Source organism: Aquincola agrisoli (genome assembly GCF_036621135.1).
GTDB lineage: Bacteria > Pseudomonadota > Gammaproteobacteria > Burkholderiales > Burkholderiaceae_C > Aquincola > Aquincola agrisoli.
Genome location: NZ_JAZIBG010000020.1, coordinates 219,295 through 274,209 on the forward strand (window position 1 = coordinate 219,295; position 54,915 = coordinate 274,209).

The window sequence follows — 54,915 nt, forward strand, 5'->3', positions numbered from 1 at the left end:
CGGGTCGGCCCACATCGCCGCGCGGCGCCGCTCGCGGTCGGCCAGGTCGGCGTAGGCCCACAGGTGCACGGCGGTGTTCAGCTCGCCGGTCTCGCTCACGAAGTAGCCGACGAGGCCGCCGAGGTGCTCGTTCATCAGCGCCAGGCCCTCGGCCTCGAAGAGCTTCAGGAAGCGCTGGAAGTGCGCGGGCTGGAAGGTGTAGTTGCGTTCTTCGTAGACCATCGGAAGGCTCGTCAGTCGAGGGGCCCGGCGTAGGCGTCGCTCGCAGCGCCCCAGGCCATGTAGCCGCCGTCCACCGGCAGCGTCACGCCGGTGATGAACGCCGAGGCGTCGGACGCGAGGAAGGCCATCGCGTCGGCGATGTGCTGGGCGGTGCCCAGCCGGCCGGCCGGCGTGCGGCGGCGGATGCGCTGCGCGTCGAGCTTGCCCTCGTCGATCAGCTTCTGCGCGAAGGGGGTCAGCATGTAGCCGGGGGCGATGGCGTTGACGCGGATGCCCTCGGCGGCCCATTCGCAGCCCATCGTGCGCGTCAGCATGCCGATGCCGGCCTTCGCCGCGCTGTAGGCGTTGCGCGGCGCGAGGCCGAGCACGCCGGCCACCGAGCCGAGGTTGATCACCGAGCCGCGCTGCTGCCGCAGCATCGCCGGCACCACGGCCTTCGTGGCCATGTAGGTGCCGGTCAGGTGCACGTCCACCAGGCGGCGGAAGTCGGCCACGTCCTGCGCCAGCGTGGGTTGGAAGCTGTCGGGGATGCCGGCGCTGTTGATCAGCACGTCGATGCGGCCGTGCCGCTCGAGCACGGCGCCGGCGAAGCGCTGCACGTCGGCCTCGCGGGCCACGTCGCCGCCGAGCGCGAGGTGGCCGCCGCCCGGCAGCGCGGCCACCGCCCGGGCGGCGGCCCCGGCATCCAGGTCGGCCACGGCCACGTGCACGCCCTGGCGCGCCAGCGTCTCGGCGGCGGCGAGGCCCAGGCCGCTCGCGCCGCCGGTGACGAGCGCCACGCGGCCCTGCAGTTCGGGATAACTCGCCATCGGCTCAGCCCTCGAGCCGGATGCCGGCGTCGCGGATCACGCCGCCCCACCGGGCCGCCTGGGCCGCGACGTGCCGCGCGAACTGCTCCGGCGTGGTCGGCGACGGCTCCACGCCCAGCTCGGCCAGCTTGCGCTTCACCTCGTCGGAGGCGAGGGCCCGGTTCAACTCGGCGTTCAGGCGCCGGACCACCTCGGGCGGCGTACCGGCAGGCGCCGCCAGGCCCTGCCAGGCGTAGGCCTCGAAGCCCGGCACGCCTGCTTCGGCGAAGGTCGGCACGTCGGGCAACACGGCGCTGCGCTGCGCCATCGACAGCGCGATCGGACGCAGCTTGCCGGCCTGGATGTGAGGCAGGCTGGCGGCGGTGTTGACGAGGTACATCTCCAGCTGGCCGCCCATCAGGTCCTGCAGCGCCGGCGCATCGCCGCGGTACGGCACGTGCAGCAGCTGGACGCCGGCCGTGCGCTGGAAGAGCTCCATCCCCAGATGGTTGGGCCCGCCAGCGCCGGGCGTCGCGTACTTCAGCTCGCCGGGCCTGGCGCGGGCCAGTGCCAGCAGCTCCTTCAGGTTCTGCGCCGGCACCCCGGGGTGCACGACGAGCACGAACGGGAACACCGTGGTGCCGCCGATGTAGGCGAAGTCCTTGTCCGGCCGGTACGGCACCTTGGCGTAGAGGCTGGGCGCCAGCGCGACGGTCGATACGTCCACCGTGCCGACGGTGTGGCCGTCGGCCGGCGCGCGGGCGATGGCGTCGCCGCCGATCATCGTGCCGGCGCCCGGCTTGTTCTCGACCACGACGGTCTGGCCCAGGGCCCGGCCCATCGCCTGGCCGAGCAGGCGGGCCACCACGTCGGTGCCGCCGCCGGCCGGGAACGGCACGATCCAGCGCACCGGCGCGGCCGGGTAGCCGGCTTGTGCACGCACCGTCCAGGGCAGCGCGGCGAGGGAAAGCGCGCCGAGGCCCAGCGCGCGTCGTGTCCATGCCATCTCGGTCTCCTCGTTGTTGGGGTGGGGGGAAGTGGGTGCGGCCGCGGTCAGGGCGACGTGCGCTTCGGGGGGAGCGGGGCGGGCGACAGGTGCAGCACTTCGTCGCGCAGCTCGCGCTTGAGCACCTTGCCCATCGGGTTCTTCGGCAGCGCGGCCAACACATGCCAGCGGCGCGGCACCTGGTAATCCGCGAGGTGCGCGGCGCAGGCCGCCTGCAGCGCGCCCACGTCCAGCGTGGTGCCCGCCCGGGGCACGACGCAGGCGGCGATGTCCTCGCCCAGGCCCGGGTGCGGCACGGCCACCACGGCGGCCTCGGCCACCCCGGGGCAGCGGTACAGCACCTCCTCGACGGCGGCCGAGGCGATCTTCAGCCCGCCCCGGTTGATGATGTCCTTCTTGCGGTCGACGAAGTGCAGGTGCCCCTCGTCGTCGAAGCGCCCGATGTCGCCGGTGCGCACCCAGCCGCCGGCGAAGGCCTGCGCGGTGGCCTCGTCGTTGCGGAAGTAGCCGAGCGCCATGCTGGGGCCGGAGAACACGATCTCGCCATCCTCGCCCGCCGGCAGCGGCCGACCGCCGTCGTCGACCACGCGCACCGCACAGCCCGGCATTGGCGCCCCGATGCAGCCGGCCTTGCGCGGCAGGTACCACGGCGGCAGGGCGGTGCCGGCCGGGCCGGTCTCGGTCATGCCCCAGATGTGGACCTGGTCGACCCAGGGCAGGCGGGTGCGGAACTTCTCGATCACCTCGGCCGGCATCACCGCCCCGCCGTAGCCGAGGCGGCGCACGCCGCGCAGGTCGTAGCGGCCCTTCGGGTACTCGTCGATCAGGAAGTGCAGCGGCGCGGTGACGCCGTGGTACACGCTGGTGCCCTCGGTCTCGATCAGCCGCAGCCGGCCGGCGTTGTCCAGCGTGTGTTCCTCGAGCACCACGCCGGCGCCATGCACCCAGGCCGACATGCAGGCCATGTTCAGCACCGAGCTGGTGAAGAGGGGCCAGGCGCCCTGGTAGGTGTCGCCGTCGGTCAGGCCGAGTGCGCCGCCGACCGCGAAGCCCGCGAAGAGCTGGCTGCGGTGGCAGTGCATCACCGCCTTGGCCCGGGCCGTGGTGCCGGAGGTGAAGAGCAGGCAGCTCAGGTCCTCGGGCTGCGGCGCCGGGGCGCCGGCCACCGGCGCGTCGAAGGTGGCTTCCGGATCGGGCCAGCGCTCGGGTGCATCGGCCGGCGCGTCCAGCAGCAGCCGCTGCGCGCCGGCGAACAGGCGCGCCACGCGGCCGGCCGCGTCGGCGGTGGTCACCACCATCTTCGGTTCGACCAAGGCCAGCGCGTGGGCGAGTTCGTCGTCCGACGCACGCACGTTCAGCGGCGCCACGGCCGCGCCCAGCGCCCAGCAGCCGAGCGCCGTCAGCACGCCCTCGCGCGCCGCGGTGTTCGCGACGAGGAGCGCCACGCGGTCGCCGTGCCGCAGGCCGCGGGCGTGCAGCGAGCGCGCCATCGCCTCCATGCGGATCACGAGCTGCGCATAACTCAGCCGGTCGCGGTGGCCGCGCCAGGAGGGGGCCGAGAGCGCGAGCTGGAAGCGCTGCCGCGCGGCACGCCGCCGCAGCAGCGCCGGCACGGTGAGGCCGTGCAGCTCGTTGGCCAGCAGGTCCTGCGGGTTCACCGGACGACCTTCCGCACTGCTTGCTCCGGGGTGAGCGCGCATGACCACGCTTCGCCGCCAGTGGCGGTCTCGACCTCGAGCTGGCGCAGCTCGTCGCCGATCAGCGTGGCCAGCGCCTCGTGGCGCTGCGGCGTGAGCGTGGACGCCAGCGAGGCGATGCTCACCGCCCCGATGCCCACCCGGGCGATCCGGAAGGCTACCCCGACGCCGCCGACGCCGGCTTCCAGGTTGCTCGTCGTGAAGGCGTGCGCGTTCCGGCGGGCCTGCTCGGCTTCCTTCAGGAGGCGCTTGGCATCGAGGTCCATCGCGGCGTACTGCGCCGCGTGGCGCTGGTGCAGCGCGAGCAGTTCGTCGCGGCCCAGGTAGCCGAGCATCGCGACACCGCCCGTGCCGGTGCCCAGCAGCCGCCGCTGCCCGACCTCGGTGGTCAGCTGGCACAGCGGGGCGGGGCCGTCCTCGCGGTGCACGCAGTGGACGTGATCGCCCTCGCGCACCATCAGGAAGACCGTGTCGCGGGTCCGGCGGGCCAGCCGCTTCATCATGGGCCCGAAGCGCTGCAGCAGCGGCACCGGCCGGGTGAGGGGTGAGGCGAGCAGCAGCGCGGCGGGGCCCAGGCGGTAGACACGCTGCTCGTCGCGGTCGACGAACTGCTGCTCCACCAGGCAGCTCAGCAGGCGGTGGGCGGTGCCGCGGTCGAGCCCGCTGGCTTCGACGAGCGGCGACAGCCGCGCCCCGGCGTCGCCCTGCGCCGCGACGAGCTGTAGCAGCTCGATCGCGCGGCGGACCGACTGCGTGCCCTGCACGCCGCCGCTGCCCACCGCTGCCTCGAAAGCGAAGAGGGGCGCGGCACCCATCATGGCTCCAGCCGGATCTGCGCGTCGCGGATCACCTTGCCCCAGAGGCCCGCCTGCTCCCGCACCAGCGCGGCGAACTCCTCCGGAGACGACGGCGCGGGCTCGACGCCCAGATCGGCCAGCTTGCGCTGCACCGCCTCGGTGGACAGGGCCTGCACCAGCTCCTTGTTCAGGCGGGTGATCAGGGGCTTGGGCGTGCCGGCCGGGGCGATCAGGCCTTGCCACGAGAAGGCGGAGAAGTCGGCCACGCCGGCTTCGGCGAAGGTCGGCACGTCGGGGAAGGCCGCCAGGCGCTTCGGGTACGACACCGCCAGCGCCCGCAGCTTGCCAGCCTTCACGTAGGCCTGCGACGACGCGGTGTCGACCAGCATGAACTGGATCTGCCCGCCCATCAGGTCCTGCAGGCCGGGCGCCGCGCCGCGGTACGGCACATGGGTGAAGCGGGTGCCGGTGCGCTGCTGCAGCAGCTCCATCGCGACGTGGTTCGGGCCGCCGGTGCCCGGCGTGCCGTAGCTGAGCTTGCCCGGCTCCTTGCGTGCCAGCTCGAGCAGCTCCTTCAGTGTGCGGGCCGGCACGTCGGGATGGACCAGCAGCGCGTACGGGAAGCGCGCGAAGCCGCCGACGAACTCGAAGTCGCGCTCGGGGTTGTAGGGCAGCTTGGCGTACAGGTGCTGGTTGAGCGCGAGCGTGGCGTTGTCGGCGGAGCCGACGGTCAGGCCGTCCGGCTTGGCGCGTGAGACCTCCTGCGCGCCCAGCATCGTGTTGGCACCGGGCTTGTTGTCGACGACGATGGTCTGGCCGAGCGCAAGCGCCACGGGCGCGGCCAGCGTGCGGGCGATGACGTCGGTGCCGCCGCCCGCCGCGTAGGGCACGACCCAGCGCACCGGGCCCGCGGGGTAGTTGTCGGCGGCGCCGGCCAGCAGCGGCGAGGCGGTGGCGGCCAGGGCGGCCAGCGTCGTCAGGAAGCGTCGTTTGTTCATGCCCTTGTCTCCGGGGTCGATGGGTGGGTCGGTGGGTGGATGGGGTGGCGGCGCGGGCGGTCAGGCCGCGGGCTGCGGGGCACGCACGCCGCCGAAGGTGCTCCAGGAGCCGGCCACGAGCCAGCCGGCGTCCACCGGCAGGTTGACGCCGGTCACCATCTGCGCGTCGTCGGACAGCAGGAAGACGATCGCCGCGGCGATGTGCTCCGGCCGGATCAGCACGCCCAGCGCGCTGTTGGCCTTGAGCTTCTCCGGGTCGCGCAGCCCCTTGTCGATCTGGCCCTGCAGCGCCGCGGTGACGGTGTAGCCGGGCGACACGGTGTTCACGCGCACGCCGCTGCGGCCCCATTCGGCCGCCAGGCTTTCGCCCAGGCTGATGACGGCCGCCTTGGCCGGCGAGTAGGCATGCAGCGGCATTGAGCGCATGCCGGCCACCGAGGCGATGTTGACGATCGCGCCGCCGCCGCGCCGTGCCATCGCGCTGCCGAACTCGGCGCAGCAGGCGTAGGTGCCTTCGAGGTCGATCGCCAGCACGCGGCGCCAGGTGTCGTGCGGCAGCGCGTCGGGCGGCAGCGGGTCCTGCACGATGCCCGCGCAGTTGACGAGCCGGTCGATGCGCAGCCCGTCGGCCTCGAGCGCGGCGCGCAGCGCGGCCACGGCCTGCCGGTCGGCGACGTCGACGCCGTGCCCGGTCGCGCCGAGGCGACGGGCGGCCCGCTGCGCGCCGTCGGCATCGAGGTCGGCCACCACCACCGTGGCGCCGCGGGCCCGCAACAGCTCGGCGCAGGCCAGGCCGATGCCGCTGGCGCCGCCGGTGACCAGGGCCGTGCGGCCCGCGAAATCCTGGAGTTGCTGCATGGAGGAAAGAAGCGCTGGAGGTGGATCGGAGGGTGGATCGGTGGCGCGCGGCCAGGCGAACGCCGCCCGGGCGCGCCGCCGTGCAGGGCCCGGGGGAAGCGAGGATCAGGCGGCGTCGCGGGTGTCGGTGCCGTGGCGGGCGCGCGAGAGGATCTCGGGCCAGTGCTGCTCGATCACCTGCGCGGCCTCGTGGATGTGCTCGCGCATCAGCATCTCGGCGCGGGTGCCCTGGCCGCGGCGGATCGCATCGAGCACCCGCACGTGGCTGTCGTGCGAGCGGCGCACGATGTCGCGGCTCGTCCAGAGCACCATCCGGTCGGAGGCGATCGGCATCTCGTTGGCCTTGCGCACGTAGCCGCAGAGCTGCCGGTTGCCCGAGCCGTCGAGGATGGCGGTGTGGAACTCGACGTTCATCTGCTGGTAGACGGCGTGGTCTTCGGCGGCGAGGGCGGCGCCGGCGGTCGTGCGCTCGCCGATCTCGATGCAGCGCTCCATCAGCGCGATCAACGGCGGCGGCAGGCCGCGCTCCGCGGCGAGCCGGCAGGCCAGCCCCTCGAGGCTGCCGCGGATCTCGTAGGCCTCGAGCACCTCCTGGAGGGAGAACTCGCGCACCCAGTAGCCGCGGTTGCTGGCGTACAGGACGAAGCCCTGCTCGACCAGCGCCTTCAGCGCCGCTGTGACGGGAGTGCGGGAGGTCTGCATCTCCTCGGCCAGGGCCAGTTCGGTGAGCCGCTGGCCGGGCTGGTAGGCACCTGCCAGGATGGCATTGCGCAGGCGGGCGGTGACGGCTTCGACGCGCGTCACGGAGGCGAGGCGGGGAGCGGAAGGAGTGGAGGCCATTGCATGCAATCCGTCAGACTTCGACAGATGGTGCAGGGCTTCACGCGGTATGGCGCTAGGGAAAACCCGTCGCGACGTTCACGATGTGAACGTCATTGCATGCAATTGAGTCAGCTCGCGTGGCGGAACCAGGTCCGTGCATCCGCCTCGTCGCGGGCGATGCCGGCCTTCAGGGCCTCGAGCGACCCGTAGTGCCGCTCGTCGTGCAGCTTGTGCAGCAGTTCGACCCGCACGCAGCGGCCGTAGCCTTCGTCGGGGGCCAGCGGCCAGTCGAGGCAGTACGTCTCCAGCAGCACGCGGCCTTCGTTCTCGATGGTCGGGCGCACGCCCAGGCTGGCCACGCCGGGCAGCGGGCTGCGGTGCAGGCCGTGCACCCGGACGACGAAGATCCCGCCGGCCGCGGGCCGCGGATGGCCAAAGCGCAGGTTGAGCGTGCGGTAGCCGAGCTCGCGGCCGAGCTTGCGGCCGTGCACCACGTGGCCGCTGATGCTGTAGGGCCGGCCGAGCAGCGCCGCGGCACGGGCCATGTCGCCGGCCGCGAGTGCCACGCGCACCGCCGAACTGCTGACGCGCAGGCCGTGCACCTCGTAGCTCTGCATGCGCGCGACGTCGAAGCCGTGCTGCGCGCCGGCGGCGTCGAGCATCGTGTAGTCGCCCGCGCGCCGGGCGCCGAAGCGGAAGTCGTCGCCCACCAGCACGTAGCGGGCGTGCAGGCCGTCGACCAGCACGTCGCGCACGAACGCCTCGGGCGCCTGGGCGGCGAAGCGCTCGTCGAAGCGCAGCACGACGGCCTGCTCGATGCCGCAGCGCTCCAGCTCGGAGAGCTTGTCGCGCAGCGTCGCGATGCGGGCGGGCGCCTTGTCGGGCGTGCCGGCGCGCTCGGCGAAGAAGTCGCGCGGATGCGGCTCGAAGGTCAGCACGCAGCTGGGCACGCCGCGGTGCCGGGCCTCGTTGTTGAGCAGCGCGAGCATCGCCTGGTGGCCGCGGTGGACGCCGTCGAAGTTGCCGACGGTCAGGGCACAGGCGGGGGCGATGCCGGGGTGGTGGAAGCCGCGGAAGACGCGCATGTGGCGGATTATCGAGCCAGCAAGGCCGCACGTTCCGCGGCCGACACCCAGCGCCACAGTCCGGCGGGCGGGCCGTCGGCCAGCGTCAGCTCGCCGATCGCGCTGCGGTGCAGGCCCTCGCAGCGGTTGCCCACCGCGGCCAGCATGCGCTTGACCTGGTGGTACTTGCCTTCGGTGAGCGTGAGCTGCAGCGTGTGCTCGCCGGTGGCGACGCAGGCGGCCGCCTGCACGGGCTTCGGGTCATCGTCGAGCACCACGCCGGCCAGCAGGCGCTCGACCTGCCGGGCATCGACCGGGTGTTTGGCCGTCACCTCGTACACCTTGGGCACGTGGTGCTTGGGCGAGGTGAGGCGGTGGATCAGCGCGCCGTCGTCGGTGAGCAGCAGCACGCCGGTGGTGTCCTCGTCGAGCCGGCCCACCGGCTGCAGCCCGCGGGTGCGCAGCGGCGCCGGCAGCAGGCTCAGCACGCTGGGGTGGTGCTTGGGCTTCTGCGAGCACTCGTAGCCGGCAGGCTTGTTCAGCAGGACCAGGGCGCTCTCGTGGAACTCCCATGTGCGGCCCTGCACGGTGAACACCAGGCCCTCGGTGGCGACGTCCTCGTCCGGGTCGTCGGCCGTGCGGCCGTGGAGGGCCACCAGCCCGCCTGCGATGAGCCCCGCGCACACACGGCGCGTGCCGAAACCTTGCGTAAACAACACCTGAGCCAGCCGCACGATGCCTCCCCCTGCCAAGGGGCGGCAGTGTAGCCAGCGGCCGGCAGCGCCGCACGCCGGGCTTCAGCGCCCGGGCCGGGCGTGTGCCGGGACGAGGTCGTGCATCGCGGGCAGGCCGGGCAGGCCGGCCGCGTGCAGCACCGCATTGACCACCGCGCGCGCCACCACCTCGGCCGCCAGCGTGCCCAGCACGTTCATCGCCGCCGGGATGGCACTGCGGCCGGTGGCGAGGGCGAACAGCGTGTCGCCGTCGCTCATCGTGTGCACGGGGCGGATGCTGCGCGCCAGGCCGTCGTGCGCCACGGTGGCCAGCCGGTTGGCCTGGGCCTTGGTGAGCACGGCATCGGTGGCGACGACGCCGATCGTCGTGGCGGTGCCCGCGGGCGGTGTCACCGGCACCTGCCCCTCGACGATGCTGCGCACCGTGTGCTGCAGCCGCCGGCCGTCCTCGGTGCGCGCGCCGGCCAGCGGCTGGCCGGTGGAGGGGTCGACCACGTCGCCGATCGCGTTCACCGCGACCAGGGCGCCGACGGTGACGCCGCCGACCGTGAGGGATGCCGTGCCGATGCCGCCCTTCATCGCGCGGCCGATGCCGAACAGCTTGCCCACCGTGGCGCCGGCGCCCGCGCCGACGCAGCCCTGGGCGAGCGGCGCAGCCGGGTCGGCCGACGCGGCCGCCACGCAGGCCGCATGGCCTGCCGCCGCGTCGGGCCGGATGCCGTGGCCGAGCCACAGGTCGAACAGCACCGCCGCCGGCACGATGGGCACGCGCGCCGGGCCCACGGGCAGGCCGTGGCCATGCTCGGCGAGCCAGCGCATCACGCCACCCGCCGCGTCGAGCCCGAACGCGCTGCCGCCCGAGAGCAGCACCGCGTGCACGCGCTCGACGAGGTTGTCGGTCTTCAGCAGGTCGGTTTCGCGCGTGCCGGGTGCGGCGCCGCGCACGTCGACGCCGGCGACCGCGCCCTCCGGGCACAGCACCACGCTGCAGCCGGTGGGCGCACGCGGGTCGGTGAAGTGGCCGGCACGCAGGCCGGCCACGTCGTTCAGGCAGCCGGGGTGGCCGCCGGAGTGATCGCCGAGGCCGGCGCCGGGGACGGGGTGGGGCATGCGCCCACTGTATCGGCCCGCCGCGGCGCCGGCCCTGGCGGTGCCGTCAGCGGCCGGCGCGGCGGCGCGCTGCCAGGCCGATGCCGGCCAGGCCGAGGGCCATCATCAGGTAGGCCTGCGGCTCGGGCACGGCGCTGGTGAAGGCCTGCACGCCGGCCACGGCCAGGTCGGGGTAGTTGGCGAACACGCCGTCCATGCCCATCTCGAGGTACTTCTTGTACTCGGCGGCGGCCAGCACCGGGTCGGCCTGGCCGAAGGTCCAGCCGTGCACCTCCAGGCCCGCGGCGTGCGCCTGGTCGATGAAGGCCTTGCTCAGCGGCGCGGCCGCGTAATTGATGACCATACCGATGCCATCGGCGAAGCTGGCCACGTCGGCCAGCGTCAGCATCGTCACGCCGCCGCTGGCGCCGAACACGCCCACGCGCGCGATGCCGTCGCCGCCGGTGAGGGCCGCGCCCAGCAGCACCAGGCGCATGTCGGCGTTCTGCGCGGTCTGCTTGGTGTCGATGCTGCGCAGCGTGGTGTCGCTGAACGACTGGATGTAGACCTGGTCGTTCTGGCTGCCGTAGCCGTTGGCGGCCAGCGTCGAGAGGATCGCGTCCTCCATCACCGGGTCGGCCTGCTTGGCCTCGGGGTAGATCCCCACGGTGCGGCCGATGGCCTGGCTTTGCTGCTTGGCCAGGCTGATCACTTCCTGGAAGGTGGGCACGCGCAGCTCGGCGTTCAGCGGCGTGAAGCCGGGATAGGTGTTCTGCGCGGTGCCGCCGGCCGGGGGCACGACGGTCAGCGTCCTGATCTCGGCCAGCGTGAAGTCCGAGACCTTGTAGCCGCCGTTGCGCGCCTGGTAGAGCGACGCGACGTTGGTGGTGCGGTTCAGCGTGTCGTCGTGCATCGCGACGAGCTGGTTGTCCTTCGTGAGCTGCAGGTCGGGCTCGATGTAGTCGGCGCCCATCCTGATCGCCAGCTCGTAAGCGGCCAGCGTGTGCTCGGGCAGGTAGCCGCTGGCGCCGCGGTGGGCGATGACGATCGGTTCGGCGTAGGCGGCCGGCACGGCGGCGAACAGTGCAGCCAGCGCGATGCCGGCGATGCCCGCGGCGCGGCGGAAGTTCTTGTTCATGCTCTCTCCTGGCGATGGTTGTTTGGCTCTACAGCATGGCCGAGGCGGATGACCACCAGATGAACCCTTGGCGCTATGCGAACACACCTGCCGTGTCCTGCATGCGCGCCGAAACCTCGCCCAGGTGATGCAGCGTGTCGCCGTAGGCCATCTCCAGCATCGTGAGCCGCTTGAAGTAGTGGCTGCCGGCGTACTCGTCCGTCACGCCGATGCCGCCGTGCAGCTGCACGCACTGCTGGCCGACGAAGCGCATGCTCCGGCCGAGCTGCACCTTGGCCTGCGACAGCGCACGGCGGCGCTGCGGCTCGGGCTCGCCGAGCTTCAGCGTCGCGAAGTAGCTCATCGAGCGGCCCAGCTCCACCTGCATCTTCACGTCGGCGATGCGGTGGCGCAGCGCCTGGAAGGTGGCGATGGCGACGCCGAACTGCTTGCGCGTGTTCATGTACTCGACGGTGATCGCGAGCAGCCGGTCCATCAGCCCGACGCCCTCGGCGCAGACGGCGGCGATGCCCACGTCGGTGCCGTAGGCGAGGGCGGCCGCGCCGTCGGCCACCACCCGCGTGGCCGGGGCGGCGTCGAACGTCACCTCGGCCGCGCGTGCGCCGTCCTGCGTCGGGTAGCCGCGCACCTGGGCGGCGGCCTGCTCGACCAGGAACAGGCCGATGCGGCCCTCGTGCCGCGCGCTGACGATGAAGGCATCCGCCTCGTCGCCGGCCGCCACCACGCTCTTGTGGCCGCTGACCGTGAAGCCGCCATCCGGCGCGGCGGTGGCCGTGGCCTCGACCGCTTCGAGCCGGTAGCGCGCGGCGCGCTCCTGGTGCGCGAGCACCACCAGCGCGGTGCCGTCGGCGATCTTCGGCAGCCATGCGGCTTGCACCGCCTCGGGGGCGGCGGCCAGCAGCGCGGGCGCGACCAGGGCCGCCTCGGCGTAGGGCGCATTCACCAGGCCGCGGCCCAGCTCTTCCATGACCACCATCGCCTCGACGGCGCTGAAGCCCATGCCGCCGTGCGCCTCGGGCACCGCCAGGCCGGCCAGGCCCAGCTCGGCCAGCTCGGCGTACACGGCGCGCGTGGCGCCGCCCGCCTTGGCCAGGCCGTGCCGCCGCTCGAACGAGAAGCCCTTGTCAACCCAGCGCTGGACGGCGTCGCGCAGGGAGTTCTGGTCGTCGGTGAAATCGAAATTCATGTCGTCCCCCTTCAGCCCAGAACCGTCTGCGCGACGATGTTGCGCTGCACCTCGTTCGAGCCGCCGTAGATCGTCGTCTTGCGCATGTTGAAGTAGGTGCCGGCCAGCGGCGCCAGGTGGGCCGCGCCGACGTAATCGCCCTGCCAGCCGGCTTCCATCGCCTCGTGCACGTAGGGGCGTGCGTAGGGGCCCGCGGCCAGCATCATCAGCTCGGTGTAGCGCTGCTGGATCTCGCTGCCGCGGATCTTCAGCAGGCCGGCGACGTCGAGCTGCTTCTTGCCGCCCTGCTCGGCGCTCAGCACGCGCAGCACCATCATCTCGAGCGCCACCACGTCCACCTCCAGCAGCGCGATCTGGTCGCGGAAGCGGGTGTCGTCATAGACGCCCTCGGCCTTTGCGATGCGCTTCAGCCGCTCCAGTTCGCGCTTGGCGCGGTTGACGTCGGCGATGTTGGTGCGCTCGTGGGCCAGCAGGTACTTGGCGTACGTCCAGCCCTTGTTCTCCTCGCCCACCAGGTTCTCGGCCGGCACCTCGACGTTGTCGAAGAACACCTCGTTGACCTCGTGCTCGCCGTCCATCGTGATGATGGGCCGCACGGTGATGCCCGGGCTCTTCATGTCGATCAGCAGGAAGCTGATGCCGGTCTGCGGCTTGCCCTCGGTGCTGGTGCGCACCAGGCAGAAGATCCAGTCGCCGTGCTGGCCGAGCGTGGTCCAGGTCTTCTGGCCGTTGACGATGTACTTGTCGCCCTGCCTTTCGGCGCGTGTCTTCACGGAGGCGAGGTCCGAACCCGAGCCTGGCTCGCTGTAGCCCTGGCTCCACCACACGTCGCCGCTCATGATGCCGGGCAGGTGCCTGCGCTGCTGCTCGGGCGAGCCGAAGGCCATGATGACCGGCGCCACCATCACCGGGCCGAACGGCACCACGCGCGGCGCGCCGGCGAGCGCGGTTTCTTCCTCGAACAGGTGGCGCTCGATGGCGTTCCAGCCGGGCCCGCCGAACTCCTTGGGCCAGGCCCAGCCGTGCCAGCCTTCCTTGCCGAGGATGCGCGCCCAGCGCTGGAAATCGTCCTTCGTCAGCCGCAGCGCGTTGTGCACCTTGTGGCTGATGTCCTTCGGCAGGTGCTCAGCCACCCACTGCCGGATGCGCTGTCGGAAGGCCTGCTCTTCGGGCGTGAAATGGAGGTCCATCGTCGTTGTCTCCTGGGAGTGGAACGCTTTTAGCATGGCTGCCAAAGCCGGCCTTGTCGCTGCGGCGACAGGGCGGATCAGGATAATCCTGCGCATGCCTGCCGCTGCCCGCCCACCCATTCCCTCGCGATGGCGATGAGCGCCGTCGACGCCCTGCTCGACGACCCGCGGCGCATGCGCGTGGCCGATGCCGACGTGCTGTCGCTGGCGCTGATCGACGCCCGCAACCGCACCCTGCGCTGGCTGGCGGCGTTCGACGGCGTGCCCGCCGGCCGCCGGCCCGCGGCGGGCGACGCCGCCGTCTTGGCGCCCGCGCTGTGGCTGGCGGGCCATGCAGGCTGGTACCAGGAGCGCTGGATCGGCCGCAACCTGCAGCGGGCCCGCGGCCCCGCGGCGGACACAGGGCGCGCCCCGCTGGCCTCCATCGACCCCGGCGCCGACGGCTGGTGGAACCCGGCCGCGATCGGCGGCGCGGCGCGCTGGCGCACGGCGCTGCCGGGCCCCGAAGCCACGCGCAGCTACCTGGCCGACACGCTGGAGGTCACGGCCGAGCTGCTGGCCGGCGAGGGCGACGACGAGCTGCACTGGTTCCGCGATGTGCTGCTGTACGAGGATGCGCTGGTCGAGCGCTTCGCCGCGCTGGCGCAGGCGCTGGGCGTGGAGGCCGCGGCCCCGCTGGCGGCGCCGGCGCCGGTGCTTCCCCCGGCCGACCCGCTGTGGTTCCCGGCACAGCGCTTCGTGCTGGGCAGCCAGCCCGGCGGCTATGTGCCGCTGCCCGAGCGATGGGGGCACGAGGAAGCGGTGCCCGAGTTCGAGATCGACAGCCGGCCCGTGAGCTGGTCGCAGTTCGCCGAGTTCGTCGAGGACGGCGGCTACGACGAGGCCGCGTGCTGGCACCCCGACGGCTGGGCCTGGGTGCAGCGCGAAGGCCGGCGCTGCCCGCGCGACGTCGAGCAGTTCCTGCACGGCGTCCTGCTGCGCCGCTTCGGCCAGCTGCAGCGGGCGCCCGCGGCGCAACCGGTGGTGCACGTCAGCTGGTACGAAGCGGATGCCTGGTGCCGGTGGGCCGGCCGGCGGCTGCCCACGGAGGTGGAGTGGGAGCTGGCGGCGGTGCACGGCCGCGGCCGCGGCTTCGTGTGGGGCGGCGTCCGCGAGTGGGTGGCCGGGCATGCCCGTGCCTGGCCGGGCGGCGAGGCGGCCGCCGTCGACAGCCGCCTGCGGGTGATGCGCGGGGTGGCCGCGCTGGAGCCCATCCGCCTGGCGCACCCGAAGGCGCGGCGCTTCGCCGCGGCGGAGCGCGACGAAGGCTTCACCGGTTTCCGCAGCGTGGGGCTGTAGACCCCGGGGCGCCGCGGCGGGCGCTAGACGTTGCTCGTCGCCCGCACTTCCTCGATCGTCGTCAGCCCCTGCAGCACCTTCTCGATGCCGTCCTGCCGCAGCGTGCGCATGCCCTCGGCCAGCGCGGTGTTGAGGATCTCCTCGACGCGCGCGCCGGTCTGCACCAGGCGGCGCAGGTCGCGCGACATGCTCAGCAGCTCGTGCAGGCCCACGCGGCCCTTGAAGCCGCTGTCGTCGCAGTGCTTGCAACCCGGCGCGTGGTAGTGCATCAGCCGGCCGCCGCTGCCGAAGCGGGCGGTCCAGCCGGCCAGCAGCGTCTCGTCCGACATCTCCTGGTCGAAGCGCGGGTCGTTGGGCGGGAACACGTGCTGGTAGTCGTGCAGCAGCTCCTGCACCTGCGCATCGGTGGCGGGCTGGGCGACCCGGCAGTGCGCGCAGATGCGGCGCACCAGCCGCTGCGCGAGCACGGCCAGCAGTGCATCGGCGAAGTTGAACGGGTCCATGCCCATGTCGAGCAGGCGGGTCACCGTCTCGGGGGCACTGTTGGTGTGCAGGGTCGAGAACACCAGGTGGCCCGTGAGCGAGGCTTCCACCGCCATCTGCGCGGTCTCGCCGTCGCGGATCTCGCCGACCATGATCACGTCCGGATCGGCCCGCAGGAAGGCGCGCAGCGCCTTCGCGAAGGTCCAGTCGATCTTGGCATTGACCTGCACCTGCCGCAGCCCGGCCTGGGTGATCTCGACCGGGTCTTCCGCCGTCCAGATCTTGCGCTCGGGCGTGTTGATCTTGGCCAGCGCCGAGTGCAGCGTCGTCGTCTTGCCGCTGCCGGTGGGGCCCACGCACAGCACCATGCCGTAGGGGCGCTCCACCGCCTCGATCAGCCGCTTGTAGTTGCGCTCCGAGACCCCGAGCTTCTCCAGAGGCAGCGGCTTGGCCGAGGCCAGCAGCCGCATCACCACGTCCTCGAGGCTGTTGTTGGTGGGGATGGTCGCCACCCGCAGCTCCAGGCGGTGCTGGGGCGAGAACTTGGCGAAGTTGATCTTGCCGTCCTGCGGCTTGCGGCGCTCGGAGATGTCGAGGTCGCACATGATCTTGATCCGCGCGATCAGCGCCGCGCGGTAGGTGTGCGGCAGCTCCAGGTAGGGGCGCAGCACGCCGTCCTTGCGGAAGCGGATCTTCAGCTTCTCGCGGCCCGGGTAGGTCTCGATGTGGATGTCGGAGACGCCCTGGCCGTGCGCGTCGATGATCATCGTGTTGATCAGCCGCACCAGCGAGTTGTCGGACTGCTCCAGCGGCTGCTCGTCGTCCGCCTCGTTGACGGCGTTCGAGTGCTGCTGCTCCAGCGACTCGACCAGCTTGCTCGCGTCCTGCGCGTCGAACTCGATCGCGGCGCCGGGATCGTCCATGCCGCGTGCGCCCGCGGACGCCATGCCGAACCGTTCGTACACCAACGGCAGCGCACGGGCGATCTGGCTGGCCGTGGCCAGCGTGGGCACGATCTTCAGCTGGGTCACGAACTCCAGCTCTTCCAGCATCGCGCGGCGCGACGGATCTTCCAGCGCGACGATCAGCCGCGCGCCGCGCAGCAGCAGCGGCAGCGTGTTGAGGCGGTCGGCCACCGGGAAGGGCAGCTTGCGCACCGCCTCGGACTCGACCGGGAAGTGCGCGAGGTCGACCACCGGATAGCCCATCTTGCGTGCCAGCGCGGTCTGCAGGTCCTGGCGCGAGACCAGGCCCTTGCGCACGAGCAGCTCGCCCAGCGGCACCGAGCGGTCGTGCTTCTGCTGCTCGAGCGCTTCCTCGAGCTGCAGGTCGGTGATCAGGCCGAGCGCGGTCAGCGCCTCGCCGATGCGCACCATCGGCATCTTGGCCTGCTGGTCGATCGCCTCGAGCAGCTGGTCAGGGGTGACGATCTGGCGCGTGACCAGGATGTCGCCCAGCTTCTGCGCGCGCAGGCGGGTCTGCTCCTCGACCGCCTGCTCGATCGCCTGCGGCGTGGCGGCGTTCTGCTCGACCAGGATCTCGCCGATGCGCGGCCCGAACTCGATGTGCCGATAGGCTTCCCGCGGCACGAAGCTGCGGCGCACGCTGCCGCGGTCGTCGGCCGGCTCGAACAGGAAGACGCCGTAGGGCGCCTCCACATGGCCGATGGTCTCGCCGTCGCAGGCGGTGTCGTCGTTGTAGACGAGCCGGAACGGCACCGCCGGCCGGTGGTCGACGATGGCCGCGTGCGGCTCGTACTGCGAGGCGACGAAGGGCGCCAGCGGCGCCTTCAGCGTGATGCGCCTGAACTGGTCGAAGCGCAGCGGGATGGCCGCGCGCGCGGGCAGCACCTTGACGTGCGCGATGCCCGCCTCGGGCGTCAGCGACATCAGCTTGGCGGGCCGGCCCTTGCCGCTCAGGCCCTCGATGTCGCAGTCCTCGGGGCGGCTCTGGCGCACGGGCTCCGGGTAGCTGGCGAAGGGTGGCGTCGGCCACTTGAAGGGTTCGTAGGCGGGGGCGCGGTCGGGATCGAGCGCGGCGGGCACCGTGTCCTGCATGGAGAACTCGAGCGGCGGCATGGAAAGGTCAGACATCGTGTGTCCTTCTGGCATCGGGAAACGCCAGGGTCGACTCACCGGCGCGCAGGACGGATGCTAGTCAGCCGGCGCGCCGGCAATGGCCCGAAATGAAGGGCCGCGGCGGCCTATTTGACGACCGGGTCGGCGCCCATCACCGCGTCGGGCAGCCAGGTGACGACCTGCGGGAAGGCCGTGATCACGCCGATGCACACCACCAGGCAGCAGAAGAACGGGATGGCGGCGCGTGCGATGGTGTTGCTGTCCTTGCCGGTCATGTTCTGCAGCACGAACAGGTTGAAGCCCACCGGCGGCGTGACCTCGGCGATCTCGACCAACAGCACCACGAAGATGCCGAACCACACCAGGTCGAAGCCGGCCTTCTGGATCATCGGCAGCACCACCGCGGAGGTCAGCACGATCATCGAGATGCCGTCGAGCGCCGTCCCCAGCACGAGGTAGACCACCACCAGCACCGAGATCAGCGCGTAGGGGCTGAGCTGCAGGCTGTCGACCCATTCGGCCAGCTCGCGCGGGATGCCGGTGAAGGCCATCGTCTTGGTGAGGAAGGAGGCGCCCGCCAGGATGAACATGATCATGCAGCTGGTGCGGGTGGCGCTCATCAGCCCGTCGACGAAGTTGCGCCAGGTCAGGCTGCGGCCCCAGGCCGCGAGCGCGAGCGAGCCCGCGACGCCGTAGGCCGCGCATTCGGTGGCGGTGGCCCAGCCCGCGATCAGCACCCAGCAGATGAAGAAGATCAGCAGCGCGCAGGGGATGAGCTGGCCGGAGCGCCGGATCTTCTCCATGAACGAGCAGGGCGGATCGGCGGGCGGCACCTGCGACGGGTGGCGCCAGCTCCACCACGCGATGTAGCCGGAGAACAAGGCCATCAGCACCAGGCTCGGCAGGAAGCCGGCCAGGAAGACGCGGATGATCGACGCATCCGCCGCCACCGCGTAGACCACCATCGTGATCGACGGCGGGATCAGGATGCCCAGCGTGCCGGCGGTCGCCAGCGAGCCCAGCGCGAGCCGCTCGGAGTAGCCGCGCTTCTTCAGCTCGGGCAGCGCCACCTTGGCGATGGTGGCGCAGGTGGCCGCCGACGAGCCCGACACCGAGCCGAAGATGCCGCAGCCGAGGATGGTGGTGTGCATCAGCCGGCCCGGCACGCGGTTGAGCCAGGGGCGCAGGCCTTCGAACATCTCCTCCGACAGCCGCGTGCGGAACAGTATCTCGCCCATCCAGATGAAGAGGGGCAGCGCGGCCAGCTCCCACGAGGCGTTGGATTCCCAGAAGGCCGAGAAGAGGTTCTTGGCCGGCTGGGTGGTGGTGAAGAAGGCCTGCCCGACCCAGCCGACGATGGCCAGCGTCATCGCGATCCACACGCCGCCGGCCAGCAGCACCAGCATCAGCACCAGCAGGATGGCGCCGATCGTCAAAATGTCCATGCAAGGCTCCGCTCGAGCTCCCCGTGCGCCTGCAGGTCCGCTGCAGGCGCCGGGGACTCAGATGTCTGAAGAAAAGTCGCCTTGCGCGTGTCGTTGTTCCACTGCCACAACGAAGCTCGGCCGGCCGCCGCTGAGCACGATGACGAGTTCGTCCACCACTGCCACCCACAGCAGCACTGCGCCCGCGGCGAAGCCCAGCTGCGGGATCCACAGCGGCATCGCCAGCAGGCCGGTCGACATGTCCTGGAACTCCCAGCTTTCATGCGTGAACGCCACCGCCGCCCAGGCCAGGTAGCTCACGGCCACGGTGCCGATCAGCAGCGAGGCGATCTCGAGCGCCTGGCGCACCCGCGGCGGCACGCTCTCCAGCAGCAGCGTGACGCGCACGAAATCGCCGTGCTTGAACGCGTGGGCCATCGCGAAGAAGCCCGCCGCGGCGCAGCACCACGCGACCACGTCGGGCACGGCGCCGGTGCCCACGCCGAATTCGCGCAGCACGCTCTGGCCGAGCATCAGCAGCGCGATCAGCGCGACGAAGCAGGCGGCGATGCCGCCCGCGGCGCGGTAGATCCTGTCGAGCAAGCGGCGCATGTCAGGGCTTGCGGAAGGCCGTGATCACCGCGTCGCCGTCGGCGCCCGCCTTCTTCTGCCAGTCGCCGAGCATGATGCCGCCCACCTGCTTCAGGTCGGCCACGAGCTTGGGCGACGGGGTCATGATCCGCATGCCCTTGTCGGCGAGCGCCTTCTTGTACCAGGCGTTCTTCTCCTCGCTGATCTTCCAGCCGCGCTCCTCGGCGTCGGCCGCGGCCTTGAGCACCGCATCCTGCGTGGGCTTGTCGAGGGCATCGAAGGCCTTCTTGTTGACCAGGATGCCGTTCTTCGGCAGCCAGGCCTGCGTGTCGTACCAGTACTTGATGCTCTCGTAGGTCTTGCTGTCGTAGCCGGTGGAACCCGAGGACATGTAGCTCTCGACCACGCCGGTGGCGAGCGCCTGCGACAGCTCGGCCGCCTGGATGGTGACCGGCTGCGCGCCGATCAGCTCGGCGACCTTGGCGGTCGCGGGGCTGTAGGCGCGCCACTTGAGGCCGCGCATGTCGGCCACCGAGGCGATCTCCTTCTTGACGTAGATGCCCTGCGGCGGCCACGGCACGGTGTACAGCAGCATCATCCCCTGCGATGCCAGCAGCTTCTGCAGCACCGGCTTCTGCGCGGCGGCGAGCTTCTTGGCCTCGGCGTAGCTGGTGGCCAGGAACGGGATGCCGTCGGCGCCGTAGATCGGGTTCTCGTTCTCGAAATTGGCGAGCAGCACCTCGCCGATCGGCGCCTGCCCGCCCTGCACGGCGCGTTTGATCTCGTTGGCCTTGAAGAGCGACGCATTGGCATGCACGGCGATCTTGAGCTTGCCGCCGGTCGCCTTGTCGACGTCGGCCGCGAACTGCGTGAGGTTCTCGGTGTGGAAGTTGCTGGCCGGGTAGGCGGCCGGCAGGTCCCACTTGGTCTGCGCCTGCGCGGTGGCGGCGGCGGCGGCCAGCGCGAGCAGGGCACCGGCTGCACGCAGGGGGGACGAGGCGGCACGGAAGTCGGGCATGGGCGGGCTCCTGGTTTCGTTTGAGTGTCGTGCCAAGCACGGCGCGTGCCGGGGTGGTCCGGCATCTTGCGCCGTCAGGGCCGTTGCAGTCTAGGGAGGGCTGCGATAAAACATCACCGCAGTTTCCCCTCCTTCCCCGTGCGATGGCATCGTGGCACGGCCCCGTCCGGCGCCTGGAGAATCACATCGCAGACTCGGCCCTGTCTCCCGCGCCCTTCCTCGGCGTGCTGATGCTCGACACCCGCTTTCCCCGCCTGCCGGGCGACATCGGCCATCCGCAGTCGCTGCCGTTCCCGGTGCGGCGGTGGGTGGTGCGCAGCGCCTCGCCGCAGCGCGTGGTCCGCGAGCGGGCCGCCGGCCTGCTGCAGCCCTTCATCGAGGCTGGCCGCATGCTCGCAGGCCAGGGCGCCGCGGCACTGTCCACGAGCTGCGGCTTCCTCGCGCTGTACCAGCAGGCGCTGCAGGCCGCGCTGCCGGTGCCGGTGTGGACGTCCAGCCTGCTGAAGCTGGCCGAGCTGCCCGCGGGGCGTGCCGGCGTCGTGACGGTCGACCCCGCGGCGCTGTCGGCCGACCACCTGCGCGCCGTGGGCGCCGACCCGGCCACGCCGGTGGCGGGCCTGGCCGCCGGCAGCCTGCTGCAGCGCACGCTGATCGGCGACCTGCCCACGCTGGATGCCGGGGCGGCGCGCCGCGAGGTGGTCGCGGCGGCGCGGCGGCTGCAGCAGGCCGCGCCGGCCATCGAGCACATCGTGCTCGAATGCACCAACATGCCGCCCTATGCTGCGGCCGTGCGCGAGGCCACCGGCCTGGCCGTGCACGACATCACCACCTTGCTGGCCGAGCGTTGGTCGGCACTCGAGCTTGCGAGACCTTCATGACCGACGACGCGCGCTGGCAGTTCTGGATAGACCGCGGCGGCACCTTCACCGACATCGTCGGACGCGATCCACGCGGTGCGCTGCACACCCTCAAGCTGCTGAGCGTGGATCCAGCCCGCTACGAGGACGCCGCGGTCGAGGGCGTGCGCCGGCTGCTCGGCCTGGCGGAGGGCGAACCGGTCACCCCCGGTCGCGTCGCCTGCGTGAAGATGGGCACCACCGTGGCCACCAACGCGCTGCTCGAGCGCACCGGCGACCGCACCGTGCTCGTGGCCACGCAGGGCTTCCGCGATGCGCTGCGCATCGCCTACCAGGCGCGCCCCCGGCTCTTCGACCGCCACATCGTGCTGCCCGAGATGCTCTACGAGCGGGTGATCGAGGCCCGGGAGCGTGTCGGCGCCGACGGCACCCTGGTCACCCCGCTCGACGAGGCCGCGCTGCGTGCCGACCTGCAGGCCGCCTTCGATGCCGGCATCCGGGCCTGCGCCGTCGTGTTCATGCACGGCTGGCGCCACACGGCGCACGAAGCCGCCGCGGGCGCGCTGGCCCGGGCGATCGGCTTCACGCAGGTCTCGGTGTCGCACGAGGTGAGCCCGCTGATGAAGCTGGTGCCGCGCGGCGACACCACCGTCGTCGACGCCTACCTTTCGCCGATCCTGCGGCGCTACGTCGACCGCGTCGCCGCCCAGATGCCCGGCGTGCGGCTGCTCTTCATGCAGAGCTCCGGCGGTCTGACCGAGGCGCAGCGCTTCCAGGGCAAGGACGCCATCCTGTCGGGGCCGGCCGGCGGCATCGTCGGCATGGTGCGCACGGCCCGGGCGGCCGGCCATGCGCGGGTGATCGGCTTCGACATGGGCGGCACGTCCACCGACGTGTCGCACTTCGCGGGCGAGTTCGAGCGGGCGTTCGAGACGCAGGTGGCCGGCGTGCGCATGCGCGCGCCGATGATGAGCATCCACACGGTCGCTGCCGGCGGCGGCTCCATCATCCGCTTCGATGGCGCGCGGCTGCGTGTCGGCCCTGAATCGGCGGGTGCCCATCCCGGCCCGGCCAGCTACCGGCGCGGCGGGCCGCTGGCCACCACCGACGCCAACGTGATGCTGGGGCGCATCCAGCCGGCCCACTTCCCGGCCTTGTTCGGCCCGCGCGGCAACCAGCCGCTGGACCGCGCCGAGGTGCTGCACCGCTTCGAGGCCGTGGCGCTCGAGATGCAGCAGGCCACGGGGCGGCCGGTGCACGCCGAGGAGGTTGCCGCCGGTGCCTTGCAGATCGCCGTGGCCAACATGGCCAATGCGATCAAGCGCATCTCGGTGGCACGCGGCTACGACGTCACCGGCTACACGCTGCAATGCTTCGGCGGCGCGGGCGGGCAGCATGCCTGCGCGGTGGCCGACGCCCTCGGCATGACGCAGGTCTACGTCCATCCGCTGGCGGGGGTGCTCAGCGCCTACGGCATGGGGCTGGCCGACCAGGCCGCGATGCGCGAGGCCTCGGTCGAGCGGGCGCTCGACGAAGCAGGCCTGGCCGCGGCGCAGGCGCAGGTCGACGCCCTCGCGGCGGCGGCCGGCGCCGAGCTGGCCGCGCAGGCGCACGCCACCGACGGCGCCCGCGCGCCCGCACTGCGCTACAACGCGCAGGCGCATGTGCGCTACCTCGGCACCGACACGGCGCTGCAGGTGCCCTGGGGCGACGAGGCCACGCTGCGCCGCGGCTTCGAGGCCGCCTACCGCCAACGCTTCGCGTTCCTGATGCCGGACAAGCCGCTGGTGATCGAGGCGGTGTCGGTCGAAGCGGTGCTCGAAGGCGAGGCGCTGCCGACCACGCCTGCCGGCACGGCGCCGCTGCACACCGTGCCGCGCGCCGAGGCGGTGCGCATGTACTGCCTGGCCGACGAGTCGCCGGCCGGCTGGCGCGACGGCTGGCTGTACCGGCGCGAGCAGCTGCCGCCCGGCGCGCACGTCGACGGGCCGGCGATCCTCGCCGAGCGCAACGCCACCACCGTCGTCGATCCCGGCTGGCAGGCGCTGATCGTCGCGGGGGGCGCCGTGCAGCTGCGGCGCATCCGGCCGCGTGCCGATGCGCCCGCCGTCGGCACGGCGGCCGACCCCGTCATGCTGGAGGTGTTCAACAACCTCTTCATGAACATCGCCGAGCAGATGGGCCTGCGGCTGCAGAACACCGCGCACTCGGTGAACATCAAGGAGCGGCTCGACTTCTCCTGCGCCCTGTTCGACGGCGACGGCAACCTGATCGCCAACGCACCGCACATGCCGGTGCACCTGGGCTCGATGAGCGAGTCGATCAAGAGCGTGATCGCCCGCAACCCCGCCATGCAGGCGGGGGACGTGTTCGTGCTGAACGATCCGTACCACGGCGGCACCCACCTGCCCGACATCACGGTCGTCACGCCCGTGTTCCTCGACGTGCAGCGCGGCGAAGCCGGTGCACGCCCGGCGTTCTACGTCGCCTCGCGCGGGCACCATGCTGACGTGGGCGGTACCACGCCGGGCTCGATGCCGCCGTTCTCTTCGACCATCGCCGAGGAAGGCGTGCTGATCGACAACGTCCGGCTCGTCGCGGCGGGCCCGCGCGGCCCCGAGTTGCAGGAGGAGGCGATGCTGGCGCTGCTGGCCGGCGGGCCCCATCCCTCGCGCAACCCCGCGCAGAACATGGCCGACCTGCGCGCGCAGATCGCCGCCAACGAAAAGGGCGTGCAGGAACTCAACGCCATGGTGGCGCAGTACGGCCTGCCCACCGTGGCGGCCTACATGCGGCATGTGCAGGACAACGCCGAGACCTCGGTGCGCCGCGCCATCACGGCGCTCGACCCCGCTGCGACCGGCAGCCGCTTCGTGCTGCCGCTGGACAACGGGGCGCAGATCCAGGTGACGGTGCGCGTCGACAGCGCCGCCCGTTCGGCGACGATCGACTTCACCGGCACCAGCGCGCAGCTGCCCAACAACTTCAATGCGCCCAAGGCCGTGACGATGGCGGCGGTGCTCTACGTCTTCCGCACGCTGATCGACGACGACATCCCGCTCAACGCAGGCTGCCTCAAGCCGCTGGAGGTGATCGTGCCGGAGGGCTGCATGCTCAACCCGCGGCCGCCGGCGGCGGTCGTGGCGGGCAACGTCGAGACTTCGATGTGCGTGACCAACGCACTCTACGGCGCGCTGGGCGTGCTGGCGGCGAGCCAGTGCACGATGAACAACTTCACCTTCGGCAACGCCCGCTACCAGTACTACGAAACCGTGGCCGGCGGGTCGGGTGCCGGCGAGGGCTTCGACGGCACGAGCGTCGTGCAGACCCACATGACGAACTCCCGCCTCACCGATCCGGAAGTGCTGGAGTTCCGCTTCCCGGTGCGCCTGGACAGCTATGCCGTCCGGGCGGGCTCGGGCGGCGCAGGGCGCTGGCGGGGTGGTGACGGCGGCGTGCGCCGCGTGAGGTTCCTGGAGCCGATGACGGCTGCCATCCTGGCCAACGGCCGGGTGCACGGGGCCTTCGGCGCGCACGGCGGCGGCGCTGGTGCAGTGGGCCGTTGCTTGATCGAGCGCGCCGACGGCCGGGTGCAGGCACTGGAGCACATCGGCTCCGCCGACCTGCTGCCCGGCGACGTGTTCGTGATCGAGACGCCAGGAGGCGGGGGCTACGGCGCCGCGGCGTGAGCGCGGCGCGGCGTGCCGCGCGCCGCCAAACGTCAGCTCGACACGACGAGGTTGTTGACGACCGAGGTCACACCGGTGACGGTGGCCACCACGCGCTCGGCGCGGGCCTTCTCGTCGGCGGTCTTCACCTCACCGTTCAGCGTCACGACGCCGTCGTTCGAGTCGACGTCGATCTTCAGCGAGCCGAGGTCCGGTGCGGTGATCAGGGCGGTCTTGACCTTGGCGGTCAGGCTGGCATCGCCGGTGGCGCTGGCCACCTTCTCGCCACCGCGTTCGATGGCGTCGCCGGCCTGTTCCATCTTGCGCTCGGCGGTATTGGCGGCCTGTTCCGTGCGCTGCTCGGTGGTAGCGATGCCCTGGTCGATGCGCTGGCCGACGGTGGCATCGTCGCTTTCGCGGCTGCAGGCGGCCAGCAGCGTCAGGGCGGCGGCGGAAGCGACGAGGGCAAGGCGGGTACGGTTCGGGGTTTGCATGAGAGGCTCCTTGTGGCAAAGCTGCGCGTGGCGCGATGAGTTCCACTGTAGGCAGCAGGGCGGGCGCAGGCTGTCGGTCCGCTGCGGGAATCCCTGTAGGGCCGATCCGACAGTGCAGGCAGCGCAGAATCGCCCGATGTCCTCCCCACCTCCTTTGCTGCTGACGGGCTTCGAGCCCTTCGACGCCGACTGCGTCAACCCGAGTGCCGCCGTGGCCGAGGCCCTGCACGGGCAGGCGGTGGCGGGCGTGCGCGTGGTCGGCGTGCAACTGCCTTGCACCTTCGGCGGCTCGCTCGCCGTGCTCGGTGAGGCGATCGACCGCCATCGTCCGGTGCTCGTGCTCGCGTTGGGGCAGGCCGCGGCACGCAGCGAGCTCTCGATCGAGCGGGTGGCCATCAACGTCGACGACGCGCGCATCCCGGACAACGACGGCGTGCAGCCGATCGACCAACCCATCGTGCCGGACGGCCCCGCGGCGTACTTCAGCACCTTGCCGATCAAGGCGATGGCAGCGGGCCTGCGGGCCGCGGGCTTCCCGGCCTCGGTCTCGCAGACTGCCGGCACCTTCGTCTGCAACCATGTGTTCTACGGCCTGCAGCACACGCTGGCCGGCCGGGGCATCCGCAGCGGCTTCATGCACCTGCCGCTGCTCGACGAGCAGGCGGCGCGCCATCCGGGCGCGCCCACCTGGCCGCTGGCCGCGATGGTGGCCGGCGTGCGCCTGGGCCTGCAGCTGGCGCTGCAGCATCCGCGGGACATCCGGGCCGGCGGCGGCGCGATCGCCTGACCCGCGGCGCCGCCGCCCCGCGAGGGCTCAGCGCCGCCGCGTTCCGTCCGCCGGCGCGTCCTCCGGTTCAGCGTAGGCACGCCAGCGCGCCGTGGCCTCGCGCATCACGGCCACCTGCGCCGCGAAACGCGGGCACGCGCGGCACACCAGCATGTGCAGCCGGATGCCCAGGCGCTCGCCAACGCCCAGGGCGCGGTCTTCGCCGGCCAGCACGAGGCGGGTCACGTCGCGGCAGCTGCGTTGGAGCTTCATGGCGTCGGGTCCTGCGGTTAGCTAGGCGGTGCGGGGGGCCTGGAACCAGCGCAGGTCCAGGCACTCGCGCAGCCGCAGCCGCGCGCGGTGCAGCAGCACCCAGAGATTGGTCGCGCTGATCGACAGTTCCTTGCAGATTTCTTCGGTGTCCAGGCCGAGCCACTCGCGCATCATGAAGACGCGCCCCTGCACCGGCGGCAGGTGGTCGATGCAGGCCTGCAGCACGTCGAAGAACTGCCGTTCGTGGAAGGAGGCCTCCGGGCTCGCCCAGACCGCGGGCGGCTCGCGCCAATGGCCTTCCTGCGTGAACAGCAGGTCGTCGAGGTCGTCGCCATCCTCGCCGGCGATGACCGTGGCCTCGCGGGCGTGGCGCCGCAGCTGGTCGACGACCTTGTGCTTCAGAATGCCGATCAGCCACGTCTTGAGCTGCGACAGGCCGCCGAAGGCCTGCGGCCGCTCCAGCGCGGCCAGCAGCGTGTCGGAGACGGCATCCTCGGCCCAGGCCTCGTTGCGCAGTTGCGTGCGTGCGAAGCGCAGCAGCTGCGGCCGCAGGGATTCCACTTCACGTGCAAAGTCGCTCATCGGCCGGCTGGAATTTTTTCGAGGCGCCAGTGTAAGGAGCCCGCGTGGCCGGCGACGGACGTAGCGCAGGCCATCGACCACACCGGCCTGGCTGTCGGATCCACCCACCCCTTTCCAGGAGCACCACCATGAACCACCGACTCATCGTCTCTTCCGCGCTGGCTTCCGTGCTGTCACTCGGCATCGCCGGCCAGGCCGCCGCGCAGGACAAGAGCAAGGAGAAGTGCTACGGCATTGCCAAGGCCGGGCAGAACGACTGCGCGAGCCTGTCCAAGACCCACAGCTGCGCGGGCCAGTCCAAGATGGACATGAGCGCCGAGGACTGGAAGTACGTCGCCAAGGGCACCTGCAAGTCGCTGAAGGGGATGACGGAACAAGAGGCGATGGCCAAATCCAAGTCCTGAAGCCGCACGCACGCCGCCCGGGCATGGCCATGCAGGTCCCGTCGCACGCAGGCATCGGCTGGCGCCAGCCGCACGAGGTGGCGTTGCTGCAGCAGCGCCCGGCGCTGGGGTTCATCGAGGTGCACTCGGAGAACTTCTTCGCCGAGGGCGGCGCGGCCCTGGCTGCGCTGGCCGGGGCGCGCGAAGCGTATGAGCTCAGCCTGCACGGCGTGGGCCTGGCCCTGGGCTCCGCGGCCGGGCTGGATGCCTGGCACCTGGACCGCCTGGCCGCGCTCGCGCAGCGCGTGCAGCCGCTGCGCATCTCCGACCATGCTGCCTTCGCCCGCGCGCCGCGCCTCGACGGGGGGGCGGTGCTGCATGCCAACGACCTGCTGCCGCCCGCGTTCACCGACGAGGGCCTGGCCGTGCTGTGCGCCAACGTGCAGCGGGTGCAGGAGCGGCTGAAGCGCCCGATCGGCGTCGAGAACCTCGCGGCCTACCTCGGCTGGGCCGACGACACGCTGGCCGAGCCGGAGTTCTTCAACGCGCTGGCGCGCCGCACCGGCTGCTGGGTGCTGGCCGACCTGAACAACGTGGCGGTCAACGCGCTCAACGCCGGCCTCGATCCGGTGGCGGCCGGTTGCGCCTGGGTCGATGCGCTCGACGGCGCGGCCGTCGGCGAGATCCACCTGGCCGGCTACGCCGACACCGGCGACATCGTCGTCGACGACCACGGCAGCCGCGTGCACGCCCCGGTGTGGGCGGTCTACCGCCATGCCGTGCGGCGCTGGGGCGCGGTGCCCACGTTGATCGAATGGGACACCGCGATCCCGGCGCTCGACGTGCTGGTCGGCGAGGCGCGCCGCGCCGACGCCATCCTCGCCGGCCGGACGGACGCAGCCGTCCCGCAGGGGCTGCGATGAGTGCGGAGGCCCGGCGCCAGCAGGCGTTGCTGGCGGCCTTGCAGGGGGGCGGCCTGGCGGCGCTGCCGCCCGGTGCGCTGCGCGGCCCGCGGGCCGGTGTGCTGCGGGGCCTGCAGGTCTACCAGGCCAACGCCGGCGCGGCGGCACAGGGGGCGCTGGCCGCAGCATTCCCGACGGTCGCCGCGCTGGTCGGCGACGCCGCGATGGCGGGCCTGGCGCGGGCGTACTGGCGCGCCCATCCGCCGCAGGCCGGCGACCTCGGTGCGTATGGCGCGCAACTGCCGGCGTTCATCGCCGGGAGCCCCACGCTGGCGGACGAGCCCTACCTCGCGGACAGCGCGGCGCTCGACTGGGCGCTGCACCAGGCCGCCCGTGCCGCCGACGAGCCGCCCGGCGCACAGCAGCTCGAACGGCTCGGCGATACCGAGCCGGCCGTGCTGCGGCTGCAGTTGCGGGCCGGCACGGCGCTGCTGCGCTCGCGCTGGCCGATCGTTTCGATCTGGCAGGCGCACCAGGCGCCGGCCGGGGCGCAGCAGGCCGGCGGGTTCGCTGCCGTGCGCGAGGCCCTGCGGGCCGGCCGGGGCGAGGACGCCTGCGTCTGGCGCGAAGGCTGGCATGCACGGGCCGCCGCCGTCGCACCGGCCGATGCCTTGTTCACGCAGGCCCTGCTGGACGGCCGCCCGCTCGATGCGGCGCTGGACGCAGCGGGCAGCGGCTTCGACTTCGCCGGCTGGCTCGGCGAAGCCTTGCGGCGCGATCGCATCGCCGCCGTCGTCGTCGTCGAAGGAGACAAACCATGAACGGATCGATGGCCTGGTTCCAGGCACAGGGCGTGTACCGCCGGCTGGTCGGGTGGCTCGAGGCGGCGCAGCCGCTCGCGCTGCTGGCCGCCCGCGTCTACGTGGCGCGGGTGTTCTTCCTCTCGGGCCTCACCAAGCTGCGCGACTGGGAGATCACCGTCGCGTTGTTCACCGACGAATACCACGTGCCGCTGCTGCCGCCGGAGCTCGCCGCCTACGCCGGCACCGCGGGCGAACTGGTCCTGCCCGTGCTGCTGGTGCTCGGGCTGGGCGGGCGCTTCGCCGCCGCGGGCCTGTTCGTCGTGAATGCCGTGGCGGTCGTCAGCCTGCCGGAGATCGGCGAGGCGGCGCTGCAGCAGCACCAGTTCTGGGGCAGCCTGCTGGCCGGCCTGGTGTTGTGGGGGCCGGGGCGCTGGTCCTTCGACGGGTGGCTGGCCGCCCGTCGGCGCGGGCTCAGTCCCCCCGCCGGAACACGATGACCATCGACGAAGGCACGCGCCCGTCGACGTCGCGGGGCAGCGTGTCGGTGCGGTCGATCGCGCGCAGCACCGCGTCGTCCCAGGCCTTGACGCCGCTGCCCTTGACCAGCCGGCGGCCGACGATGCTGCCGTCGGGCGCGGCACGCACCTCGACCTCGGCCACGGGGCTGCCCTGCACCTCGTCGGTCAGCACGATGTTCGGCCGCACGCGGGCGATGATGCGCCCGGCGTAGCTGGCCGACGGGCCGGCGCTGCGCTGCGCCGTGCCCGTGGCCTCCGGCCCGCCGGTGGCGCCCGCCTGGCCCATCATGCGGGCGAGCTGCTCCTTGCGCAGCTGCTCGCGCCTGGCTTCGGCGGCCTTCTCGGCCTTCTCGCGCTCGGCCTTCTCCCGGGCGGCCTTGGCCTGCTGCTCGGCGCGTTCCTTCTTCTCCTGCTCGGCCTTCTCGCGCCGCGCCTGCTCCTCGGCCTTCTGCCGCTCGGCCTTCTGCCGGGCTTCGCGTTCGCGCCGCGCTTCCTCGCGCTGCTGCTCGCGTTCCCGCTCCTTCTCTTTCTCCTTCTCGCGCCTGGCCTTCTCGACCGCGATCTCGGCGTCGCGCTCGGCCTGCGTCTCGCGGGGCGGGGGCGGGGCGGGCGCGGGCTTCGGCTCGGGGCGCGGCGGCTCGGGCTGCGGCACGGGTTCGGGGCGCGGCGGCGGCGGGGGCGGCGGTTCGCCGCGCGGCGCGGCCTCCTGCGGGGTGCTGGCCCACAGCTCGGCCGACACGCCCTCGGGCGTGCTGACGCGCCAGTTCACGGCCAGCGCGATCGCCCCGATCAGCACCACGTGCGCGAGCACGGCCGCCGCGGCCCCGGCGCGCATGCCGCCGGGTTGCTGCGGCCGCAGAGGATCCACCTGGTCGGCCATCGGTGCTCAGCCTCCTGCCTTGACGGACAGGCCCACGCGCTGGATGCCGGCGCGCTGCAGCGTGTCCATGACCTTCACGACGGTGTCGTACTTGACGTTGCGGTCGGCCGAGATCACGACGGGCACCTGCGCGTCGTCCTTCTGCGCGGCCTTGACGTTGTCGGCCAGCTCCTTCAGCGTCAGGCTGCGCTCGCTGCCTTCGGCGCTGAGCTTGAGCTTGCCGTCGAGCGCGACCTGCACGTCGATCTTGCGCGTCTCGGCCTGCTTGGCCTTGCCGACGGTGGGCACGTCGATGGTGCCGGTGGTGATGAGCGGCGCACTGACCATGAAGATGATCAGCAGCACCAGCATCACGTCGATGAACGGGACCATGTTGATCTCGTTCATCGCTCGGCGGCGGCGGCCGCCGCCTCGTACGTTCAGTGCTGCCATGCTTGTTTCCGTCGGGTCGCGCTGCGGGGGCGGTTCATCTCGCTGCGGGCTGGCCCGCGTTGCGCTGCAGGATGTTCGAGAACTCCTCGATGAAGGTCTCGAGCTGGATCGCGATGCGGTCGATGTCGCGTGCGAAGCGGTTGTAGGCGATCACCGCCGGGATGGCCGCGAAGAGGCCGATGGCCGTGGCCACCAGCGCCTCGGCGATGCCGGGCGCCACCGTGGCCAGCGACACCTGCTGCAGGTTCGCGAGGCCGACGAAGGCATGCATGATCCCCCACACCGTGCCGAACAGGCCCACGTAGGGGCTGACCGAGGCCACCGTGCCGAGGAAGCTCAGGTTGCTCTCGATCACGTCGAGCTCGCGCTGGAAGCTCGCGCGCATCGCGCGGCGCGCGCCGTCGAGCTGGGCGGCGGCATCGAGCCGCCTGTCGCGCAGCTTCAGGAACTCGCGCATGCCGCTGGCGAAGATGCGCTCCATCGGCGCGGTGGTCTTGGCCGCGGTGGCGGCCTGCTGCAGCTCGGTGAGGCTGCGGCCCGACCAGAACTCGCGCTCGAAGCCTTCGTTCTGGCCGCGCACGCGCTTCAGGCCGACGACCTTGCCGAAGATCACCGTCCAGCTGATCAGCGAGACGATGAGCAGCCCCGCCATCACGATCTGCACGACGAAGCTCGCTTGCAGCACGAGCGAGAGGATGGACATGTCCTGGTTCATAACGGGCCTGAGGCGATTTCAGTAAGAGGCGAGGTGGTGTTCGATCGCTTCGAGAAGCGGGTTCGGAATGCGGCGCGGCCGGAAGGTTCCGGGCTCGACGCAGGCGATGCGGATCTCGCCCTCGGCCAGCAGCTCCTGGCCGCGGCGTGCCTGCTGCACGAGGGTGAGGGTCGCACGGCTGCGTTCCGCGAGCGCGACGCTGATGTAAAGCTGGTCGTCCAGGCGGGCGGGGCGCAGGTGGCGGGTGCGGGTGTCGGTGACGACGAACATCGCGCCGCCTTCCTCCTTCAGCCGCTGCTGCTCGTGGCCCATCGTGCGCAGCCACTCGGTGCGGGCGCGCTCGAAGAACTTCAGGTAGTTGGCGTAGAACACCACGCCGCCGGCGTCGGTGTCCTCCCAGTACACGCGCACGGCGAACTCGTACTGCGGCTTCTTCACAGCGCTTGAGACAACCGTCGCACGGCTTCTTCCAGTTGCGGCAGGCCGCTCGCGAAGGACAGGCGCATGAAGCGCTCGCCCGCATGCGGCCCGAAGTCGCGGCCCGGCGTCAGCGCGACGTGCGCACGCTCCATCATGTCGAAGCAGAAGTCCCAGCTGCTGGCGGCGTGCGCGGACACATCGGCCCACACGTAGAAGGCGCCGTCGGGTACCACCGGCACGCCGAAGCCGAGCTGCCGCAGCGCCGGCACGATCAAGTCGCGCCGGGCGCGGAAGGCCGCGCGGCGCTCCTCGTACGCGGCGATCGATGCAGGCTCGAAGCAGGCCAGCGCGGCATGCTGCGCCACGCTCGAGGCGCAGATGAAGAGGTTTTGCGCCAGGCGCTCCACCGGCGCGACCAGCGGCTCCGGCAGCACCATCCAGCCCAGGCGCCAGCCCGTCATGCTGAAGTACTTCGAGAAGCTGTTGACCGAGATCACGTCGTCGCCGAACCGCAGCGCGCTGGCGGCGAAGGCGTCGTCGTAGCTGAGGCCCAGGTAGATCTCGTCGACGATCGTGAAGCCGCCGCGGGCCCGCACGGCGTCGACGATGCGCTGCATCTCGGCCGGCGCGATCGAGGTGCCCGTGGGGTTGGAGGGCGAGGCCAGCAGCACGCCGCGCGTGTGCCCGCCCCAGGCCGCCTGGACGGCCGCGGCATCGAGCTGGAAGCGCGCCGCCGCATCGGCCGGCAGCAGCCGCGCCCGGCCGCCGGCCGCGGCCACGAAGTGCCGGTTGCAGGGGTAGCTCGGGTCGGGCAGCAGCACCTCGTCGCCCTCGTTGACGAGCGCCAGCGTCACGAGCTGCAGCGCCGCCGAGGCCCCGGCCGTGACGACGATGCGCCGGGCCGGCACGTCGAGCCCGAAACGCTCTGCATACCAGCGCGAAATCGCCTCGCGCAGCGCCGGCAGGCCGGTGGCAGGGGTGTACTGCGTGCGCCCGGCCGACAGGCAGCGCTGCGCCGCCTCGAGCACGGGCGCCGGCGCGGTGAAGTCGGGCTCGCCGATGTTCAGGTAGAGCATCGGCCGGCCGCCGCGGGCGGGGTCGCAGGCGGCGCTGCGGGCGATCTCGTCGGCCGCCTTGGCGCACTCCATCACGTAGAACGGGTCGATATGGCGGAGTCGGTCGGCGAGCTTCATCGGCCACTCCGGCGCTGCGGCCGGCAGGAATTGAACGGCATCACGGTGTTCTCGGGCAATCCGAGAGTCTAAATGCGCGGGCGGCCCGTCCGTTTTAGACTGCCTGCCGCTCCGGGCCTCGCGGTCCGGGGCACAGCGTTCTCAGGGCGGGGTGCGATTCCCCACCGGCGGTGATGGCGGATGCGTCCGCACGAGCCCGCGAGCGCCCGCCGCCGGCGTGCCGGCAGCGGGGTCAGCAGACCCGGTGGGATCCCGGGGCCGACGGTCACAGTCCGGATGAAAGAGAGCGCGAGGCGGGTGGTTCGTCCGGCGTGCCGGGGGCCGCTGCGCGCGTGCGCCCTGATTCTGGCCATCCCTTGCCTAGGCATCTCCATGAATCAGCCTGTTGTTTCCTCTCCCACCTCCGCCAACGCTGCCGTGCCGGCGCTCGTCGCCCGGCCGCCGCGCGGCCTGCGCTACGCGTTCATCCAGGCCGGCTGGCATGCTGACATCGTCGGCCGCGCCCGCGAGGCGTTCTTCGCCGAGTTCGAGCGGCACGACGTGCCGCCCGACGCCGTCGAGGTCTTCGACGTGCCGGGTGCCTTCGAGATCCCGCTGCATGCGCAGCGCCTGGCGCGCAGCGGCCGTTATGCGGCCATCGTCGGCTGCGGGCTGGTGGTCGACGGCGGCATGTACCGCCACGAGTTCGTCGCCCATGCGGTGATCGACGGCCTGATGCGCGTGCAGCTCGACACCGGCGTGCCGGTGATCTCCGCGGTGCTGACGCCGCACCACTTCCACGACCACGCCGACCACCTGCGCTTCTTCCGCGAGCACTTCGTGGTGAAGGGCGGCGAGGCCGCCCGGGCGTGCCTGGCGACGGTGTCGGCCCTGGCCCGCCTGCCCGGCGCCGCCTGAGGCGGCGCCGGACCGGCCGCGTCCAGCTCGGCGTGGGTCTCTATGTATCGTTGTAGGCGCGTGCGCCGGGAGCCCGGCTCTGCGCCTCCCGCGCCTGGCGGTCCGCCCGGTTCATCACCCGGGCGTAGGCCGCGATGATGACCACGTACAGCACCAGCGCCCCCTGGGCCGCGACCCAGAAGCTGAAGGGCCAGTTGAAAAACTGGAAGGACAGGTCGCGCGCGAAGTAGAGCGTCCCGAAGGTGGCGCAGAACCACACCGTCAGCAGGCCGGCGATGAGCCGGCAGTTCCTGCGCCAATACGCGGTGGCGGGAGGGGGAGGCGGGGCGGGCTCGGCCATGGCGGCGATTGTCGCGCGCCGCCCGGGCTCAGGCCACGGCCGCCACCGTCTGGCCGCGAGGCAGCGTGAAGCGGAACACCGTGCGTCCGTCGCCGCCCGAACGCCCGTCCACCTCGCCGCCGTGCGCCTGCATGAACTGCGCGACGATGTAGAGCCCCAGGCCCAGGCCGCCGCTGCTGGCGCTGCGCTCGCGGAAGGGCTCGAAGAGCCGGGCCTGGACGGCCTGCGGCAACTCGCCGGCGTTGCTGACCTCGGCCACCAGCTGCGCGGGGTGGGTGCCGTCGAGCCGCACGCTGATCGGTTCGTCCGCGCGGCCATGCTGCGCGGCATTGGTCACCAGGTTCGCGATGACCTGCATCAGCCGGTCGGCATCGAAGCTGCCCGTCAGGTCGCCCTGCATCGAGAGTTCGATGCGCGTCTGCGGCCGGGCCTGCCGCACTTCCTCGAGCACGGCCGCACACAGCACGCCGAGGTCGGCGTGGGCCTTGTCGAGCTGCAGCGATCCCGAACGGATGCGGGAGAAGTCCAGCAGCTGCGTGATCATGCGGCTCATGCGCTGGCCGCTCGAGCGGATGCCTTCGGCGGCATGCCGCGCATCGGCGTCGGCCGACTTGCGGCGGATCAGCTCCGCGCCAGCGAGCATGGCCTGCAGCGGGGTGCGCAGGTCGTGGGTCAGCACCGCGACCATCGCCTCGTTGAGCGCCAGCACGCGCTGCAGCTGGTCCAGGCTGTCCCGCAGGGCCTGGCGCTGTTCGAACAGCTCGACGAACACCGCCACCTTGCTGCTCAGCACTTCCGGATCGATGGGCTTGTAGAGGAAGTCGACCGCGCCGGCCTCGTAGCCGCGGAACGAGCGTTGCCCGTCGCGCGGCGCCGCCGTCAGGAAGATGATGGGCACGCTGCGCGTGCGTTCGGCGCCGCGCATCAGCTCGGCCAGCTCGAAGCCGTCCATCTCCGGCATCTGCACGTCGAGCAGTGCCAGCGCCACGTCGTGCGCCAGCAGCAATTCCAGCGCCTCGGCGCCGCTGCGGGCCGTCAGCACGCGCAGGCCGGGGCGTGCCAGCAGCGCCTGCATGGCGATGAGGTTCTGCGCGACGTCGTCGACCACCAGCAGGTTGACCTCGTCACGGGGTTCGGGGCGCGGTGGCGTCATCATGGGCGGGCGAAGGCACGCAGCTGCGCACCGAGTTCTTCGAGGGGGGCGACGAGATCGGCGCCCGCATGGGCCAGCGCGGCGGCCGGCATCGTGGAGACGGCGGCGGTGGAGGGCGCTTCCACCCAGGCCTGGCCGCCGTGCCGGCGCACCGCGGCCAGGCCCTCGCTGCCGTCGCGGCTCGCGCCGGTGAGCACGATGCCCAGCAGGCGCGGGCCGTAGGCGACGGCAGCGCTGTCGAACAGCGGATCGATCGCCGGGCGCGAATACAGCAGCGGCGCATCGACGGACAGGGCCAGCGTGCGGTCGGGCTCCACCAGCAGGTGGTAGTCCGGGGGCGCGACGACCACCGTGCCCGGCGTCATCGGCTGCTTGTCCAGCGCCTCGGTGACGGGCAGCGCACAGCACTCGGACAGCAGCGCCGCCAGGCCGCTCGGACGGTCCGGGGGCAGGTGCAGCACGATCGCCACGGCCGCGCCGGTCGAGGCCGGCAGCGCGGCCAGCAGCCGCTGCAGCGCCTGCACGCCGCCGGCCGATGCGCCGATGACGATCGCTTCGGGCCGGAAGAGGGGGGAGGGGGCGATGGCCGACATCATCAACGCTTGCGGTAGATGCGCTGCTCGGGCGCCAGGGTGTCGAACTCGGCGGCGTGCCGGCTGAACTGCAGGGTCTCGCGCATGCCCAGCCCCAGGAAGCCGCGGCGCACCAGCGCTTCGCTGAACAGGCCCAGCGCCCGGTCCTGCAGGGTGCGGTTGAAGTAGATCAGCACGTTGCGGCACGACACGAAGTGCACCTCCGAGAACACGCTGTCGGTGGCCAGGCTGTGGTCGGCGAAGACGATCTGCTGCTTCAGGCGGCGGTCGAAGGCCGCGCCGCCGTAGGCGCTGGTGTAGTGGTCCGACAGCGAGCCGCGCCCGCCCGCGGCGAGGTAGTTGCGGCTGAAGCCCGCCATCCGGTCCAGCGGGTACACGCCCGCCTCGGCGCGCTGCAGCGCGGCGGCGTTGATGTCCGTCGCATAGAGGATGGTCCGCGACAACAGGTCCTCCTCGGCCAGCAGGATGGCCAGCGACCAGACCTCTTCGCCGTGGCTGCAGCCCGCCACCCAGATCTTCAGCGACGGGTACGTGCGCAGCACCGGCAGCACGTGCTCGCGCAGCGCACCGAAGTAGGTCGGGTCGCGGAACATCTCGCTGACCTGCACGGTGAAGAACTGCAGCATCTGCCCGAACACCTCGGGCTCGTGGAGTATGCGCCCCTGCAGCTGCGACAGCCGCTCGCAGCGGAAATGCTGCATCGCCTGGCGCATGCGCCGGCGCAGCGAAGTCACCGCGTAGTCGCGGAAGTCGTGCTGGTAGCGCTGGTAGACGGCCTCCAGCAGCAGGCGGATCTCCAGGTCGAAGAGCGCCTCGTCGTGCATGTCGGGCCGGGGCGGCGTGCTCACTTGGGCATCCACACGCGGCACAGGGACACGAGCTTGTCGATGTCGATCGGCTTGGCGACGTAGTCGTTCGCGCCGGCGGCCAGGCAGCGGTCCCGGTCGTCGGCCATGGCCTTGGCGGTCAGCGCGATCACCGGCAGGTCGGCCCATTCGGGCCGCTCGCGGATGCGCTGCATCGCGGTCAGGCCGTCCATCTCCGGCATCATGATGTCCATCAGCACCAGGTCGATCTGCGCGCCCTCGTCGTCCAGCCGGGCCAGCGCCTCCTTGCCGTTGCGCGCGATCACCAGCTTGGCGCCGAGGGGCTCGAACACGCTGGAGAGCGCGAAGATGTTGCGCACGTCGTCTTCGGCGAGCAGGATCTGCCGGCCGTCGAGCACCGCGTCGCGCTGGCGCGCCTGCCGCAGCAGCTGGCGCTGGTTGGCAGGCAGCGTGGCCTCCACGCTGTGCAGGAACAGGGTCACCTCGTCGAGCAGGCGCTCGGGCGAGCGCGCGCCCTTGACGATGATCGACTTGGAGTGCCGGCGCAGCCGCTGCTCCTCGTCGCGGCTGAGCGCGCGGCCGGTGTAGACGATGACGGGCGGGAACGCGTAGTCCTCGGTTGCCGCAATTCGTTCCAGCAGGTCGTAGCCGGTGCCGTCGGGCAGCGCGAGGTCCATGACCATGCAGTCGAAGGTGGCCGTGCTGAGTTGCTGCAGCGCGCCTGCGATCGTCCCCACGGCCGTGATCTCCACCCCTTCGCCTCCCAACAGCAGCTCCAGGTGGCTGCGCAATGCCTCGTCATCCTCGACGATGAGCAACCGCCGTACCTGCTGCTGGATGCGGCGCTGCAGGGCTTCCAGCGCCTGGGCCAGGCCTTCGCGGTCCACCGGCTTCTGCAGGTAGCCGACGGCGCCCAGTTCGCGTGCCGTCTGCACGTGCGGGTGCGCGGACACGACGTGCACCGGGATGTGGCGGGTGTCGGGGTCGCGCTTCAGGCGCTCGAGCACGGTCAGCCCGGACTGGTCCGGCAACCCCACGTCGAGCAGGATGCCGTTGGGATGCAGCTCGTGTGCCAGCTGCAGCGCCTCTTCGCCGCTGGCCGCGATTTCGCAGTCGAAGCCCATTTCCTTCGCCAGGTCGCACAGCACCTTGGCGAAGACGGGGTCGTCCTCCACCGCCAGCACGAGCCGGCCGGTGTGGCGCCGCTCGGCACGGCGGCGGGGCGGGGCCGTCTCTTCGGCCGGCGCCGGCGGCGGTGCCGCTCGCCGCGGCGAGGGCGGCGGTGCGGGCACCGATGCCGGTGCGGGCGCCGGTGCCGGCGTCGGCGGGAGCCCGGCGCCGCCGGCCTCGGTGTCGACCGCCTCCACCGGCACCTCCAGCGTGAAGGTGCTGCCGCGGCCGGGCTCGCTGTCGACGGCGATGTCGCCGCCCAGGCGGCGCGCGAGCTCGCGCGAGATCGACAGGCCCAGGCCGGTGCCGCCGAAGCGGCGGCTGGTGCTGCCGTCGGCCTGGCGGAAGGCCTCGAAGATCACCTCCTGCTGCGAGGCGGGGATGCCGATGCCGGTGTCGCGCACCGCGAAGGCGATGCGGCCGTCGGGGCGTGCGGCCGCGCGCAGGGCGACCTCGCCGCGCTCGGTGAACTTCAGCGCATTGGCCAGCAGGTTCTTCAGCACCTGCTGCAGCCGCTTGGGGTCGCTGCGGATCTCGGCCGGCAGCCCGGCGTCGGCCGACACCTCGAGCGCCAGGCCCTTCTGCGCGGCCAGCGGCTCGAACATCGTGCGCAGGCGGCCGAGCAGGTCGTCGAGCACCACGGGCCCGATGTCCAGCTCGGCCTTGCCAGCCTCGATCTTCGACAGGTCGAGCACGTCGTTGATCAGGGCGAGCAGGTCGTTGTTGGCGTCGTGGATGGTCTGCGCGTACTTGACCTGCTCGGGCGTCAGCGTGCCCTCGCGGTTGTCGGTGAGCAGCCGCGACAGGATCAACGCGCTGTTGAGCGGCGTGCGCAGCTCGTGCGACATGTTGGCGAGGAATTCCGACTTGTAGCGGCTCGCCTCCTGCAGCTGCTCGGCATGGCCGCGCAGCGCGGACTGGGCCTGCACCAGGTGCTGCTTCTGCCGTTCGAGCGAAGCCTTCTGCTCCGACAGTGCCAGGTTGGTCTGCTCCAGCTCGACCTGCTGGGTCTCCAGGCGGGCCTGCGACTCGGAGAGCACGCGGCTTTGCTCCTCCAGCTCCTCGTTGGCCACCCGCAGCTCTTCCTGCTGCGCCTGCAGTTCCTCGCTCTGGCGCTGGGTCTCCTCCAGCAGCAGCATCAGGCGCTCGCGGTAGATCGCGCCGCGCAGTGCCAGGCCGATCGGCTCGCCGACGGCCGCCAACAGCGCGCTTTCGCGCTCCAGCGTGTCTTGGCTGCCGAGGAAGCCGAGTTCGACCACGCCGAACACGCTGCGGTCGGCCGTCAGCGGCGCGAGCAGCAGCTGCGCGGGATCGCTGCGGCCCAGGCCGGTGGCGATGGGCAGGTGGCCCGGCGGCACCTGCGGCACCCGCATCGGCCGGTTGCTGGCGGCGACCTGGCCCGGCAGGCCCTCGGGCAGCTGCCAGCGCTCGGCCACCTGCGTCGTGTCGATCCCGTGGCCGCCGCTGCGCAGCAGCACCTGGCCGTCGAGCCGGTAGAGCACGCCGACCGCCGCGCCGGTCAGCTCGCACAGCGCCCGGGTGGCGTTGACGCCGATGTCCTGCGGCGTCTGCTCGCCCAGCAGGGCCTGGGAGACGGCGGCCTCGCCCTGCTGCATCCACAGCAGCGACTGCACCTGCATGCGCGTCTTGAGCGTCTGCATGATCGCGATCGCCATCGTCCATACCGCGACGATCCCGATGCTCCGGTTGACCACCGCGAAGCCCGTGCCGGAGCCGCCGGCAGAGAAGTGGTAGCCAAGCAGGATGCAGGCCGTCGAGCCCAAGGCGACGAGCAGCGGGACGATCACCCGGGACTGCAGCAAGGTGAGCGCGGTCGGGATCACGTAGAGCGCCCATTCGGCATAACCGAGGGGCGTCTGCATGTCGACGAGGAAGATCAGCGCGGGCAGCGCCGCGAGCAGGAAGGTGACCAGGAGCGCGCGCGGCGAGGAGGACTGCATCGGGCCATTCTAGGAAGGCTGCGCGCCGCGCTTGCGCCTGGCCGAAGCCGGCACAGATGACTCAAGTGGCGGCAAATGAACCTCTAAAGTGATCTTTCTCCGCCCTCGAAGATGGCAGAAAGTGCGTAAGGTTCACCCATGAATGCGCCCCCCGATCTCCGGTCGCCGTGGCCAGGGCTGGAAGCGGCCGGCGACCCGGCCGCGACTGCCGCCGCGCCGGCCTTGCCGCCCGTCCCGACCGCCGGCGTCGTCCGGCCGGCTGCCGAGCCGGGCGCGGACCGTGCCGGCCTCGTGCTCGCCCTGCAGGCCGCGGCCCTGTCCCACGCCCGGCTGCCGGCGTCGACGGCGGCGGTGGCCACCGAGCTGTGCACGCTGATGGCCTGCGACCGGGTCGGCATCGGGCTGCGCAAGGGCGCTGCGTGCGAGGTCGTGGCGCTGTCGCACTGTGCCGACGTGGACGCCGAGCGGGCCCTCGCGCGCGGCATCGGCGCCGCGATGGACGAGGCGCTGGACCAGTCCGCGACGCTGGTGTGGCCGCTGCCGCCCGGCGAGCCGCCGCGCATCGTGCATGCCCATGCCGAACAGGCGCGGGCCCAAGGGGGTGGCCACCTGTGCACGGTGCCGCTGGCCGACCACGGCCGGCTGGTGGGCGCGATGACCCTGGAGCGCGCGGGCCCGCCGTTCGATGCCGCCGAGGTCCTGTTCATCGAGCATGCCGCGTGCCTCCTCGGGCCGCTGATCGAACTCAAGCGGCAGCAGCAGCGTTCGCTGCCACGCCACCTGCTCGATGCAGCGCGAGGCGCGCAGGACCGCCTCGTCGGCCCGGGCCATCCCACGGCCAAGCTGCTGGCATTGGCGGCCGTGTCCGTGGGTGCCGCGATCGGCGTGGCGGCGTGGGTGCCCGGCGAGCACCGCATCGGCGCCGCCGCGCGGGTCGAGGGCGCGGTGCAGCGTGCGCTCGTCGCGCCGGTCGACGGCTTCATCCAGGAGGTGCACGCTCGCCCCGGCGATGCGGTGCAGCCCGGCCAGCTGCTGGCCGAGCTCTCGCGGGAGGAACTGCAGCTCGAGCGGCGCAAGTGGCAGAGCGAGGCGCAGCAGCACGAACACGCCTACGGCGAGGCGCTGGCGCGCCACGACCGTGCGCAGATGGTGGTGGCGCTGTCGCGGGCCGACGAGGCCCGCGCGCAGCTCGACCTCGCCGAGCAGTCGCTGCGCCGCTCGCGGCTGGAAGCGCCCTTCGCGGGCGTCGTCATCCAGGGCGACCTGACGCAGGCGCTGGGAGCGCCGGTCAAGCGGGGCGACGTGCTGATGACGCTCGCGCAGGGCGAGGGGCACCGCGTGATCGTCGAGGTCGACGAGCACGACATCGCGGACGTGCGCGTCGGCCAGGCCGGGCGGCTCGCGCTGGCGGCCGCGCCCCAGCGGCCGCTGGCGATCCGCGTCGAACGCATCACGCCCGTGGCGGCCACGATCGACGGCCGCAACGTGTTCGAGGTCGAGGCGTCGGTCGACGGCGGGCCGCAGGTGCTGCGGCCGGGGCTGCGCGGGGTGGCACGCATCGAGGCCGGCGAACGGCCACTGCTGTGGATCGCGACGCACCGGCTCGTCGACTGGCTGCGCCTGCAGTGGTGGGCGTGGCTGACATGATGGAGGCGATCCACAGCCCCCACTGGTATCGGGTGGCCGGGCTGCACCCGCGCCTGCGGCGCCATGTGCGCGTGCAGCGCAGGCCGTCGCGCGGCACGTTGTGGTTCGTGCTGCAGGACGGCGCCTCGGGCCGGCACCACCGGCTCAACGAATCGGCCTGGCGGCTCGCCGGCCGCTTCGACGGCCAGGCGAGCGTGCAGCAGATCTGGGAGTCGCTGCGCGCGCTGCACGGCGAGGCCGCACCGACGCAGCCCGACGTCGTCGCGCTGCTGATGCAGCTCGATGCGGCCGGGCTCATCCAGTGCGAACGCACGCCCGACGTGGCCGCGCTGCTGCGCCGGGGGGAGGACCGCCGCCGCACCGCCCGCCGGCGTGCGGCCAACCCGCTGGCCTTCCGCGTGCCCATCGCCGATCCTTCCGCGTGCCTGCGGCCGCTTGCCGGCCTGGGGCGGATGCTGGTGGGCACGCCGGTGCTGCTGCTGTGGCTGCTGGCCGTGGGCACGGCAGCGGTCGCGGCGGCCATGCACTGGCCCGAGCTGCGCAGCCACGCCGGGCTGCACATGCCCACGCCGCGCCACCTGCTGATGGCGTGGGTCTGCTATCCCCTCGTGAAGGCGGTGCACGAGCTCGCCCATGCGCTGGTGGTGCGTGCCCACGGCGGCGAAGTGCACGAGGTGGGCATCACGCTGCTGTTCTTCGTGCCGGTGCCCTACGTGGATGCTTCCGCGTCCAACGGGTTCGCCCTGAGGCGCCACCGCATGGGGGTGGCGGCGGCGGGCATCATGGCCGAGCTGCTGCTGGCCGCCGCGGCGCTGGGTGTATGGCTCGCCACCGAGGAGGGCCTGGTGCGGGACGCGGCGTTCGTCGTGCTCGTCATCTGCAGCGTGTCGACCCTGCTCTTCAACGCCAACCCGCTGCTGCGCTTCGATGGCTACTTCATGCTGTGCGATGCGCTCGACCTGCCCAACCTCGGGCCGCGCAGCAAGGCCTACCTCGTGTGGCTGGTGCAGCGCTTCGGCCTGGGGCTGCAGCGCATCGCGCCGCCCGCCGTGGCACGCGGCGAGGCGCCCTGGTTCGTCGCCTACGGCCTGGCGGCCGCGGCCTACCGGTTCGCCGTCGCGGTGCTCATCGTGCTTTGGACCGCGACGCAGTCGGCGGCGCTGGGCCTCGTCGCGCTGGCGTGGGCGCTCTTCGGCCTGCTGCTGCAGCCGCTGTGGCGCGGGCTGCGCTTCCTGTGCCGCGACCCCCGCCTGGCGCAGCGGCGGGGGCGGGCGATGGCGGCGAGTTTGGCCGGCGCGGCGGTGGTGGTGGGGCTCGTCGGCGTGCTGCCGCTGCCGATGGCCACGCGGGCCGAAGGCGTGGTGATCGCGCCCGAGGGCGCCCGCGTGCGGGCGGGCACGGCCGGCTTCGTCGCCGAACTGCTGGTGGCCGATGGCCAGCGCGTCCGGCGGGGGCAGGTGCTGATGCGCCTGGAGGATCCGGCCCTGCCGGCCGAGCGTGCGCGGGTGGCTGCGCAGTTGGTGGCGGCCGACGTCACGCATCACCAGGCCCTGTTCGGCAACCCGGTCCGCGCGCAGGCGGTGGCGGCGGAGATCGACCGGCTGCGCGCCGACCTGCAGCGGCTCGACGAACGCATCGGGCTGCTGCACGTGCGCAGCCCGGCGGACGGCACGCTGGTGGTGCCGCGCCCCCGCGACCTGCCGAGGCGGCATGTGCCTCAGGGGGCGATGCTGGCCTACGTGATCGACGGCCAGCCGCTGGAGCTGCGCGTTCCGGTGTCGCAGGACGACATCGACCTGGTGCGCGGGGGCACGCGGTCGGTGGCGGTGCGGCTGGCCGACGCGCCGGCGATTGCCCGCCCTGCGGTCACGCTGCGGGAGGTGCCGGCGGGCGGCCAGGCGCTGCCCAGCGCCGCGCTGGGCGACCGGGGCGGCGGCGCCTGGGTGACCGATCCCGCCGATCCCGAAGGCCTGCGCACGCTGCTGCCGCTGTTCGTGGTCGACCTGCGGGTGCCGCAGGTGCCGGTGGAGCGCATTGGCGGCCGGGCATGGGTGCGCTTCGACCATGGCCGCGCGCCGCTTGCGGCCCAGCTGTGGCGCCGCGCGCGGCAGGCGTTCCTGCGCCACGCCGATCCCGGGTGAGCCGGGTGGCTGCCGTCCTGCCGCGACCGGGCGTGGTGCTGGGCGCCTATCCGCAGCGCAGCGGGGCGGCCGAGCCGGCATGGCTGCGTTGGTGGCGCTCGCAGGGCACGCTGCGGACCTGCCTGTGCGCCCCACGGTGGCGGGCGGGCCGGCGGCACCGCCGCTTCGTGGCCGGGGTTCTGGCCGAGGCGCAGGCCCTGGCGGCGCTGCCGGAGACGCTGCTGCGGCAGCGCCTGCAGGCCGTGCGCACCGCGCTCGCCCGCGAAGGCTTGGGCAGCCCCGCGCTGCCGCAGGCATTTGCGCTGGTGCGCGAAACCACACGCAGGCAGTTGGGCCTGGCGCACTTCGACACGCAGATCATCGCGGCCCGAGTGATGCTCGACGGCCGGATCGCCGAGATGGCCACCGGGGAGGGCAAGACGCTCTCAGCCCTGCTGGCGGCGGCGGTAGCGGCGCTGGCGGGTATCCCGGTGCACGTGATCACCGCCAACGACTACCTGGTGGCGCGCGATGCCGAGCGGCTGAGGCCGGTGTACGAGGCGCTTGGCCTGCGCGTGGGCCACGTCACCCAGCCGATGCCCCCTGCCGAGCGGGCCCGGGCCTATGGCTGCGACCTGACCTACTGCACCGCGCGCGAGCTGGTGTTCGACTATCTGCGCGACCGCATGGCCGGCCTGCCCGCGGACAGCGACTTGCAGCGGCGCGCCGCGCTGCTGGCCGGCCGGCCCAGCGCGGGCGGGCAGCCCTTGCTGAGGGGGCTGTGCATGGCGCTGGTCGACGAGGCCGACAGCATCCTGATCGACGAGGCGACCACGCCGCTGATCCTGTCGCGCGCCCATGTCGACCCTGGCGACGTCGAGTTCTGCCGGCAGGCGCTGCGTGTGGCCGGGCTGCTGCGGGCCGCGTGCGACTATCGGCTCGATGCCGGCTCGCGCCAGGCGGATCTCACCGACCGCGGCCGGGCCGCGGTGGCGGCCCATGGCCGGCGGCTCGGGGGGCGCTGGTGCGATGCGCGCGACGCCGCGGCGCGGGTGGCGATGGCGCTGGCGGCACGGCACCTGTACCGCGCGGACCGCGACTACCTGCTGCGGGACGGCCGCGTCGTGCTGATCGACGAGACCACCGGCCGCGTGGCCGACGGGCGGGTGTGGTCCCACGGGCTGCAGACGCTGATCGAGCTGAAGGAGGGCTGCGAGCCCACGGGTGTGCCGCAGACGCTGGCGCAGATCACCTACCAGCGCTTTTTCCCCCGGTACCTGAAGCTGGGCGGCATGAGCGGCACGGTGCGCGAATCGCGCGCCGAGCTGCTGGCGACCTACGGCCTGGCGGTGCAGCCGATACCGCTGCGCCGCCCCTGCCGTCGAGACCGCTGGCCGACGCGGCTGTACGAGCGGGACGAGGACCGCTGGCGGGCGGTGGTGGCGGAGGTGGCGAGGCTGCATGCGTTGGGCCGGCCGGTGCTGGTCGGCACGGACTCGGTGGCGGAGTCCGAGCGGCTGGCCGCCTGCCTGGCCGCCGCCGGCCTGCCGCACGCCGTGCTCAACGCCCGGCATGACCATGCCGAGGCCGAAGTGGTGGCGGCGGCCGGCGGAGCCGGCTGCCTCACCGTGGCCACCAACATGGCAGGCCGGGGGACGGACATCCCCGTGCCGCAGGCGGTGGAAGCCGTGGGCGGCCTGCATGTACTGGCCTGCCAGCACAACGTTGCCCGACGCGTCGACCGCCAGTTGGCCGGCCGCTGCGCACGCCAGGGGCAGCGCGGCAGCGTGCAGCGCTGGTTGGCCCTGGAGGCCGGCCTGTTCGCACGGCATCCGGGGTGGACGGCCCTCGCGCGGGCCATCGTGCGGGCCGCGCCCGGCCGCGTGGTGGCCGGCTGGTGCGCCGACCTGCTGGCCGCCGTGCCGCAGCGCAGGGCCGAGCGCTCGCAGGCGCGTCAGCGTGCGCTGCTGGCGCAGCAGGACGCAGCCATGGACCGAGGGCTGTCGCTGGGAGGTGAGGCGGAGTAATTGCTCAAAATTGATTGCAATTTGCTGTTGATATTCGAATTTCCGCCGACGCCTGGGGGCAGGAGAATCAATTCTATCGGACGAGTCGTTTTTGCTCGCGTTCTTTTTCAAGCGGGACGGTTATGTGGTTTGTGTCGTTGGTCAAGCGCATGTTGCTATCACTTCTTCTCGCACACACGTCTGCCTTGCAGGCGCAGGTGCTCGGCTGCCTGATCGAGCCGTCGGAAACGGTGGAGCTCGGCAGTCCCGTCGTGGGCGTCGTCTCGCAGATGCTGGTGGAGCGCGGGGATGCCGTGCGCGCCGGGCAGGCGGTGGCGCAGCTGTCGGCGGCGGTCGAACGGGCCGGCTACGCCGCGGCCCAGGCCCGCAGCCAGGCGGAGGCCGAGCTCCGGTCTGCCGAGGCCGCGGAGGCTTTCGCCCGGGGCAAGCTCGACCGCACGGAGCTGCTCTTTGCGCAGAACTTCGTCTCGGCCATCGCACGCGACCAGGCGGCCACGGAGCACGACCTGGCCCGGGCCAGGACACGGCAGGCGCGTGAGCAACTGCAGGTGGCCGCGCAGGAGCTGGCGGTGGCGGGCGCGCAGCTCGGCCAGCGGTCGATCCGCAGTCCGATCGACGGCGTGGTGGTCGACCGGTACGTGTCGCGCGGCGAGCGGGTGGAGGACAGGCCGCTGATGCGCATCGTGGCCCTGGACCCGCTGCGCGTCGAGGTGCTGGTGCCCGCGGCGTTGTTCAACCGCATCCGCGAAGGAACGACCGCCACCGTCACCCCGGGCGTTCCGGGGTTCGGAGAGGTGCAGGCCCGGGTGCTGCGGGTGGACCGGGTGATCGATGCGGCGAGCAGTTCGTTCCGGGTGCGGCTGGTGCTGCCCAATCCCGGCCAGGCGATGCCGGCCGGGATGCGCTGCAAGGCCGTGTTCCCTGCACTGGAGGCGACGTCGGCCGCGGCGGCAGTGCGGCCATGAGGCGCGTGCGGCTGAGCCCCATCGGCCGCATCGCGGCCGGGCTGGTGGCGATGACGAGCATGCTGGTGCTGGTGCTCGACCTGGTGCTGGGTGTGTTTCCTGCCGAAGGGGAGGTGGCCCGCCAGGTGCGGTTGCGGATCGTCAATGCGCTGGCGATGCAGCTCGCCGCGATCATGCAGCGGCCGCAGGAGCAGGCGCTGCTGCTGCGCACGATGCACGACGTCGTGGCCGTCGAACCCGACCTGCTGTCGGTGGGCCTGCGGCGCGAAGACGGCAGCCTGCTGGCGGCCACCCGCCGCCATGCACAGGACTGGAAGCTCCCGGCCGACGGGCGGTCGAACCTCACGCACGTGATGGTCGACCTCCAGCGCAACGGCGTGCGGTGGGGCCGCATCGAGGCGCGGTTCCGGCCGCTGGCCTCGAGCACGCTGCCCGGCTGGCTGGCGCAGCGGTGGGTGCAGTTCTCCTTGCTGCTGGCCGGCCTGGGCTTCGTGCTCTACCACCTGTACCTGCGCCGCGTGCTGCAGCACCTGGACCCGAGCGCGACCATCCCCGAGCGGGTGAAGAGCGCGTTCGATACGCTGACCGAGGCGGTGATGATCGTCGACGACCGCGGCCGCATCCTGATGGCCAACCAGGCCTTCGGCGCACTGCATCCCGATGCCGTCAGGGACCATCTGGGCCGGCCGGCGTCGGGCCTGCCGTGGCTGGCCGCGGCGATGCCGCACGATGCCGCGCAGCACGCGTGGGCGCGTGTGATGGACAGCCGCGAGGCGGTCACGGGCGAGGTGCTCAACATCGCGCAGCCGGACGGCGGTCCGCCGCGCAAGCTGGTGCTCAATGCTTCGCCGGTGCAGGATGGCGGGGGCCGCGTGCGCGGCGCGCTCGTCACGTTCGACGACGTGACCGAACTCGACCGGATGAACGTCCAGCTGCGCACGGCGCTGACGGAGCTGGAAGCCTCGCGCCAGGAGATCGAGGCCAAGAACCGCGAGCTGACCGAACTGGCCACGAAAGACCCGATGACCGGCTGCTTCAACCGCCGGGCGTTCTTCGATGCGTTCGACCCGATCTTCGCGCGGGCCCGGGCCGGCGGCGCGCTGTGCGCCATCATGACGGACATCGACCATTTCAAGTCGTTCAACGACAAGTACGGCCACGCCGTCGGCGACCTGGTGATCAAGGCCGTGGCCCGCACGCTCGGCGCGACGCTGCGCCCGCAGGACGTGCTGGCGCGTTACGGCGGCGAGGAGTTCTGCATCCTGCTGCCTGAGTTGGACCTCGAGCAGGCCTGGGCCGTGGCCGACCGCCTGCGCCATCAGATCGAGACGCAGGCCGGCCAGTCGATCGAGGGCCATGGTGCGCTGCGCATCACGTCCAGCTTCGGCGTGGCGTCGATCGTGCAGGGCGCCGAGACGCCGCACCAGCTGCTGGAACAGGCGGACGGCGCGCTCTACGTCGCCAAGCGCAACGGCCGCAACCGTGCGCAGAAGTGGAACGCCGGCGAGACGGCGCTCGCCGGCCACTGAGGGCCACGGAAGGCCCCGCCAGGCGCAGGTCAGCCCATGAAGCCGCCCGGCAGCAGCGGCACGATCAGCAGCGCGACGATGTTGATGATCTTGATCAGCGGATTGACGGCCGGGCCGGCGGTGTCCTTGTAGGGGTCGCCGACCGTGTCGCCGGTGACTGCGGCTTTGTGCGCATCGCTGCCCTTGCCGCCGTGGTGGCCGTCCTCGATGTACTTCTTCGCGTTATCCCAGGCGCCGCCGCCGGTGCACATGCTGATGGCGACGAAGAGGCCGGTGACGATGGTGCCCATCAGCAGGCCGCCGAGTGCGGCCGGCCCGAGCAGCAGGCCGACGACGATCGGCACCACCACCGGCAGCAGGCTCGGGATCACCATCTCCTTGATGGCGGCGCTGGTCAGCATGTCGACCGCCTGCCCGTACTGCGGCTTGGCGGTGCCTTCCATGATGCCGGGGATGTCGCGGAACTGGCGGCGCACCTCCACCACCACGCTGCCCGCGGCGCGGCCCACCGCCTCCATCGCCATCGCACCGAAGAGGTAGGGGATGAGGCCGCCGATGAAGAGGCCGACGATCACCATGTGGTTGGACAGATCGAAGCTCACCTGCAGGCCGCGCGCTTCGAGCGCATGGGTGTAGTCGGCGAACAGCACCAGTGCGGCCAGGCCCGCGGAGCCGATCGCGTAGCCCTTGGTGACGGCCTTGGTGGTGTTGCCCACCGCGTCGAGCGGGTCGGTGACGGCGCGCACGCTGTCGGGCAGCTCGGACATCTCGGCGATGCCGCCGGCGTTGTCGGTGATCGGGCCGTAGGCATCGAGCGCGACGACGATGCCGGCCATGCTCAGCATCGAGGTCGCGGCCACGGCGATGCCGTAGAGCCCCGCCAGCATGTACGAGGCCACGATGGCCACGCAGACGAACAGCACGGGCCAGGCGGTCGAGCGCATCGAGACGCCCAGCCCCGCGATGATGTTGGTGCCGTGGCCGGTGGTCGAGGCCTGCGCCACGTGCTGCACCGGCTTGTACTGCGTCCCGGTGTAGTACTCGGTGATCCAGACCATCGCGGCGGTCAGCACCAGCCCGACCAGGCACGCGCCCCACAGCCGCAGCTGCGTATCCGGCCCCAGCGCATCGGCCGGCATCACCGCGCCGGTGACGAACCAGAACGCGATCAGCGACAGCACGCCCGCGACGATCAGCCCCTTGTAGAGCGCCGGCATCACGTTCTTCATGCCGGGGCTGGCCTTGACGAACATGCATCCGATGATGGAAGCGATGATGGAGACCCCTCCGAGCACCAGCGGATACAGGACCGCGGCCATCGGGGCCGCGGTGATCATCAGGGCGCCCAGCGCCATCGTGGCGATGAGGGTGACGGCGTAGGTCTCGAAGAGGTCGGCCGCCATGCCGGCACAGTCGCCGACGTTGTCGCCCACGTTGTCGGCGATCACCGCGGGGTTGCGCGGATCGTCCTCCGGGATGCCCGCTTCCACCTTGCCGACCAGGTCGGCGCCGACGTCGGCGCCCTTGGTGAAGATGCCGCCGCCGAGCCGCGCGAAGATCGAGATCAGCGACGAGCCGAAGGCCAGCCCGAGCATCGGCTTGAGCGCGGCGGACAGGGCCTTGCCGTCGGCCGCGGAGGCGCTGCCGGCCACGAACCAGAAGAAGATCGACACCCCCAGCAGGCCGAGGCCCACCACCAGCATGCCGGTGATGGCGCCGCCCTTGAAGGCCACGTCGAGCGCGGGTGCCATGCCGCGCGTGGCGGCCTGGGCGGTGCGCACGTTGGCGCGCACCGAGACGTTCATGCCAATGAAGCCGCAGGCGCCGGACAGCACCGCGCCGACGACGAAGCCGACGGCCGTGGTGAGGTCGAGGAAGAGGCCGATCAGCACCGCCAGCACGATGCCGACGAGCCCGATGGTGCGGTACTGCCGCGCCAGGTACGCCGCGGCGCCCTGCTGGATCGCCGCGGCGATCTCCTGCATGCGGGCGTTCCCGGCGTCCTGCCGCAGGATCCAGCTGCGCTGGACAAAACCATAGAGCACGGCCGCAAGGCCGCAGGCCAGCGCCACGTACAGCGCCACAGTGGTCGACATCAGGTCTCTCCTTCTCCAGTGGGTCACTTGAATTCGGACGAGTGCCAGTCTTGTGTTTGCGCGACGCCCGGGACGGCGGCGTGGCTGGCGGGTTGCGGGGCATGCTACGGGAAGGCCATGCATGGCTTGCATGGTGTTTTCCTTGTGCCGCCGGCCGCTGTCAGGAGGGCGAAAGTGAGCCTCTTAGAATGCCGCACCCCTTCTAAAGCCCCCTGAGAACCCATGAGCCTCGAGAAAGTCAGCCCCGGCAAAAAGGCCCCGGACGAGTTCAACGTGATCATCGAGATCCCGATGAACGCCGATCCGATCAAGTACGAAGTGGACAAGGACAGCGGCGCGCTCTTCGTCGACCGCTTCATGACGACCGCGATGCACTACCCGTGCAACTACGGCTACGTGCCCCAGACGCTGTCGGACGACGGCGACCCAGTGGACGTGCTCGTCATCACCCCGTTCCCCCTGACGCCCGGCGTGGTCGTCACCTGCCGGCCGGTCGGCGTGCTGAAGATGGAAGACGAAGCGGGTGGCGATGCCAAGCTGCTGGCCGTGCCCATCGACAAGGTGCTGCCGATCTACACCCACTGGCAGAAGCCGGAAGACATCAACCAGATGCGCCTGAAGGCCATCCAGCACTTCTTCGAGCACTACAAGGACCTGGAAGCCGGCAAGTGGGTGAAGGTGCAGGGTTGGGAAGGGCCCGAGGCCGCCAAGCAGGAGATCCGCAGCGGCATCGAGGCCTACCTCAAGACGAAGCCGGCCTGAACGGGTTGCGTTCCTTCAGCTCGTCCACATAGGCGCCGATCCCGGCGCCTTCCTGTTCCAGGAAATCGGCCACGGCCGATGCGAAGCGCCGGTCGGCCAGCCAGTGCGCCGAGAAGGTGCGCACCGGCAGCAGGCCGCGGGCCATCTTGTGCTCGCCCTGCGCACCGCCCTCGAAGCGCCGGTAGCCGTTGGCGATGCACCAGGCCAGCGGCTGGTAGTAGCAGGCCTCGAAGTGCAGGCAGGGCACGTAGGCGGTGGCGCCCCAATAGCGGCCATACGCGGCCCCGCGCGCCGGGTCGAGGGCGATCAGCGAGGCCCCGATGCGCTCGCGCGCCGCGCCTTCGCCCCGCCAGGCCACGAAGAGCAGCCAATGCGCCGGCATGTGGCGTGCCATCTCCGCGAAGAACGCCCGCGTCAAGTAGGGCCGCGAATGATGGGCCCGGTAGGTGAGCGTATAGCAGCGATGGAAGAAGTCCCAGAGGTCGTCGTCGATGGCCGGGCCTTCATGCACCGTGAAGGTGACGCCGGCCTCGGCGACCTTGCGCCGTTCCTGGAGGATCTTCTTGCGCTTGTCGCGCTGCAGGCTGCCCAGGAAGCCCTCGAAGTCGGGCCACGGTTCGCCGGCGGGCGCCGTCCAGTGGAACTGCACGCCTTCGCGCAGCAGCCAGCCGGCGCTTGAAAGCGCAGCACGGTCGGCTTCGTCGAAGAAGAGCAAGTGGGCGGACGACAGGCCGGCCTGTTGCGCCAAGGCGGTGATGGCGCGCACGAGCAGGCCGCGCGCCGCCTCGTCCTGCGCCAGCAGCCGACTGCCCGGCACCGGGGTGAACGGCACGGCGCCCAGCAGCTTGGGGTAGTAGGCGAGGCCGTGGCGCTCGTAGGCATCGGCCCAGGCCCAGTCGAAGACGTATTCCCCGTAGGAGTGCGCCTTCAGGTAGAGCGCGCACGCGGCCACCAGGCGGCCGGTGCGCTCGATGGTGATGAAGCTCGGCGTCCAGCCCGTGGCGGGGGATGCACTGGCCGAGCGGTGCATCGCCATCAGGTACTCGTGACGCAGGAAGGGGGTCGGGGAGGCCTGGCCTTCCAGCAGCGTGTTCCAGCCCGTGGCGTCGATGTCGCCGGGGTCGGTGTGCACGCGGATCACCTCGTGCACCACGGCACGGCCTTCGTCTTCGTTCACGCGGTTTGTCCTCTGGTTGCGCACGGTTCTGGGTCGCATCATCGCTCGGCGGCACCGTGCTGATGCACAGGCCTTGCCAGCCGCCCGGACGCCTCGGCGCGCGTCCCTTTCAGCGGGGTTCCGTGCTTAAATCAACGCAACTGACCCCCTTTCCGGAGACTTCCATGAAACAGATCACCGCCGTTATCAAGCCCTTCAAGCTCGAGGAAGTGCGCGAGGCGCTGGCCGATGTGGGGGTGTCCGGCCTGACCGTGGTCGAGGTCAAGGGATTCGGCCGCCAGAAGGGCCACACGGAGCTGTACCGCGGCGCCGAATACGTCGTCGACTTCCTGCCCAAGGTGAAGGTCGAGGTCGTGGTCAAGGACTCGGACGTCGACCGCTGCATCGAGGCCATCGTCAAGGCTGCCAAGACGGGCAAGATCGGCGACGGCAAGATCTTCGTGTCGCCGATCGATCAGGTCGTGCGCATCCGCACTGGCGAGACCGACGAGTCGGCCGTCTGACCGCGGGCGGCGTGCGCCAGACGCGTCAGAGCCCGGCGTAGTCGTCGGGCGCCGTCGCCCGGCGGGCGGCCACCGCCACGCGCTGCAGCAGGCGCGCGGCGTCGTCGTCGACGATCAACGCACCGAACTGCGCATCCGACATGAAGCCGCGCCGGTGGCTGGCGCGGGTGAATTCGAGCAGCGCGTCGTAGTAGCCCTCGACGTTGAGCAGCGCGACGGGCTTGTCATGGTAGCCGAGCTGCTGCCACGACCACATCTCGTAGATCTCTTCCATGGTGCCGATGCCGCCGGGCAACGCGACGAAGGCATCCGCCCGCTCGGCCATGCGCAGCTTGCGCTCGTGCATCGTCTGCACCACTTGCAGTTCGGTGATGCCGCGGTGGCCTACTTCGCGGTCCATCAGGGCCTGGGGAATGACGCCCAGCACGCGGCCGCCGGCCGCCAGCGCGGCATCGGCCACCGCACCCATCAGGCCCACACGCCCGCCGCCGTAGACGACTTCGCCGCCTTCGCGGGCGATGAGCGTGCCGACCTCCCGGGCGGACGCCATGAAGCTCGGCGAATCGCCGGTGCGGGAGCCGCAGTACACGCAGATCGACAGGGCCATTGTCAGCCTCCCCAGGGGCGGTGTTGTGCCAGGGCTTCCCACAGCGCTGCAGCCCACGTCCCGCCGCACAGCAGGAGCGACAGCATCACCGCGGCGCTGCCGAAGTCCTTGGCGCGCTTGGACAGCTCGTGCCGGTCCAGCGACACACGGTCCACGACGGCCTCGACCGCGGAGTTCAGCAGTTCCACGATGAGCACGAGCAGCGCAGTGCCGGCCAGCAAGGCAATCTCGGCCCAGCCCCGGCCGAGCCAGAACGCTGCCGGCACCAGGACGATGGCCGCCCACACCTCTTGCCGGAAGGCGCTTTCGCCGGCGTAGGCGGCGCGCAAGCCCTCGGCGGAATAGCCCGCTGCCCGCACGATCCGGTCCAGCCCCGTGCGGCCCTTGTAGGGGTTGGTCATGCAGGGAGCGTACCGCGGCGGCGAGGCGCTGGCCGCCAGGTGACGAGCTGCGTGCCGCAGACGGCGTCGTGCCAGAACTGGCGCCGGGGGTGGAGTCGCGCCAGGGCCGCGTAGGCCAGCACGCCGGCGATCAGCAAGCCCGTGATCGCACCGACGCTGTGCAGCCCCGCCAGCCAGGCCGCCGCGGTGGCGGGCAGGAACCAGATCCAGCAGAGCAGGGAGCGCAGCAGGGCCCGGGGCTGCGACAGCGGCGTGCCGTCCCGGTTGACGACGCGCACATGCCACGCCTTCATCGCGACCGTCTGGCCTCCATGCGACCAGAACCAGACGAAGTAGACCGTGAGCACCAGGAACAGGAAGGCCATCAGGCCGTAACGGCCGTCCATGGCATTGCGCTGCTGCGTCAAGGTGCCGTAGAGGTAGCCGAAGATCATCACCACGCCGAACAGCAGCACCCCTTCATACAGGAAGCAGGCCAGCCGGCGCCAGATGCCCGGCGTGTCTTGCGTGTCGACGGCGGAGGTCATGGCTTCTCGGGGGCGGAGGCGGGCTGCCCCTCGCCTTTCGGCCTTTTGGGCAGCAGCGTGGCGGCGTCCACCGAGGACGGGGTCGAGGTGATCTTGGGCCGTGCCGCCTGCTGGCGTGGGGCCGGCGGCGGCGGGCGGGAGACCAGCGTCGTCGTCGCGCCCGGGCCGGTCTGTACGACGGTGGGGGCCACGGGCCTCGGCTGCAC

General features: G+C 72.0%; 53 protein-coding genes and 1 riboswitch (2 of these 54 cut by a window edge). Of the genes, 16 read left to right on the forward strand and 37 right to left on the reverse strand.

The features are described from left to right. The 14 genes from V4F39_RS08960 to V4F39_RS09025 form a co-directional block, all read right to left on the reverse strand. Positions 1–222: the 5' portion of an NIPSNAP family protein gene (locus tag V4F39_RS08960; RefSeq protein WP_332288978.1), read on the reverse strand. The gene continues 93 nt to the left of window position 1, outside the view; the window shows 222 of its 315 coding nt (coding positions 1–222); it begins with the start codon at positions 220–222; the stop codon falls past the left edge of the window. A gap of 11 nt (positions 223–233) precedes the next feature. Further along, positions 234–1,031: an SDR family NAD(P)-dependent oxidoreductase gene (locus tag V4F39_RS08965; RefSeq protein ID WP_332288979.1), complete on the reverse strand. Its 798-nt coding sequence runs from the start codon at positions 1,029–1,031 to the stop codon at positions 234–236. A 4-nt stretch (positions 1,032–1,035) separates the two neighbouring features. Continuing rightward, positions 1,036–2,016, reverse strand: coding sequence for a Bug family tripartite tricarboxylate transporter substrate binding protein (locus tag V4F39_RS08970; RefSeq protein WP_332288980.1), 981 nt, complete (start codon positions 2,014–2,016; stop codon positions 1,036–1,038). Positions 2,017–2,063: 47 nt separating this feature from the next. Then, positions 2,064–3,674, reverse strand: a complete 1,611-nt coding sequence (locus tag V4F39_RS08975; RefSeq protein WP_332288981.1) for a class I adenylate-forming enzyme family protein — start codon at positions 3,672–3,674, stop codon at positions 2,064–2,066. Further along, positions 3,671–4,528: an IclR family transcriptional regulator gene (locus tag V4F39_RS08980; RefSeq protein WP_332288982.1), complete on the reverse strand. Its 858-nt coding sequence runs from the start codon at positions 4,526–4,528 to the stop codon at positions 3,671–3,673. The genes V4F39_RS08975 and V4F39_RS08980 overlap by 4 nt, the downstream gene beginning before the upstream one ends. Further along, positions 4,528–5,508 carry a Bug family tripartite tricarboxylate transporter substrate binding protein gene (locus tag V4F39_RS08985; RefSeq protein ID WP_332288983.1) on the reverse strand — a complete coding sequence of 327 codons (981 nt, stop codon included), beginning with the start codon at positions 5,506–5,508 and terminating at the stop codon, positions 4,528–4,530. Before V4F39_RS08985 ends, V4F39_RS08980 begins: the two co-directional genes overlap by 1 nt. Positions 5,509–5,568: 60 nt before the next feature. Then, positions 5,569–6,366 (reverse strand): SDR family NAD(P)-dependent oxidoreductase, encoded by a 798-nt coding sequence (locus V4F39_RS08990; RefSeq protein ID WP_332288984.1) that lies wholly within the window; start codon positions 6,364–6,366, stop codon positions 5,569–5,571. A gap of 105 nt (positions 6,367–6,471) precedes the next feature. Beyond that, positions 6,472–7,170: a GntR family transcriptional regulator gene (locus V4F39_RS08995; RefSeq protein WP_332288985.1), complete on the reverse strand. Its 699-nt coding sequence runs from the start codon at positions 7,168–7,170 to the stop codon at positions 6,472–6,474. Positions 7,171–7,316: 146 nt separating this feature from the next. Further along, the gene (locus V4F39_RS09000) at positions 7,317–8,273 is read right to left on the reverse strand and encodes a bifunctional riboflavin kinase/FAD synthetase (protein WP_332288986.1); all 957 of its coding nucleotides are present in this window, start codon (positions 8,271–8,273) and stop codon (positions 7,317–7,319) included. An 8-nt stretch (positions 8,274–8,281) separates the two neighbouring features. After that, positions 8,282–8,986 carry a pseudouridine synthase gene (locus tag V4F39_RS09005; RefSeq protein WP_332289113.1) on the reverse strand — a complete coding sequence of 235 codons (705 nt, stop codon included), beginning with the start codon at positions 8,984–8,986 and terminating at the stop codon, positions 8,282–8,284. A gap of 63 nt (positions 8,987–9,049) precedes the next feature. Further along, entirely contained in the window at positions 9,050–10,096 is a 1,047-nt protein-coding gene (locus V4F39_RS09010) for a P1 family peptidase (RefSeq protein ID WP_332288987.1), read from the reverse strand. Positions 10,097–10,142: 46 nt separating this feature from the next. After that, entirely contained in the window at positions 10,143–11,213 is a 1,071-nt protein-coding gene (locus V4F39_RS09015) for a glycerophosphodiester phosphodiesterase family protein (protein ID WP_332288988.1), read from the reverse strand. A gap of 73 nt (positions 11,214–11,286) precedes the next feature. Beyond that, positions 11,287–12,399 carry an acyl-CoA dehydrogenase family protein gene (locus tag V4F39_RS09020; RefSeq protein ID WP_332288989.1) on the reverse strand — a complete coding sequence of 371 codons (1,113 nt, stop codon included), beginning with the start codon at positions 12,397–12,399 and terminating at the stop codon, positions 11,287–11,289. A gap of 11 nt (positions 12,400–12,410) precedes the next feature. After that, entirely contained in the window at positions 12,411–13,589 is a 1,179-nt protein-coding gene (locus V4F39_RS09025) for an acyl-CoA dehydrogenase family protein (protein ID WP_332288990.1), read from the reverse strand. A gap of 135 nt (positions 13,590–13,724) precedes the next feature. On the opposite strand from V4F39_RS09025, the gene V4F39_RS09030 reads away from it, so the two are divergent. Beyond that, positions 13,725–14,927 (forward strand): SUMF1/EgtB/PvdO family nonheme iron enzyme, encoded by a 1,203-nt coding sequence (locus V4F39_RS09030; protein WP_332288991.1) that lies wholly within the window; start codon positions 13,725–13,727, stop codon positions 14,925–14,927. Between the two features lie 23 nt (positions 14,928–14,950). Here V4F39_RS09030 and V4F39_RS09035 read toward each other — a convergent pair whose 3' ends face one another. The 4 genes from V4F39_RS09035 to V4F39_RS09050 all read right to left on the reverse strand — a co-directional run bounded on the left by V4F39_RS09035 (position 14,951) and on the right by V4F39_RS09050 (position 20,521). Further along, the gene (locus tag V4F39_RS09035) at positions 14,951–17,503 is read right to left on the reverse strand and encodes a GspE/PulE family protein (RefSeq protein WP_332288992.1); all 2,553 of its coding nucleotides are present in this window, start codon (positions 17,501–17,503) and stop codon (positions 14,951–14,953) included. A gap of 110 nt (positions 17,504–17,613) precedes the next feature. Next, on the reverse strand, positions 17,614–18,933 hold the full coding sequence (locus V4F39_RS09040; RefSeq protein WP_332288993.1) for a TRAP transporter large permease: 1,320 nt from the start codon (positions 18,931–18,933) through the stop codon (positions 17,614–17,616). 57 nt (positions 18,934–18,990) lie between these two features. Continuing rightward, positions 18,991–19,524 carry a TRAP transporter small permease gene (locus V4F39_RS09045; RefSeq protein WP_332288994.1) on the reverse strand — a complete coding sequence of 178 codons (534 nt, stop codon included), beginning with the start codon at positions 19,522–19,524 and terminating at the stop codon, positions 18,991–18,993. Between the two features lies 1 nt (position 19,525). Beyond that, positions 19,526–20,521, reverse strand: coding sequence for a TRAP transporter substrate-binding protein (locus tag V4F39_RS09050; RefSeq protein WP_332288995.1), 996 nt, complete (start codon positions 20,519–20,521; stop codon positions 19,526–19,528). A 143-nt stretch (positions 20,522–20,664) separates the two neighbouring features. On the opposite strand from V4F39_RS09050, the gene V4F39_RS09055 reads away from it, so the two are divergent. Together V4F39_RS09055 and V4F39_RS09060 are read left to right on the forward strand one after the other, a co-directional pair. Further along, entirely contained in the window at positions 20,665–21,399 is a 735-nt protein-coding gene (locus V4F39_RS09055) for an aspartate/glutamate racemase family protein (protein WP_332288996.1), read from the forward strand. Then, positions 21,396–25,067: a hydantoinase B/oxoprolinase family protein gene (locus tag V4F39_RS09060; protein WP_332288997.1), complete on the forward strand. Its 3,672-nt coding sequence runs from the start codon at positions 21,396–21,398 to the stop codon at positions 25,065–25,067. Before V4F39_RS09055 ends, V4F39_RS09060 begins: the two co-directional genes overlap by 4 nt. A 32-nt stretch (positions 25,068–25,099) precedes the next feature. On the opposite strand, the gene V4F39_RS09065 is transcribed toward V4F39_RS09060, so the two are convergent. Then, complete coding sequence (locus tag V4F39_RS09065) at positions 25,100–25,540, reverse strand: BON domain-containing protein (RefSeq protein WP_332288998.1); 441 nt, start codon at positions 25,538–25,540, stop codon at positions 25,100–25,102. A 136-nt stretch (positions 25,541–25,676) separates the two neighbouring features. On the opposite strand from V4F39_RS09065, the gene pcp reads away from it, so the two are divergent. Continuing rightward, entirely contained in the window at positions 25,677–26,327 is a 651-nt protein-coding gene (gene pcp / locus V4F39_RS09070) for a pyroglutamyl-peptidase I (RefSeq protein WP_332288999.1), read from the forward strand. A 27-nt stretch (positions 26,328–26,354) separates the two neighbouring features. On the opposite strand, the gene V4F39_RS09075 is transcribed toward pcp, so the two are convergent. Both V4F39_RS09075 and V4F39_RS09080 read right to left on the reverse strand, forming a co-directional pair. Beyond that, entirely contained in the window at positions 26,355–26,579 is a 225-nt protein-coding gene (locus V4F39_RS09075; protein ID WP_332289000.1) for an anti-sigma factor family protein, read from the reverse strand. A 21-nt stretch (positions 26,580–26,600) separates the two neighbouring features. Continuing rightward, positions 26,601–27,161 (reverse strand): sigma-70 family RNA polymerase sigma factor, encoded by a 561-nt coding sequence (locus V4F39_RS09080; RefSeq protein ID WP_332289001.1) that lies wholly within the window; start codon positions 27,159–27,161, stop codon positions 26,601–26,603. A 128-nt stretch (positions 27,162–27,289) separates the two neighbouring features. Here V4F39_RS09080 and V4F39_RS09085 point away from each other — a divergent pair, with 128 nt between their 5' ends. The 4 genes from V4F39_RS09085 to V4F39_RS09100 are packed head-to-tail and all read left to right on the forward strand — an operon-like array spanning position 27,290 to position 29,746. Further along, entirely contained in the window at positions 27,290–27,565 is a 276-nt protein-coding gene (locus tag V4F39_RS09085) for a BufA1 family periplasmic bufferin-type metallophore (RefSeq protein WP_332289002.1), read from the forward strand. A 23-nt stretch (positions 27,566–27,588) separates the two neighbouring features. Continuing rightward, on the forward strand, positions 27,589–28,467 hold the full coding sequence (locus tag V4F39_RS09090) for an MbnB/TglH/ChrH family RiPP precursor modification enzyme (RefSeq protein ID WP_332289003.1): 879 nt from the start codon (positions 27,589–27,591) through the stop codon (positions 28,465–28,467). Then, positions 28,464–29,267, forward strand: coding sequence for a DNA-binding domain-containing protein (locus V4F39_RS09095; RefSeq protein WP_332289004.1), 804 nt, complete (start codon positions 28,464–28,466; stop codon positions 29,265–29,267). The genes V4F39_RS09090 and V4F39_RS09095 overlap by 4 nt, the downstream gene beginning before the upstream one ends. Beyond that, entirely contained in the window at positions 29,264–29,746 is a 483-nt protein-coding gene (locus V4F39_RS09100) for a DoxX family protein (RefSeq protein WP_332289005.1), read from the forward strand. The genes V4F39_RS09095 and V4F39_RS09100 overlap by 4 nt, the downstream gene beginning before the upstream one ends. Here the strand turns inward: V4F39_RS09100 and tolA are convergent. Genes tolA through V4F39_RS09125 form a run of 5 tightly spaced genes read right to left on the reverse strand, consistent with a single transcriptional unit; the run spans position 29,721 to position 33,407 of the window. Next, positions 29,721–30,647 carry a cell envelope integrity protein TolA gene (gene tolA, locus V4F39_RS09105; protein WP_332289006.1) on the reverse strand — a complete coding sequence of 309 codons (927 nt, stop codon included), beginning with the start codon at positions 30,645–30,647 and terminating at the stop codon, positions 29,721–29,723. The genes V4F39_RS09100 and tolA overlap by 26 nt on opposite strands. Before the next feature lie 6 nt (positions 30,648–30,653). Then, positions 30,654–31,079, reverse strand: coding sequence for a protein TolR (gene tolR / locus V4F39_RS09110; protein ID WP_332289007.1), 426 nt, complete (start codon positions 31,077–31,079; stop codon positions 30,654–30,656). 34 nt (positions 31,080–31,113) lie between these two features. Beyond that, a complete protein-coding gene (gene tolQ, locus V4F39_RS09115; RefSeq protein ID WP_332289008.1) occupies positions 31,114–31,794 on the reverse strand; it encodes a protein TolQ in 681 nt (226 codons plus the stop codon). A gap of 18 nt (positions 31,795–31,812) precedes the next feature. Continuing rightward, the gene (ybgC, locus tag V4F39_RS09120; RefSeq protein ID WP_332289009.1) at positions 31,813–32,232 is read right to left on the reverse strand and encodes a tol-pal system-associated acyl-CoA thioesterase; all 420 of its coding nucleotides are present in this window, start codon (positions 32,230–32,232) and stop codon (positions 31,813–31,815) included. Further along, on the reverse strand, positions 32,229–33,407 hold the full coding sequence (locus V4F39_RS09125; protein WP_332289010.1) for a pyridoxal phosphate-dependent aminotransferase: 1,179 nt from the start codon (positions 33,405–33,407) through the stop codon (positions 32,229–32,231). The genes ybgC and V4F39_RS09125 overlap by 4 nt, the downstream gene beginning before the upstream one ends. A gap of 133 nt (positions 33,408–33,540) precedes the next feature. Next, positions 33,541–33,699, forward strand: a riboswitch (FMN riboswitch). Between the two features lie 80 nt (positions 33,700–33,779). Between V4F39_RS09125 and V4F39_RS09130 the strand changes: the two genes are divergently transcribed. Then, positions 33,780–34,304: a 6,7-dimethyl-8-ribityllumazine synthase gene (locus V4F39_RS09130; RefSeq protein ID WP_332289011.1), complete on the forward strand. Its 525-nt coding sequence runs from the start codon at positions 33,780–33,782 to the stop codon at positions 34,302–34,304. A 40-nt stretch (positions 34,305–34,344) separates the two neighbouring features. On the opposite strand, the gene V4F39_RS09135 is transcribed toward V4F39_RS09130, so the two are convergent. The 5 genes from V4F39_RS09135 to V4F39_RS09155 are packed head-to-tail and all read right to left on the reverse strand — an operon-like array spanning position 34,345 to position 40,348. Continuing rightward, the gene (locus V4F39_RS09135; RefSeq protein WP_332289012.1) at positions 34,345–34,644 is read right to left on the reverse strand and encodes a DUF4212 domain-containing protein; all 300 of its coding nucleotides are present in this window, start codon (positions 34,642–34,644) and stop codon (positions 34,345–34,347) included. 28 nt (positions 34,645–34,672) lie between these two features. After that, the gene (locus V4F39_RS09140; protein WP_332289013.1) at positions 34,673–35,797 is read right to left on the reverse strand and encodes a hybrid sensor histidine kinase/response regulator; all 1,125 of its coding nucleotides are present in this window, start codon (positions 35,795–35,797) and stop codon (positions 34,673–34,675) included. Further along, the gene (locus tag V4F39_RS09145) at positions 35,797–36,390 is read right to left on the reverse strand and encodes a chemotaxis protein CheB (RefSeq protein ID WP_332289014.1); all 594 of its coding nucleotides are present in this window, start codon (positions 36,388–36,390) and stop codon (positions 35,797–35,799) included. The genes V4F39_RS09140 and V4F39_RS09145 overlap by 1 nt, the downstream gene beginning before the upstream one ends. A gap of 2 nt (positions 36,391–36,392) precedes the next feature. After that, positions 36,393–37,214: a CheR family methyltransferase gene (locus V4F39_RS09150; RefSeq protein ID WP_332289115.1), complete on the reverse strand. Its 822-nt coding sequence runs from the start codon at positions 37,212–37,214 to the stop codon at positions 36,393–36,395. A gap of 20 nt (positions 37,215–37,234) precedes the next feature. Continuing rightward, the gene (locus tag V4F39_RS09155; RefSeq protein ID WP_332289015.1) at positions 37,235–40,348 is read right to left on the reverse strand and encodes a response regulator; all 3,114 of its coding nucleotides are present in this window, start codon (positions 40,346–40,348) and stop codon (positions 37,235–37,237) included. A gap of 138 nt (positions 40,349–40,486) precedes the next feature. On the opposite strand from V4F39_RS09155, the gene V4F39_RS09160 reads away from it, so the two are divergent. The 5 genes from V4F39_RS09160 (at position 40,487) to V4F39_RS09180 (ending at position 48,636) form a co-directional block, all read left to right on the forward strand. Next, positions 40,487–41,995 (forward strand): GAF domain-containing protein, encoded by a 1,509-nt coding sequence (locus V4F39_RS09160; protein WP_332289016.1) that lies wholly within the window; start codon positions 40,487–40,489, stop codon positions 41,993–41,995. Beyond that, complete coding sequence (locus V4F39_RS09165; RefSeq protein ID WP_332289116.1) at positions 41,992–44,136, forward strand: PqqD family peptide modification chaperone; 2,145 nt, start codon at positions 41,992–41,994, stop codon at positions 44,134–44,136. Before V4F39_RS09160 ends, V4F39_RS09165 begins: the two co-directional genes overlap by 4 nt. A gap of 5 nt (positions 44,137–44,141) precedes the next feature. Beyond that, positions 44,142–46,142, forward strand: a complete 2,001-nt coding sequence (locus V4F39_RS09170) for a preprotein translocase subunit SecA (protein ID WP_332289017.1) — start codon at positions 44,142–44,144, stop codon at positions 46,140–46,142. A 185-nt stretch (positions 46,143–46,327) separates the two neighbouring features. Continuing rightward, the gene (locus V4F39_RS09175; RefSeq protein WP_332289018.1) at positions 46,328–47,107 is read left to right on the forward strand and encodes an efflux RND transporter periplasmic adaptor subunit; all 780 of its coding nucleotides are present in this window, start codon (positions 46,328–46,330) and stop codon (positions 47,105–47,107) included. Continuing rightward, entirely contained in the window at positions 47,104–48,636 is a 1,533-nt protein-coding gene (locus V4F39_RS09180) for a GGDEF domain-containing protein (RefSeq protein WP_332289019.1), read from the forward strand. The genes V4F39_RS09175 and V4F39_RS09180 overlap by 4 nt, the downstream gene beginning before the upstream one ends. A gap of 29 nt (positions 48,637–48,665) precedes the next feature. Here V4F39_RS09180 and V4F39_RS09185 read toward each other — a convergent pair whose 3' ends face one another. Continuing rightward, positions 48,666–50,732, reverse strand: a complete 2,067-nt coding sequence (locus V4F39_RS09185; RefSeq protein ID WP_332289020.1) for a sodium-translocating pyrophosphatase — start codon at positions 50,730–50,732, stop codon at positions 48,666–48,668. Positions 50,733–50,954: 222 nt separating this feature from the next. Between V4F39_RS09185 and ppa the strand changes: the two genes are divergently transcribed. After that, positions 50,955–51,494, forward strand: a complete 540-nt coding sequence (gene ppa, locus V4F39_RS09190; protein ID WP_332289021.1) for an inorganic diphosphatase — start codon at positions 50,955–50,957, stop codon at positions 51,492–51,494. On the opposite strand, the gene V4F39_RS09195 is transcribed toward ppa, so the two are convergent. Beyond that, positions 51,475–52,671, reverse strand: coding sequence for a GNAT family N-acetyltransferase (locus V4F39_RS09195; RefSeq protein WP_378235055.1), 1,197 nt, complete (start codon positions 52,669–52,671; stop codon positions 51,475–51,477). The genes ppa and V4F39_RS09195 overlap by 20 nt on opposite strands. A 164-nt stretch (positions 52,672–52,835) precedes the next feature. Here V4F39_RS09195 and V4F39_RS09200 point away from each other — a divergent pair, with 164 nt between their 5' ends. Next, entirely contained in the window at positions 52,836–53,174 is a 339-nt protein-coding gene (locus tag V4F39_RS09200; protein ID WP_332289022.1) for a P-II family nitrogen regulator, read from the forward strand. Positions 53,175–53,199: 25 nt separating this feature from the next. On the opposite strand, the gene V4F39_RS09205 is transcribed toward V4F39_RS09200, so the two are convergent. The 4 genes in view from V4F39_RS09205 to V4F39_RS09220 are tightly spaced (at most 2 nt apart) and all read right to left on the reverse strand, a layout consistent with a single transcriptional unit that may run on beyond the window. Then, entirely contained in the window at positions 53,200–53,781 is a 582-nt protein-coding gene (locus V4F39_RS09205; protein WP_332289023.1) for an LOG family protein, read from the reverse strand. A gap of 2 nt (positions 53,782–53,783) precedes the next feature. After that, positions 53,784–54,182, reverse strand: coding sequence for a diacylglycerol kinase (locus tag V4F39_RS09210; RefSeq protein WP_332289024.1), 399 nt, complete (start codon positions 54,180–54,182; stop codon positions 53,784–53,786). Next, positions 54,179–54,709, reverse strand: coding sequence for an RDD family protein (locus V4F39_RS09215; RefSeq protein WP_332289025.1), 531 nt, complete (start codon positions 54,707–54,709; stop codon positions 54,179–54,181). The genes V4F39_RS09210 and V4F39_RS09215 overlap by 4 nt, the downstream gene beginning before the upstream one ends. Beyond that, positions 54,706–54,915 carry the end of a DUF3106 domain-containing protein gene (locus V4F39_RS09220; RefSeq protein WP_332289026.1) on the reverse strand. 525 nt of this gene lie beyond the right edge of the window, so 210 of the gene's 735 nt are visible here — the last part of the coding sequence; its start codon lies beyond the right edge, outside the window; it ends in the stop codon at positions 54,706–54,708. The genes V4F39_RS09215 and V4F39_RS09220 overlap by 4 nt, the downstream gene beginning before the upstream one ends.

Bases quoted from the DNA above. Each gene is read 5' to 3' on its own strand.
- V4F39_RS09065 (WP_332288998.1), bottom strand. From the start codon at position 25,540: ATGCAAACCCCGAACCGTACCCGCCTTGCCCTCGTCGCTTCCGCCGCC.
- V4F39_RS09125 (WP_332289010.1), bottom strand. From the start codon at position 33,407: ATGAAGCTCGCCGACCGACTCCGCCATATCGACCCGTTCTACGTGATG.
- V4F39_RS09215 (WP_332289025.1), bottom strand. From the start codon at position 54,709: ATGACCTCCGCCGTCGACACGCAAGACACGCCGGGCATCTGGCGCCGG.
- tolA (WP_332289006.1), bottom strand. From the start codon at position 30,647: ATGGCCGACCAGGTGGATCCTCTGCGGCCGCAGCAACCCGGCGGCATG.
- V4F39_RS09165 (WP_332289116.1), top strand. From the start codon at position 41,992: ATGATGGAGGCGATCCACAGCCCCCACTGGTATCGGGTGGCCGGGCTG.
- V4F39_RS09210 (WP_332289024.1), bottom strand. From the start codon at position 54,182: ATGACCAACCCCTACAAGGGCCGCACGGGGCTGGACCGGATCGTGCGG.
- V4F39_RS09015 (WP_332288988.1), bottom strand. From the start codon at position 11,213: ATGAACAAGAACTTCCGCCGCGCCGCGGGCATCGCCGGCATCGCGCTG.
- V4F39_RS09155 (WP_332289015.1), bottom strand. From the start codon at position 40,348: ATGCAGTCCTCCTCGCCGCGCGCGCTCCTGGTCACCTTCCTGCTCGCG.
- V4F39_RS09050 (WP_332288995.1), bottom strand. From the start codon at position 20,521: ATGCCCGACTTCCGTGCCGCCTCGTCCCCCCTGCGTGCAGCCGGTGCC.
- V4F39_RS09180 (WP_332289019.1), top strand. From the start codon at position 47,104: ATGAGGCGCGTGCGGCTGAGCCCCATCGGCCGCATCGCGGCCGGGCTG.
- V4F39_RS09030 (WP_332288991.1), top strand. From the start codon at position 13,725: ATGAGCGCCGTCGACGCCCTGCTCGACGACCCGCGGCGCATGCGCGTG.
- V4F39_RS09095 (WP_332289004.1), top strand. From the start codon at position 28,464: ATGAGTGCGGAGGCCCGGCGCCAGCAGGCGTTGCTGGCGGCCTTGCAG.
- V4F39_RS09090 (WP_332289003.1), top strand. From the start codon at position 27,589: ATGGCCATGCAGGTCCCGTCGCACGCAGGCATCGGCTGGCGCCAGCCG.
- tolR (WP_332289007.1), bottom strand. From the start codon at position 31,079: ATGGCAGCACTGAACGTACGAGGCGGCGGCCGCCGCCGCCGAGCGATG.
- V4F39_RS09140 (WP_332289013.1), bottom strand. From the start codon at position 35,797: ATGACGCCACCGCGCCCCGAACCCCGTGACGAGGTCAACCTGCTGGTG.
- V4F39_RS08985 (WP_332288983.1), bottom strand. From the start codon at position 5,508: ATGAACAAACGACGCTTCCTGACGACGCTGGCCGCCCTGGCCGCCACC.
- V4F39_RS09045 (WP_332288994.1), bottom strand. From the start codon at position 19,524: ATGCGCCGCTTGCTCGACAGGATCTACCGCGCCGCGGGCGGCATCGCC.
- V4F39_RS08980 (WP_332288982.1), bottom strand. From the start codon at position 4,528: ATGGGTGCCGCGCCCCTCTTCGCTTTCGAGGCAGCGGTGGGCAGCGGC.
- ppa (WP_332289021.1), top strand. From the start codon at position 50,955: ATGAGCCTCGAGAAAGTCAGCCCCGGCAAAAAGGCCCCGGACGAGTTC.
- V4F39_RS09075 (WP_332289000.1), bottom strand. From the start codon at position 26,579: ATGAAGCTCCAACGCAGCTGCCGCGACGTGACCCGCCTCGTGCTGGCC.
- V4F39_RS09130 (WP_332289011.1), top strand. From the start codon at position 33,780: ATGAATCAGCCTGTTGTTTCCTCTCCCACCTCCGCCAACGCTGCCGTG.
- V4F39_RS09160 (WP_332289016.1), top strand. From the start codon at position 40,487: ATGAATGCGCCCCCCGATCTCCGGTCGCCGTGGCCAGGGCTGGAAGCG.
- V4F39_RS09035 (WP_332288992.1), bottom strand. From the start codon at position 17,503: ATGTCTGACCTTTCCATGCCGCCGCTCGAGTTCTCCATGCAGGACACG.
- V4F39_RS09135 (WP_332289012.1), bottom strand. From the start codon at position 34,644: ATGGCCGAGCCCGCCCCGCCTCCCCCTCCCGCCACCGCGTATTGGCGC.
- V4F39_RS09000 (WP_332288986.1), bottom strand. From the start codon at position 8,273: ATGCGCGTCTTCCGCGGCTTCCACCACCCCGGCATCGCCCCCGCCTGT.
- V4F39_RS09150 (WP_332289115.1), bottom strand. From the start codon at position 37,214: ATGCACGACGAGGCGCTCTTCGACCTGGAGATCCGCCTGCTGCTGGAG.
- V4F39_RS09040 (WP_332288993.1), bottom strand. From the start codon at position 18,933: ATGGACATTTTGACGATCGGCGCCATCCTGCTGGTGCTGATGCTGGTG.
- V4F39_RS09205 (WP_332289023.1), bottom strand. From the start codon at position 53,781: ATGGCCCTGTCGATCTGCGTGTACTGCGGCTCCCGCACCGGCGATTCG.
- tolQ (WP_332289008.1), bottom strand. From the start codon at position 31,794: ATGAACCAGGACATGTCCATCCTCTCGCTCGTGCTGCAAGCGAGCTTC.
- V4F39_RS09055 (WP_332288996.1), top strand. From the start codon at position 20,665: ATGGCATCGTGGCACGGCCCCGTCCGGCGCCTGGAGAATCACATCGCA.
- V4F39_RS09080 (WP_332289001.1), bottom strand. From the start codon at position 27,161: ATGAGCGACTTTGCACGTGAAGTGGAATCCCTGCGGCCGCAGCTGCTG.
- V4F39_RS09085 (WP_332289002.1), top strand. From the start codon at position 27,290: ATGAACCACCGACTCATCGTCTCTTCCGCGCTGGCTTCCGTGCTGTCA.
- V4F39_RS09185 (WP_332289020.1), bottom strand. From the start codon at position 50,732: ATGTCGACCACTGTGGCGCTGTACGTGGCGCTGGCCTGCGGCCTTGCG.
- V4F39_RS08970 (WP_332288980.1), bottom strand. From the start codon at position 2,016: ATGGCATGGACACGACGCGCGCTGGGCCTCGGCGCGCTTTCCCTCGCC.
- pcp (WP_332288999.1), top strand. From the start codon at position 25,677: ATGTCCTCCCCACCTCCTTTGCTGCTGACGGGCTTCGAGCCCTTCGAC.
- V4F39_RS09025 (WP_332288990.1), bottom strand. From the start codon at position 13,589: ATGGACCTCCATTTCACGCCCGAAGAGCAGGCCTTCCGACAGCGCATC.
- V4F39_RS09145 (WP_332289014.1), bottom strand. From the start codon at position 36,390: ATGTCGGCCATCGCCCCCTCCCCCCTCTTCCGGCCCGAAGCGATCGTC.
- V4F39_RS09010 (WP_332288987.1), bottom strand. From the start codon at position 10,096: ATGCCCCACCCCGTCCCCGGCGCCGGCCTCGGCGATCACTCCGGCGGC.
- V4F39_RS08965 (WP_332288979.1), bottom strand. From the start codon at position 1,031: ATGGCGAGTTATCCCGAACTGCAGGGCCGCGTGGCGCTCGTCACCGGC.
- V4F39_RS09060 (WP_332288997.1), top strand. From the start codon at position 21,396: ATGACCGACGACGCGCGCTGGCAGTTCTGGATAGACCGCGGCGGCACC.
- V4F39_RS08990 (WP_332288984.1), bottom strand. From the start codon at position 6,366: ATGCAGCAACTCCAGGATTTCGCGGGCCGCACGGCCCTGGTCACCGGC.
- V4F39_RS09200 (WP_332289022.1), top strand. From the start codon at position 52,836: ATGAAACAGATCACCGCCGTTATCAAGCCCTTCAAGCTCGAGGAAGTG.
- V4F39_RS09020 (WP_332288989.1), bottom strand. From the start codon at position 12,399: ATGAATTTCGATTTCACCGACGACCAGAACTCCCTGCGCGACGCCGTC.
- V4F39_RS09100 (WP_332289005.1), top strand. From the start codon at position 29,264: ATGAACGGATCGATGGCCTGGTTCCAGGCACAGGGCGTGTACCGCCGG.